The organism is Chryseobacterium gossypii (genome assembly GCF_041361455.1).
GTDB classification, from domain to species: domain Bacteria; phylum Bacteroidota; class Bacteroidia; order Flavobacteriales; family Weeksellaceae; genus Chryseobacterium; species Chryseobacterium gossypii.
Genome location: NZ_JBGCUR010000018.1, coordinates 1 through 57,671, shown reverse-complemented (window position 1 = coordinate 57,671; position 57,671 = coordinate 1). Strand labels below are relative to the sequence as shown.

General features: G+C 39.6%; 58 protein-coding genes, 1 tRNA gene and 1 riboswitch (1 of these 60 running past the window's edge). Of the genes, 29 read left to right on the top strand and 30 right to left on the bottom strand.

The features are described from left to right. The 19 genes from tuf to ABMQ40_RS10980 all read left to right on the top strand — a co-directional run. Positions 1-275 carry the final stretch of an elongation factor Tu gene (gene tuf, locus ABMQ40_RS11070; protein WP_370899539.1) on the top strand. Its footprint begins 913 nt before the window's first position, so 275 of the gene's 1,188 nt are visible here — the last part of the coding sequence; the start codon falls outside the window, past its left edge; the stop codon is at positions 273-275. 50 nt (positions 276-325) lie between these two features. Next, positions 326-396: transfer RNA gene (locus tag ABMQ40_RS11065), tRNA-Trp, on the top strand. Positions 397-408: 12 nt separating this feature from the next. Continuing rightward, positions 409-615 carry a preprotein translocase subunit SecE gene (secE, locus tag ABMQ40_RS11060; protein WP_172280674.1) on the top strand — a complete coding sequence of 69 codons (207 nt, stop codon included), beginning with the start codon at positions 409-411 and terminating at the stop codon, positions 613-615. 20 nt (positions 616-635) lie between these two features. After that, positions 636-1,178 (top strand): transcription termination/antitermination protein NusG, encoded by a 543-nt coding sequence (gene nusG, locus ABMQ40_RS11055; RefSeq protein ID WP_370899537.1) that lies wholly within the window; start codon positions 636-638, stop codon positions 1,176-1,178. An 81-nt stretch (positions 1,179-1,259) separates the two neighbouring features. Beyond that, on the top strand, positions 1,260-2,507 hold the full coding sequence (locus ABMQ40_RS11050) for a hypothetical protein (RefSeq protein ID WP_370899535.1): 1,248 nt from the start codon (positions 1,260-1,262) through the stop codon (positions 2,505-2,507). A gap of 209 nt (positions 2,508-2,716) precedes the next feature. Next, positions 2,717-3,160: a 50S ribosomal protein L11 gene (rplK, locus tag ABMQ40_RS11045; RefSeq protein WP_370899533.1), complete on the top strand. Its 444-nt coding sequence runs from the start codon at positions 2,717-2,719 to the stop codon at positions 3,158-3,160. Positions 3,161-3,171: 11 nt separating this feature from the next. Further along, the gene (gene rplA, locus ABMQ40_RS11040) at positions 3,172-3,864 is read left to right on the top strand and encodes a 50S ribosomal protein L1 (RefSeq protein WP_370899531.1); all 693 of its coding nucleotides are present in this window, start codon (positions 3,172-3,174) and stop codon (positions 3,862-3,864) included. Positions 3,865-3,877: 13 nt separating this feature from the next. Then, a complete protein-coding gene (rplJ, locus tag ABMQ40_RS11035; RefSeq protein WP_370899529.1) occupies positions 3,878-4,468 on the top strand; it encodes a 50S ribosomal protein L10 in 591 nt (196 codons plus the stop codon). Positions 4,469-4,515: 47 nt separating this feature from the next. Beyond that, entirely contained in the window at positions 4,516-4,884 is a 369-nt protein-coding gene (gene rplL / locus ABMQ40_RS11030; protein WP_370899527.1) for a 50S ribosomal protein L7/L12, read from the top strand. Between the two features lie 489 nt (positions 4,885-5,373). Beyond that, a complete protein-coding gene (rpoB, locus tag ABMQ40_RS11025; protein ID WP_370899525.1) occupies positions 5,374-9,195 on the top strand; it encodes a DNA-directed RNA polymerase subunit beta in 3,822 nt (1,273 codons plus the stop codon). Positions 9,196-9,298: 103 nt separating this feature from the next. Continuing rightward, the gene (gene rpoC, locus ABMQ40_RS11020) at positions 9,299-13,564 is read left to right on the top strand and encodes a DNA-directed RNA polymerase subunit beta' (protein WP_370899523.1); all 4,266 of its coding nucleotides are present in this window, start codon (positions 9,299-9,301) and stop codon (positions 13,562-13,564) included. Positions 13,565-13,658: 94 nt separating this feature from the next. Beyond that, positions 13,659-13,967, top strand: coding sequence for a DUF3467 domain-containing protein (locus tag ABMQ40_RS11015; protein ID WP_370899521.1), 309 nt, complete (start codon positions 13,659-13,661; stop codon positions 13,965-13,967). A gap of 262 nt (positions 13,968-14,229) precedes the next feature. Further along, positions 14,230-14,874, top strand: coding sequence for a Crp/Fnr family transcriptional regulator (locus ABMQ40_RS11010; protein ID WP_370899519.1), 645 nt, complete (start codon positions 14,230-14,232; stop codon positions 14,872-14,874). Between the two features lie 121 nt (positions 14,875-14,995). After that, on the top strand, positions 14,996-15,838 hold the full coding sequence (locus ABMQ40_RS11005; protein ID WP_370899517.1) for a DUF5777 family beta-barrel protein: 843 nt from the start codon (positions 14,996-14,998) through the stop codon (positions 15,836-15,838). A gap of 1 nt (position 15,839) precedes the next feature. Then, entirely contained in the window at positions 15,840-16,187 is a 348-nt protein-coding gene (locus ABMQ40_RS11000) for a c-type cytochrome (RefSeq protein WP_370899515.1), read from the top strand. An 11-nt stretch (positions 16,188-16,198) separates the two neighbouring features. Beyond that, on the top strand, positions 16,199-16,744 hold the full coding sequence (locus tag ABMQ40_RS10995; protein WP_370899513.1) for a YceI family protein: 546 nt from the start codon (positions 16,199-16,201) through the stop codon (positions 16,742-16,744). Then, positions 16,741-17,268 carry an ankyrin repeat domain-containing protein gene (locus ABMQ40_RS10990; protein ID WP_370899511.1) on the top strand — a complete coding sequence of 176 codons (528 nt, stop codon included), beginning with the start codon at positions 16,741-16,743 and terminating at the stop codon, positions 17,266-17,268. The genes ABMQ40_RS10995 and ABMQ40_RS10990 overlap by 4 nt, the downstream gene beginning before the upstream one ends. Positions 17,269-17,270: 2 nt before the next feature. Then, on the top strand, positions 17,271-18,029 hold the full coding sequence (locus ABMQ40_RS10985; RefSeq protein WP_370899509.1) for a T9SS type A sorting domain-containing protein: 759 nt from the start codon (positions 17,271-17,273) through the stop codon (positions 18,027-18,029). 125 nt (positions 18,030-18,154) lie between these two features. Next, a complete protein-coding gene (locus ABMQ40_RS10980; protein WP_370899507.1) occupies positions 18,155-19,435 on the top strand; it encodes an alkaline phosphatase family protein in 1,281 nt (426 codons plus the stop codon). A 128-nt stretch (positions 19,436-19,563) separates the two neighbouring features. On the opposite strand, the gene ABMQ40_RS10975 is transcribed toward ABMQ40_RS10980, so the two are convergent. Next, the gene (locus ABMQ40_RS10975; RefSeq protein ID WP_370899505.1) at positions 19,564-20,448 is read right to left on the bottom strand and encodes an NAD(P)H-binding protein; all 885 of its coding nucleotides are present in this window, start codon (positions 20,446-20,448) and stop codon (positions 19,564-19,566) included. A 79-nt stretch (positions 20,449-20,527) separates the two neighbouring features. On the opposite strand from ABMQ40_RS10975, the gene ABMQ40_RS10970 reads away from it, so the two are divergent. After that, the gene (locus ABMQ40_RS10970; RefSeq protein ID WP_370899503.1) at positions 20,528-20,893 is read left to right on the top strand and encodes a winged helix-turn-helix transcriptional regulator; all 366 of its coding nucleotides are present in this window, start codon (positions 20,528-20,530) and stop codon (positions 20,891-20,893) included. A 52-nt stretch (positions 20,894-20,945) separates the two neighbouring features. Here ABMQ40_RS10970 and ABMQ40_RS10965 read toward each other — a convergent pair whose 3' ends face one another. Further along, the gene (locus ABMQ40_RS10965; RefSeq protein WP_370899501.1) at positions 20,946-22,001 is read right to left on the bottom strand and encodes an NAD(P)-dependent alcohol dehydrogenase; all 1,056 of its coding nucleotides are present in this window, start codon (positions 21,999-22,001) and stop codon (positions 20,946-20,948) included. 213 nt (positions 22,002-22,214) lie between these two features. Between ABMQ40_RS10965 and ABMQ40_RS10960 the strand changes: the two genes are divergently transcribed. Both ABMQ40_RS10960 and ABMQ40_RS10955 read left to right on the top strand, forming a co-directional pair. Beyond that, positions 22,215-23,117 carry a helix-turn-helix domain-containing protein gene (locus tag ABMQ40_RS10960; protein WP_370899499.1) on the top strand — a complete coding sequence of 301 codons (903 nt, stop codon included), beginning with the start codon at positions 22,215-22,217 and terminating at the stop codon, positions 23,115-23,117. Between the two features lie 73 nt (positions 23,118-23,190). Next, on the top strand, positions 23,191-24,513 hold the full coding sequence (locus tag ABMQ40_RS10955; protein ID WP_370899497.1) for a carboxylesterase family protein: 1,323 nt from the start codon (positions 23,191-23,193) through the stop codon (positions 24,511-24,513). 87 nt (positions 24,514-24,600) lie between these two features. Here ABMQ40_RS10955 and ABMQ40_RS10950 read toward each other — a convergent pair whose 3' ends face one another. From ABMQ40_RS10950 to lpxK, 6 genes are all read right to left on the bottom strand, one after another. Continuing rightward, entirely contained in the window at positions 24,601-26,073 is a 1,473-nt protein-coding gene (locus ABMQ40_RS10950) for an alpha-amylase (RefSeq protein ID WP_370899495.1), read from the bottom strand. A gap of 42 nt (positions 26,074-26,115) precedes the next feature. Then, complete coding sequence (gene dinB / locus ABMQ40_RS10945) at positions 26,116-27,213, bottom strand: DNA polymerase IV (protein WP_370899493.1); 1,098 nt, start codon at positions 27,211-27,213, stop codon at positions 26,116-26,118. 43 nt (positions 27,214-27,256) lie between these two features. Further along, positions 27,257-27,709: a GNAT family N-acetyltransferase gene (locus ABMQ40_RS10940; protein ID WP_370899491.1), complete on the bottom strand. Its 453-nt coding sequence runs from the start codon at positions 27,707-27,709 to the stop codon at positions 27,257-27,259. Continuing rightward, positions 27,709-28,224, bottom strand: coding sequence for a TlpA family protein disulfide reductase (locus ABMQ40_RS10935; RefSeq protein ID WP_370899489.1), 516 nt, complete (start codon positions 28,222-28,224; stop codon positions 27,709-27,711). Before ABMQ40_RS10935 ends, ABMQ40_RS10940 begins: the two co-directional genes overlap by 1 nt. Positions 28,225-28,322: 98 nt before the next feature. Then, positions 28,323-29,138 carry a purine-nucleoside phosphorylase gene (locus ABMQ40_RS10930; RefSeq protein ID WP_370899487.1) on the bottom strand — a complete coding sequence of 272 codons (816 nt, stop codon included), beginning with the start codon at positions 29,136-29,138 and terminating at the stop codon, positions 28,323-28,325. Next, positions 29,122-30,147 (bottom strand): tetraacyldisaccharide 4'-kinase, encoded by a 1,026-nt coding sequence (gene lpxK / locus ABMQ40_RS10925; RefSeq protein WP_370899485.1) that lies wholly within the window; start codon positions 30,145-30,147, stop codon positions 29,122-29,124. The genes ABMQ40_RS10930 and lpxK overlap by 17 nt, the downstream gene beginning before the upstream one ends. Before the next feature lie 109 nt (positions 30,148-30,256). Here lpxK and truA point away from each other — a divergent pair, with 109 nt between their 5' ends. Continuing rightward, complete coding sequence (gene truA, locus ABMQ40_RS10920) at positions 30,257-30,991, top strand: tRNA pseudouridine(38-40) synthase TruA (protein WP_370899483.1); 735 nt, start codon at positions 30,257-30,259, stop codon at positions 30,989-30,991. A gap of 168 nt (positions 30,992-31,159) precedes the next feature. Beyond that, positions 31,160-32,917 carry an ABC transporter ATP-binding protein gene (locus tag ABMQ40_RS10915; protein ID WP_370899481.1) on the top strand — a complete coding sequence of 586 codons (1,758 nt, stop codon included), beginning with the start codon at positions 31,160-31,162 and terminating at the stop codon, positions 32,915-32,917. Positions 32,918-32,997: 80 nt separating this feature from the next. Here ABMQ40_RS10915 and ABMQ40_RS10910 read toward each other — a convergent pair whose 3' ends face one another. Next, positions 32,998-33,351: an FEKKY domain-containing protein gene (locus ABMQ40_RS10910; protein WP_370899479.1), complete on the bottom strand. Its 354-nt coding sequence runs from the start codon at positions 33,349-33,351 to the stop codon at positions 32,998-33,000. A 46-nt stretch (positions 33,352-33,397) separates the two neighbouring features. Continuing rightward, entirely contained in the window at positions 33,398-34,024 is a 627-nt protein-coding gene (locus ABMQ40_RS10905; RefSeq protein ID WP_370899477.1) for a class I SAM-dependent methyltransferase, read from the bottom strand. A gap of 205 nt (positions 34,025-34,229) precedes the next feature. Between ABMQ40_RS10905 and ABMQ40_RS10900 the strand changes: the two genes are divergently transcribed. Continuing rightward, entirely contained in the window at positions 34,230-34,442 is a 213-nt protein-coding gene (locus ABMQ40_RS10900) for a hypothetical protein (protein ID WP_370899476.1), read from the top strand. Between the two features lie 55 nt (positions 34,443-34,497). Here ABMQ40_RS10900 and ABMQ40_RS10895 read toward each other — a convergent pair whose 3' ends face one another. The 17 genes from ABMQ40_RS10895 to ABMQ40_RS10815 all read right to left on the bottom strand — a co-directional run bounded on the left by ABMQ40_RS10895 (position 34,498) and on the right by ABMQ40_RS10815 (position 51,725). Further along, a complete protein-coding gene (locus tag ABMQ40_RS10895; protein ID WP_370899474.1) occupies positions 34,498-35,790 on the bottom strand; it encodes an MFS transporter in 1,293 nt (430 codons plus the stop codon). An 80-nt stretch (positions 35,791-35,870) separates the two neighbouring features. Then, positions 35,871-36,626, bottom strand: coding sequence for a DUF3575 domain-containing protein (locus tag ABMQ40_RS10890; protein ID WP_370899472.1), 756 nt, complete (start codon positions 36,624-36,626; stop codon positions 35,871-35,873). Between the two features lie 275 nt (positions 36,627-36,901). Continuing rightward, a complete protein-coding gene (gene ribB, locus ABMQ40_RS10885; protein ID WP_370899470.1) occupies positions 36,902-37,552 on the bottom strand; it encodes a 3,4-dihydroxy-2-butanone-4-phosphate synthase in 651 nt (216 codons plus the stop codon). Between the two features lie 91 nt (positions 37,553-37,643). Continuing rightward, positions 37,644-37,769, bottom strand: a riboswitch (FMN riboswitch). A gap of 213 nt (positions 37,770-37,982) precedes the next feature. Next, the gene (locus ABMQ40_RS10880; RefSeq protein ID WP_370899468.1) at positions 37,983-39,281 is read right to left on the bottom strand and encodes an Ig-like domain-containing domain; all 1,299 of its coding nucleotides are present in this window, start codon (positions 39,279-39,281) and stop codon (positions 37,983-37,985) included. Between the two features lie 107 nt (positions 39,282-39,388). Next, on the bottom strand, positions 39,389-40,636 hold the full coding sequence (locus ABMQ40_RS10875; RefSeq protein WP_370899466.1) for an RNA polymerase sigma factor: 1,248 nt from the start codon (positions 40,634-40,636) through the stop codon (positions 39,389-39,391). 15 nt (positions 40,637-40,651) lie between these two features. Continuing rightward, positions 40,652-40,999 (bottom strand): YciI family protein, encoded by a 348-nt coding sequence (locus ABMQ40_RS10870; RefSeq protein ID WP_370899464.1) that lies wholly within the window; start codon positions 40,997-40,999, stop codon positions 40,652-40,654. Between the two features lie 53 nt (positions 41,000-41,052). Beyond that, positions 41,053-41,808, bottom strand: coding sequence for an SDR family oxidoreductase (locus tag ABMQ40_RS10865; protein ID WP_370899462.1), 756 nt, complete (start codon positions 41,806-41,808; stop codon positions 41,053-41,055). 67 nt (positions 41,809-41,875) lie between these two features. After that, the gene (locus ABMQ40_RS10860; RefSeq protein WP_370899460.1) at positions 41,876-42,235 is read right to left on the bottom strand and encodes a DUF2200 domain-containing protein; all 360 of its coding nucleotides are present in this window, start codon (positions 42,233-42,235) and stop codon (positions 41,876-41,878) included. Positions 42,236-42,240: 5 nt separating this feature from the next. After that, a complete protein-coding gene (locus tag ABMQ40_RS10855; RefSeq protein WP_370899458.1) occupies positions 42,241-42,786 on the bottom strand; it encodes a dihydrofolate reductase family protein in 546 nt (181 codons plus the stop codon). A gap of 72 nt (positions 42,787-42,858) precedes the next feature. Continuing rightward, positions 42,859-43,377: a DinB family protein gene (locus ABMQ40_RS10850; RefSeq protein ID WP_370899456.1), complete on the bottom strand. Its 519-nt coding sequence runs from the start codon at positions 43,375-43,377 to the stop codon at positions 42,859-42,861. Between the two features lie 439 nt (positions 43,378-43,816). Further along, the gene (locus ABMQ40_RS10845) at positions 43,817-45,073 is read right to left on the bottom strand and encodes a hypothetical protein (RefSeq protein ID WP_370899454.1); all 1,257 of its coding nucleotides are present in this window, start codon (positions 45,071-45,073) and stop codon (positions 43,817-43,819) included. Positions 45,074-45,284: 211 nt separating this feature from the next. Further along, positions 45,285-46,910, bottom strand: coding sequence for a chaperonin GroEL (groL, locus tag ABMQ40_RS10840; protein WP_370899452.1), 1,626 nt, complete (start codon positions 46,908-46,910; stop codon positions 45,285-45,287). Between the two features lie 52 nt (positions 46,911-46,962). Next, positions 46,963-47,322, bottom strand: coding sequence for a four helix bundle protein (locus ABMQ40_RS10835; RefSeq protein WP_370899450.1), 360 nt, complete (start codon positions 47,320-47,322; stop codon positions 46,963-46,965). 34 nt (positions 47,323-47,356) lie between these two features. Then, positions 47,357-47,635 carry a co-chaperone GroES gene (gene groES, locus ABMQ40_RS10830; protein WP_370899448.1) on the bottom strand — a complete coding sequence of 93 codons (279 nt, stop codon included), beginning with the start codon at positions 47,633-47,635 and terminating at the stop codon, positions 47,357-47,359. Between the two features lie 151 nt (positions 47,636-47,786). Further along, on the bottom strand, positions 47,787-48,653 hold the full coding sequence (locus ABMQ40_RS10825; protein WP_370899446.1) for a hypothetical protein: 867 nt from the start codon (positions 48,651-48,653) through the stop codon (positions 47,787-47,789). Positions 48,654-48,699: 46 nt separating this feature from the next. Then, positions 48,700-51,078 carry a M1 family metallopeptidase gene (locus tag ABMQ40_RS10820; RefSeq protein ID WP_370899444.1) on the bottom strand — a complete coding sequence of 793 codons (2,379 nt, stop codon included), beginning with the start codon at positions 51,076-51,078 and terminating at the stop codon, positions 48,700-48,702. Positions 51,079-51,146: 68 nt separating this feature from the next. Next, the gene (locus ABMQ40_RS10815; RefSeq protein ID WP_370899442.1) at positions 51,147-51,725 is read right to left on the bottom strand and encodes a HupE/UreJ family protein; all 579 of its coding nucleotides are present in this window, start codon (positions 51,723-51,725) and stop codon (positions 51,147-51,149) included. Positions 51,726-51,793: 68 nt separating this feature from the next. On the opposite strand from ABMQ40_RS10815, the gene ABMQ40_RS10810 reads away from it, so the two are divergent. Then, positions 51,794-52,294, top strand: a complete 501-nt coding sequence (locus tag ABMQ40_RS10810) for a DUF6702 family protein (protein WP_370899440.1) — start codon at positions 51,794-51,796, stop codon at positions 52,292-52,294. Between the two features lie 81 nt (positions 52,295-52,375). Beyond that, on the top strand, positions 52,376-53,317 hold the full coding sequence (locus tag ABMQ40_RS10805) for a phosphatase PAP2 family protein (protein ID WP_370899438.1): 942 nt from the start codon (positions 52,376-52,378) through the stop codon (positions 53,315-53,317). Positions 53,318-53,342: 25 nt separating this feature from the next. Here the strand turns inward: ABMQ40_RS10805 and ABMQ40_RS10800 are convergent, their stop codons facing one another. Continuing rightward, positions 53,343-53,936, bottom strand: coding sequence for an acyl carrier protein phosphodiesterase (locus tag ABMQ40_RS10800; protein ID WP_370899436.1), 594 nt, complete (start codon positions 53,934-53,936; stop codon positions 53,343-53,345). Between the two features lie 94 nt (positions 53,937-54,030). Further along, positions 54,031-55,380, bottom strand: coding sequence for a DNA repair protein RadA (radA, locus tag ABMQ40_RS10795; RefSeq protein ID WP_370899434.1), 1,350 nt, complete (start codon positions 55,378-55,380; stop codon positions 54,031-54,033). A gap of 59 nt (positions 55,381-55,439) precedes the next feature. On the opposite strand from radA, the gene ABMQ40_RS10790 reads away from it, so the two are divergent. After that, positions 55,440-55,850: a hypothetical protein gene (locus ABMQ40_RS10790; protein ID WP_370899432.1), complete on the top strand. Its 411-nt coding sequence runs from the start codon at positions 55,440-55,442 to the stop codon at positions 55,848-55,850. A 72-nt stretch (positions 55,851-55,922) separates the two neighbouring features. Beyond that, positions 55,923-56,489: a YceI family protein gene (locus ABMQ40_RS10785; protein WP_370899430.1), complete on the top strand. Its 567-nt coding sequence runs from the start codon at positions 55,923-55,925 to the stop codon at positions 56,487-56,489. A gap of 469 nt (positions 56,490-56,958) precedes the next feature. Here the strand turns inward: ABMQ40_RS10785 and ABMQ40_RS10780 are convergent, their stop codons facing one another. Further along, complete coding sequence (locus ABMQ40_RS10780; RefSeq protein WP_370899428.1) at positions 56,959-57,087, bottom strand: NTF2 fold immunity protein; 129 nt, start codon at positions 57,085-57,087, stop codon at positions 56,959-56,961. Between the last annotated feature and the right edge of the window lie 584 nt (positions 57,088-57,671).

Below are 57,671 nucleotides of genomic sequence, written 5' to 3'. Positions count from 1 at the left end.
AATTCAAAGCTGAGGTTTATATCCTTTCTAAAGAAGAAGGTGGACGTCACACTCCATTCCACAACAAATACCGTCCTCAGTTCTATGTAAGAACTACTGACGTTACAGGTGAGATCTTCTTACCAGAAGGTGTAGAAATGGTAATGCCTGGTGATAACTTGACAATTACTGTAGAATTGTTACAACCAATCGCTCTTAACGTAGGTCTTAGATTTGCGATCAGAGAAGGTGGTAGAACAGTAGGTGCTGGTCAGGTTACTGAAATCTTAGATTAATATCTTAAAATATAAGGCTTCCGTAAGGAAACTTACGGAAGCCTTTATCTACGGGCATCGTCCAATGGTAGGATACCGGTCTCCAAAACCGTTGATCAGGGTTCGAATCCTTGTGCCCGTGCAAATAAAAATTATGAGTTCATTTATCGATTTTTTAAAAGGTTCTTATAACGAATTCAGACATAAAGTTGAATGGCCAAAGTGGGCTGATCTGCAATCTTCTACAATTGTAGTGACTATTGCGACAGTGATTTTGGCATTATTTACTTTTGGAGTTGATGAATTGTTTTCTAAAGCAATCAGCAACATAATAGGAATGCTAATTAATGTGTTCAATTAACAAAAAAGTATTTTCCCATAATGAGCGAATTGAAATGGTATGTGCTGAAAGCAATCAGCGGACAGGAAAATAAAGTGAAAAACTACATTGAGACGGAAATCAAGCGTTTGGGCTTTGAGCAGTACGTTACTCAGGTGGTTATTCCTATGGAAAAGGTGATTCAATTGAGGAACGGTAAAAAAGTTCCGAAAGAAAGACCTTACTATCCTGGCTATCTGATGATTGAAGCTGATCTTATGGGCGAAATTCCTCATATTATTAAAAATATTCCCGGGGTTATTTCATTCCTAAGTCTGACCAAAGGAGGAGATCCGGTTCCAATGAGAAAGTCTGAAGTAAACAGAATGTTGGGAAGAATGGATGAACTTTCAGAATTTGCCACCGATGTTGAGATCCCATTTGTAGTAGGTGAAAATGTAAAAGTAATCGACGGACCTTTCAACGGATTCAACGGAACAGTTGAAAAAATCCTGGAAGATAAAAAGAAAATTGAAGTTTCAGTTTTAATTTTCGGAAGAAAGACTCCAATGGAATTAAGCTATATGCAGGTAGAAAAAGTTTAGAAAATAATAAAATATATATGAGAAGGTAGATTTTTTAATCTGCCTTTTTTTATTTTTGCTTTTCTCATCCAAAATTAGTATATGCAGAATTTCTCAGAAAATAAAATGATAGGAAAACTGTTAAACTGGAAGCTTTTCCTGCTATGTAACAGCCTTGTTCTTATTATCAAGATCCTCTTTTCGGTATACCACCATTTTGAGGCGGAACATTTCGAAGATTGGTCAATTGCTGAAAATTTAACGGTAGCCCATATTTATTCTTTAGATGTGAAATATGGAAGCTCAGCATATAAACTTCCCGTATATCCTCTTTTTCTAAGCAGTTATATGAAGATTTTCGGCATTGACCAGGCAGCCCGGTTTATCATCCTTACACAGCATGTATTCTATTTTATTATACCCTTAGTGCTCATAAGGTTTTTTGAAAATCTTAAGCTTAAAAATGCTGGCTTTCTGTCCGGTTATTTCTTTATTTTTTCTCCGGCATATTTTTACTATTCCAATGTTCTGGAAGCTACCAATATCTTCATATTGCTTTTTGTAATCTGGATGTATGCATATTCATTATTTTGGATAAGACCTGTATCCTTTAAACATATTTTATTGTTATCTGTTCTTACAGCCCTTGTGAGCCTTACGCAGGTGGTAGCAGTTCCGGTTATGTTGCTGTTGCTTTTGGCCTTGGGATTCTATAAAAAAGTTTCCCTCAAGAATCTATTGGCTGTTATTTTAATAGCAGGAGCTGGCTATTCGCCCTGGGTAATCAGAAACTACCTTACCTTCGATAAAATTATAATGAGTAAGTCTCCGGTATGGCAAAATGTTTATTTAGGATATATTCCCGATCATCAGATATTATATGGTGACCGGTTTGTTTCAGAAAAAGAAAAGCAGGCGATCTTTGCCAGGATTTCCCGCCACAATGAATTTGAAGATGAGGTTATTTACGAGAATGAGGTGAAAAAAATTGTTACGGATGACAAGATGGCCCCTTATAAAAAAGCCCTTAATAACCTTGTCAGCTTATGGTTTGTTCCCAAGAAATATTTTAATGATAACGGTTTATCTGTCCTCATTGGACGAAAGTGCTACGTTATTCTTATCAATCTACTATTATTCGTAAGTCTGGCCTATTTTTTTAAAAAGGATAAGAGGCTGTTTTTCTTTTTATGTATTGTATTTGCAGGCTTTACCATGCCTTACCTGATTGGGCATGCGGCCAATATCCGGTTCAAGCTGGATTTTGAATGGATTCAGACTTCGGTGATTGCGTTGTTTATTTCTACATATTTCTTTAAAAAAAGTACTTTATCAATCTTTAAAGGATGAAATGCCAATTGCCTGCAATTTAAATGATTGAGTTTCAATTAATATGAAATTGAAATAAATTTCTAAAAATCAGCATTATCCATTTGCTAATTCAAAAATATTTTATACTTTTGCAATCCGAAAAGTAGGTTTATCATGTGTGAGAACGATAACCTGCTGAATAATAATGCTTCCAAACTCATTAATTATTCAAATTTAAAAAAGAAACAATGGCTAAGAAAGTCTTTAAAATGGTAAAGCTTCAGGTGAAAGGAGGTGCAGCAAACCCTTCTCCGCCAGTAGGTCCAGCTTTGGGTTCTGCGGGTGTTAACATCATGGAGTTTTGTAAGCAATTTAACGGAAGAACTCAAGATAAGCCAGGGCAAGTTTTACCTGTAGTAATTACGGTATACGAAGACAAATCTTTTGAATTCGTAATTAAAACTCCGCCTGCAGCTATTCAATTAATGGATGCGGCTAAAATCAAAGGTGGTTCCGGAGAACCAAACAGAAATAAAGTAGGTTCTGTAACCTGGGATCAGGTAAAGAAGATCGCTGAAGATAAAATGGCGGATTTAAACTGCTTTACTATGGATTCTGCAATCTCTATGGTTGCAGGTACAGCAAGATCTATGGGATTAAGAGTAACAGGAACTAAACCAACTAACGCTTAAAACTTATTGAAATGGCAAAATTAACTAAGAAGCAAAAGGAAGCTTTAAGCAAAGTAGAAAAAGGAAAAATCTATAACCTGGAGGAAGGTTCAGCTCTTGTGAAGGAAGTGAACACTGCAAAGTTTGATGCTTCTGTAGATATCGCTGTAAGATTGGGAGTAGATCCAAGAAAAGCAAACCAGATGGTAAGAGGTGTAGTATCTCTTCCTCATGGAACCGGTAAAGATGTTAAAGTATTAGCACTTGTGACTCCGGATAAAGAAGCTGAAGCTAAAGAAGCCGGGGCAGACTATGTAGGTCTTGATGAATATTTAGATAAAATCAAAAACGGTTGGACAGACGTGGACGTTATTGTTACGATGCCTGCTGTAATGGGTAAACTGGGACCTTTAGGTAGAGTTTTAGGACCGAGAGGTTTAATGCCAAACCCAAAATCAGGTACTGTAACTATGGAAGTTGGTAAAGCCGTTTCTGAAGTGAAATCAGGTAAAATTGATTTTAAAGTTGATAAGTACGGTATCGTACACGCTGCTATCGGTAAAGTATCTTTTGATGCTGCTAAATTGAAAGAAAATGCTCAGGAACTGATCCAGACATTGATCAAAATGAAGCCGACTGCAGCTAAAGGAACTTACGTAAAAAGCATTTACTTGTCTTCTACAATGAGTCCAGGTATTGCAATTGATACTAAATCTGTTAACTAAAATCTGAAAGACAATGACAAAAGAAGAAAAAGTATTAGTAATACAGGAAATTAAGGATTTGTTGCAGGATGCCAAAGTAGTTTACGTAGCGGATCTTGAAGGATTAAATGCAGCAAAGTCTTCAGAATTTAGAAGACAGGCTTTCAAAAATAATATCAAGGTAAAAGTGGTAAAAAACACACTTTTGCAGAAAGCTATGGAGCAAATAGAAGGAGTAGATTATTCTGAGATGTTCGCATCTTTCAAAGGAAACTCTGCTTTGATGGTTTCTGAAACAGCAAATGCTCCTGCAAAATTAATCCAGAACTTCAGAAAGAAAGAAGAAAAGCCGGCTTTAAAATCTGCTTACCTTCAGGAAACTTTCTATATCGGTGACAACAATCTGGATGCGTTGGCTAACATCAAGTCTAGAGAAGAAATGATCGGAGAAATCATCGGATTACTTCAGTCACCAATCAGAAACGTTCTTTCTGCTCTTCAAAACAAACCTGAAACAGTAGAGGCTAAAGCTGAAGAAGCTGCACCTGCTGTAGAAGAAACTCCTGCTGAAACAGCTCCTGAAGCATCAGCAGAAAGCACTGAAGAAACTCCAAGTGCTGAATAATTGACACTCAAAAAATTAAATAAATAATCAACAAAAACATTACAACAATGTCAGATTTAAAAAATTTAGCTGAAACGCTAGTAAATTTAACAGTAAAAGACGTAAACGAATTAGCTGCTATCCTTAAGGATGAGTACGGAATTGAGCCGGCTGCTGCTGCAGTAGTAGTTGCAGGTGGAGGTGCAGGTGAAGCTGCTGAAGAAAAAACTGAATTCGACGTGATCCTTAAGTCAGCAGGTGCTTCTAAATTAGCTATCGTTAAATTAGTAAAAGATTTAACAGGTGCTGGTCTTAAAGAAGCTAAAGACATCGTGGATGGCGCTCCAGCTCCAATCAAGACTGGTGTAGCTAAAGATGAGGCTGAAGCTCTTAAGAAGCAACTTGAAGAAGCTGGTGCTGAAGTAGAGTTAAAATAATTTTTCTCTAATATATATTATAAGCCTGAGTTTATCTCAGGCTTTTTTTATTATACTTGTTCCTTACAACTTGCTAAGGAAGGTTTGATATCAAGCCGGATGTAAATTATATTTGACTTGAATAATATAATAATTATTTGTGAATGTGGATAAATTTTTGTAACTTTGCTCCTCTTTTGGCGCGAATAATTGTTTGTAAATCTATAAAATACTATGAATCAGCTCTTTCATGAAAATGAAAGGGATTTCGTGTATATAGATATTGCGGTAATTTCTGCCTCAAAAGTAATAAAAATATTTTGCATTACGCTGTGAAAAGATATACCAGTGTTGCAGTTAGGAATGAGATTCTGAGAAAAAAGGACAAAGAACAAAGACTGTTTCTAATAGCGCCAACATTGAGGTCTTTATCTTTTCTCTGTTTTCCTCTTCTTTTTCCTGATATTTTTTACAATTCAAAATATTTTTTAACCCTTTCTTAAAAGTTTTATGAGTAAAACAACAGCAACAACTCAGGGAAATCAGAGAATTAATTTCTCATCAGCGAAAGGAAAAATCATTACTCCGGACTTCTTGGATATCCAAATTGAGTCTTTTAAAGAGTTTTTCCAGCTTGATACTCTTCCTGAAGACAGAAAGAAAGAAGGTTTATACAAAACCTTCCAGGAAAATTTCCCGATTACGGATTCCAGAAACCAGTTCGTATTGGAATTCCTAGACTATCTGGTAGATTCCCCACGTTATTCGATCGATGAGTGTGTGGAAAGAGGTCTGACCTATTCAGTTCCTCTGAAAGCAAGACTTAAATTGTATTGTACAGACCCTGAACACGAAGATTTTCAAACCGTGGTTCAGGATGTATATTTAGGCCCGGTTCCTTACATGACGCCTAGTGGTTCTTTCATCATCAATGGTGCAGAAAGAGTCATTGTTACGCAGCTTCACCGTTCACCTGGTGTATTCTTCGGGCAAACTTACCACGCAAACGGAACCAAATTATACTATTCAAGGATCATCCCGTTCAAAGGATCCTGGATGGAATTTACAACAGATATTAACAGCGTAATGTACGCGTATATCGACCGTAAGAAAAAATTACCATTAACTACTTTGTTAAGAGCTATCGGTTATGAATCTGATAAGGACATCCTTCAGATCTTCGACCTTGCTGAAGAAGTAAAAGTTTCTAAAGCTGCCCTTAAAAAAGTGGAAGGAAGAACATTAGCTGCGAGAGTATTGAACACATGGTTCGAAGACTTCGTAGATGAAGATACCGGAGAGGTGGTTTCCATCGAAAGAAATGAAATCATCCTGGATAGAGAAACAGTCCTTGAAAAAGAAAATTTAGACCTTATCCTTGATGCCGGCGTGAAATCGATCCTGATTCACAAAGAAAACAGCAATGAGTTCTCTATCATTCAGAATACATTGCAAAAAGACCCTACCAACTCTGAAAAAGAAGCGGTAGAGTATATTTACCGTCAGTTAAGAAATGCAGATCCGCCAGATGAGGAAACTGCAAGAGGAATCATTGAAAAATTATTCTTCTCTGAGCAGAGATATTCATTAGGTGAAGTAGGACGTTACAGATTAAATAAAAAATTAGGTCTTAACATTCCTGAAACTACTGAAGTTCTTACCAAAGAAGATATCATTGCCATCGTAAGACACCTGATCGAGCTGGTAAACTCTAAAGCAGAGGTAGATGATATCGATCACCTTTCCAACAGAAGGATTAAAACTGTGGGAGAGCAGCTGGCAGGGCAGTTCGGGGTAGGTCTTTCAAGAATAGCGAGAACGATCAAGGAAAGAATGAACGTTAGAGATAACGAAATCTTTACTCCGCTTGATCTTGTTAATGCCAAAACTTTGACATCTGTGATCAATTCATTCTTCGGAACGAACCAGCTTTCTCAGTTTATGGACCAGACCAACCCATTGTCAGAGATTACCCACAAGAGAAGATTATCTGCACTGGGACCTGGTGGTTTATCAAGAGAAAGAGCGGGCTTCGAGGTAAGGGACGTTCACCATACCCACTACGGAAGAATTTGTCCGATTGAAACCCCGGAAGGGCCAAACATCGGTCTGATCTCCTCTTTAGGTATTTATGCCAAAATCAATAACTTAGGTTTCATTGAAACACCATATAGAAAAGTAGAAAACGGTAAAGTAGACCTTAATGCGGATCCTATCTACTTGAATGCAGAAGATGAAGAAGCCAAGGTAATTGCCCAGGCAAACGTAGAGCTGAGCGATGAGGGTGAATTTGAAACCGACAGAATTATTGCAAGACTTGATGGTGATTATCCGGTAGTGGAACCACAGCAGGTAGACCTTATCGACGTGGCGCCTAACCAGATTTCCGGTATCTCGGCTTCATTAATTCCATTCCTGGAGCATGATGATGCGAACCGTGCATTGATGGGATCCAACATGATGCGTCAGGCCGTTCCTCTATTGAAGCCACAGGCTCCGATCGTAGGTACAGGTCTGGAAAGACAGGTTGCAAAAGATTCAAGAATCCTGATTAATGCGGAAGGTACAGGTACTGTAGAATATGTGGATGCGGATAAGATCGTTATCAGATACGAAAGAAGCGAGGACGAGGATCTTGTATCCTTCGATTCTGCTACGAAAACATATAATCTTACCAAGTTCAGAAAAACCAACCAAAGCACAACTATTACCCTGAGACCCAATGTAAGAGTAGGTGATGTTGTGGAAAAAGGACAGGTGCTTTGCGACGGTTATGCTACTGAAAACGGAGAATTGGCTCTTGGTAGAAACCTAGTGGTAGCATTCATGCCTTGGAAAGGATACAACTTCGAGGATGCGATCGTGATCAATGAAAAAGTGGTTCGTGAGGACTGGTTTACTTCCATCCACGTAGATGAATACTCTCTTGAAGTTCGTGATACTAAATTAGGTATGGAAGAGCTTACGGCAGATATTCCGAACGTTTCTGAAGAAGCTACCAAAGACCTTGACGAAAACGGTATGATCCGGATTGGTGCTGAGGTGAAGCCTGGAGACATCATGATCGGTAAGATCACTCCAAAAGGTGAATCTGATCCTACTCCTGAGGAAAAGCTTCTTAGAGCGATCTTCGGTGACAAGGCCGGTGATGTGAAAGATGCTTCATTGAAGGCTGACTCGTCACTGAGAGGTGTTGTGATCGACAAGAAATTGTTCTCAAGAAACATTAAAGATAAAAAGAAAAGAACTGAAGAAAAACTTAAGCTTGAAGAGATAGAAAATACTTACAAGGCTAAGTTCGATGATCTAAGAAATACATTGATTGAAAAATTAAATGTATTGGTAAACGGTAAAACTTCTCAGGGAGTTAAAAACGACCTTGATGAAGAGGTTATCGGAAAAGGAGTGAAATTCACCCATAAATTATTGACTTCAGTTGAAGATTATGTGAACATCAATGGTTCGGACTGGACCGTTGACGCTGATAAAAATGAATTGATCAAGCAATTGATTCATAACTATAAAATCAAGTACAATGATATCCAGGGAGTTAAAAACCGTGAGAAATTCGCGATTTCCATCGGAGACGAGCTTCCGGCAGGTATTATGAAGCTGGCTAAAGTTTACATCGCTAAAAAACGTAAACTGAATGTAGGGGATAAAATGGCGGGACGTCACGGTAACAAAGGTATCGTTTCAAGAATCGTTCGTGAAGAAGATATGCCATTCCTTGAAGACGGAACACCGGTAGATATCGTATTGAATCCACTTGGGGTACCTTCCCGTATGAACATCGGTCAGATTTATGAAACAGTTCTTGGATGGGCTGGCCAGAAATTAGGATTGAAGTTCGCTACGCCGATCTTTGACGGGGCAAGCCTTGAGCAGATCACTGAGTATACAGACAAGGCGGGACTTCCTAAATTTGGTAACACTTATCTTTATGATGGTGGTACAGGGGAAAGATTTACCCAGCCGGCTACGGTAGGTGTGATCTATATGCTGAAGTTAGGACACATGGTTGATGATAAGATGCACGCACGTTCTATTGGTCCTTACTCATTGATCACCCAGCAGCCGTTAGGAGGTAAAGCCCAGTTTGGTGGTCAGAGATTCGGAGAGATGGAGGTTTGGGCTCTTGAAGCATTCGGAGCATCCAATATCCTGAGAGAAATCCTGACCGTGAAGTCAGATGACGTGATTGGTAGAGCAAAGACTTATGAAGCTATCGCTAAAGGTGAAGCAATGCCTGAACCAGGTATTCCGGAATCTTTCAATGTATTGCTTCATGAGTTACAAGGTCTTGGACTTGATGTAAGACTTGAAGAATAATTTTAAATTTTAAATTATAAATTTTAGATGATCATTTTATATTAAAAACTTTAAAAAAGAATTTAATCTAAAATCTAGAATCTAAAATCTAAAATCTAATCAGATGTCAAATAAAAATAAATCAAGTAGATTTAATAAAATTTCGATCGGTCTGGCTTCACCGGAATCGATTCTTCAGGAATCGAGAGGAGAAGTTTTAAAACCGGAAACTATTAACTACAGAACACACAAGCCTGAAAGAGACGGGCTGTTCTGTGAAAAAATCTTTGGTCCCGTAAAGGACTATGAATGTGCTTGTGGAAAGTATAAGAGGATCCGTTATAAAGGGATTGTCTGTGACCGTTGTGGAGTGGAAGTTACTGAGAAGAAAGTAAGAAGAGAAAGAATCGGACACATTAATCTTGTTGTTCCTATTGCACACATTTGGTATTTCCGTTCCTTACCCAATAAGATCGGATATCTTTTAGGACTACCTTCCAAAAAATTGGATATGATCATCTACTATGAAAGATATGTAGTGATCCAGCAGGGTATTGCCAAAAAATTAGACGGTTCCGATTTTGAAGAAATGGAATTCCTTACAGAAGAAGAATATCTTGATATCCTTGAAACTCTTCCTGTGGAGAACCAGTATCTGGATGATTCAGATCCAAACAAATTCATCGCCAAAATGGGTGCTGAGGCTGTTGAAGATCTTTTGAAAAGGATCGATCTTGATGCATTGTCTTTCGATCTGAGACATAAAGCTCATAATGAAGGTTCCAAGCAGAGAAGAACGGAAGCTCTGAAAAGGCTGAATGTGGTAGAAGCATTGAGAGGAGCCAATACAAGAATGATTAATAAGCCTGAATGGATGATCATGCGTGTGCTTCCGGTGATTCCACCGGAATTGAGACCTTTGGTTCCGTTAGATGGCGGACGTTTCGCGACTTCTGATCTTAACGACCTTTACAGAAGGGTGATCATCAGAAACAACCGTTTGAAGAGACTATTGGAGATCAAAGCTCCTGAAGTAATCCTGAGAAACGAGAAACGTATGCTTCAGGAATCGGTAGATTCACTATTCGATAATACAAGAAAATCTTCAGCCGTAAAATCTGAATCAAACAGACCTCTGAAATCGCTTTCAGACTCATTGAAAGGTAAGCAGGGTCGTTTCCGTCAGAACTTATTAGGGAAAAGGGTTGACTACTCTGCGCGTTCGGTAATTGTTGTAGGTCCGAACTTACAGCTTCACGAATGTGGTATTCCTAAAGATATGGCTGCAGAGCTTTATAAACCTTTTATCATCAGAAAGCTGATTGAAAGAGGTATTGTAAAGACAGTAAAATCTGCAAAGAGAATTATTGACAGAAAAGAGCCGGTAGTTTACGATATCCTTGAAAATGTGATGAAAGGTCACCCGGTTCTGCTGAACAGGGCACCTACGCTTCACAGATTGGGTATCCAGGCTTTCCAGCCAAAAATGATCGAAGGTAAAGCAATCCAGTTGCACCCGTTGGTAACAACGGCTTTCAACGCTGACTTCGATGGTGACCAGATGGCGGTACACTTACCACTGGGTCCGGAAGCTATTCTGGAAGCTCAGCTATTGATGCTGGGATCCCAAAACATCCTGAACCCTGCAAACGGTTCCCCGATTACGGTACCTTCTCAGGACATGGTTCTTGGTCTTTATTTTATGACCAAAGAAGCGCATTCTACTGAAGATTACAAAGTAAAAGGTGAAGGATTGGCCTTCTATTCTCCCGAAGAAGCGGAAATTGCTTACGCGGAAGGAAAAGTTTCTTTAAATGCCAAGGTAAGATGTAAATTGCCGGTTAAAGAAAACGGAGAATTAGTAACAAAACTGATTGAAACTACGGTGGGTAGAATTCTGTTTAACCAGATCGTACCTAAGCAGGTAGGATATATTAATGAGCTTTTAACCAAAAAGTCATTAAGAAATGTTATTGGTAAGATCCTTGCTGAAACAGACTTCCCTACAACAGTGAAATTCCTTGATGCTATGAAAGATCTAGGATATTCAAACGCATTCAAAGGAGGTCTTTCATTCTCATTGGGAGATATTGTAGTTCCTGAAGAGAAGAAGCAAATGATTGCTCAGGCTGTTGAAAATGTTGACGAGATCAGGGCGAACTATAATATGGGTCTTATTACCGATACAGAACGTTATAACCAGGTAATCGACGTTTGGACAAATACCAACGCAGGATTAACTGAGATGATCATGAGCAGAATGAAGTCTGACCAGGGCGGATTCAACTCTGTATATATGATGCTTGACTCCGGGGCGAGGGGATCTAAAGAACAGATCCGTCAGCTATCAGGGATGAGAGGTTTGATGGCCAAGCCGCAAAAAGCCGGTTCTACCGGTGCGGAAATCATCGAGAACCCGATTGTTGCCAACTTTAAAGAAGGTCTTTCCATCCTTGAATACTTTATCTCTACCCACGGAGCACGTAAAGGTCTTGCGGATACCGCTCTTAAGACGGCAGATGCCGGTTATCTGACAAGGAGATTGGTGGATGTTGCGCAGGACGTTATCATTACTGAAGACGACTGTGGAACCCTCAGAGGTACTGAAGTGACAGCCCTTAAGAAAAATGACGAGATCGTTGAAAAAATCTCTGAAAGGATATTAGGTAGGGTTTCTCTTCACAATATCTACGATCCTGAAACCGATGAATTATTGGTTCCTGCCGATACCTTGATTGATGAGGCATTGGCTAAAAAAATCGAAGATGCCGGATTGGAATCTGTTGAGGTTCGTTCACCATTGACCTGTGAAGCTAAAAAAGGAATCTGCGCGAAATGCTACGGTAGAAACCTGGCAACAGGTAAGATGATCCACATGGGAGAAGCCGTAGGGGTGATCGCAGCACAATCGATCGGAGAGCCGGGTACTCAGTTAACATTGAGAACCTTCCACCAGGGAGGTACTGCAGGAAACGTATCAGAAAACCCTTCCATCATAGCAAGAAGAGACGGTATCGTGGAAATGGACGAGGTAAGAACCATTACTTCTGAAGATGAAAACGGTAACACAGCTGAAGTTGTGGTTTCCCGTTCTACGGAATTCAGATTAGTGGCTGATAATGAAGCCAGAACACCATTAATGGTAGCCAACGTGCCTTACGGTTCCATCTTAGCGGTAAAACCCGGAGATAAAGTGAAGAAAGGTGACCTGATCTGTAAGTGGGATCCGTATAATGCGGTGATCATTGCTGAAACTTCAGGTAAGGTAGAATATGAAGATATCATCCAGGGGGTTTCTTTCCAATTGGAAATAGACGAACAGACAGGTTTTGAAGAGAAAGTAATCTCTGAATCCAGAAATAAGAAAGCCGTTCCTACATTAAGAGTTGTAGACTCTAAAGGTGTTGAGCAGAAATCTTATAACTTACCGGTAGGTGCCCACTTGATGGTTAATGACGGTGAGAAGATCAAAGCAGGTAAGATCCTGATCAAGATCCCTAGAAAATCTGCAAAAGCAGGGGATATCACAGGAGGTCTTCCAAGAGTTACCGAATTATTCGAAGCAAGAAACCCTTCAAACCCGGCGGTGGTTACAGAGATCGATGGGGTGGTTTCTTACGGAAAAATTAAGAGAGGTAACAGGGAATTGATCGTGGAGGCCAAGACCGGGGAAAGAAAAGTGTATTTAGTAAAACTTTCCAACCAGATCCTTGTTCAGGAGAACGACTTCGTAAGAGCCGGGGCTCCGCTTTCAGACGGTTCCATCACTCCGGAAGATATCCTAAGAATTAAAGGCCCAACTGCGGTTCAGGAGTATCTTGTTAATGAAATCCAGGAAGTTTACCGTTTACAAGGGGTAAAAATTGATGATAAGCACTTCGAAATCATTGTAAGACAGATGATGACGAAAGTATCTATTGTAGATGGTGGAGATACCCAGTTCCTTGAAGGAGCTTTAGAGCATAAGTATGACTTCCTTGAAGAAAATAACAGGGTGTTCGGCCTTAAAGTAGTAGTAGACGCCGGTGATTCTAAAGTATTCAAACCGGGACAGATGATTACTGCAAGAGAATTAAGGGATGAGAACTCGAAGCTGAAGCGTGAAGACCTGAACCTGGTACAGGTAAGAGAAGCCCTTCCTGCTACAGCAACACCAGTACTTCAGGGGATCACCAGAGCGGCACTTCAGACAAAATCATTCATGTCGGCAGCATCGTTCCAGGAAACTACCAAAGTTCTTAACGAAGCGGCAGTGGCAGGAAAAGTTGATGATCTGAACGGTCTTAAAGAAAATGTAATTGTAGGACACAGAATTCCTGCAGGTACAGGTCTTAAAGAATACCAGAATGTAATTGTAGGTTCTAAGAAAGAATTCGAAGACCTTAACTAAAATTAATGATTTGAAATTTGAGGTTTGAAATTATTTTTATACTTTCACAATCTCAAATTTCGAATTTTAATAAAAATATAATTTAAATTAGACAATGGACAATCAAAATCAAAATCCACAAGACGGGAACATCAACATTGAATTGAATGAAATGGTAGCTGCCGGGATCTATGCTAACTTAGCATTGGTAAACCACTCTCCATCTGAGTTTGTAGTAGACTTCATCCAATTGATGCCAGGTGTGCAGCAGGCTAAAGTAAGATCAAGAGTTATTCTTGCTCCACTTCATGCCAAGAGAGTTTTAAACGCTCTTCAACAAAATATTGCTAACTATGAGCAGCAGTTCGGAGAAATCAAAGAAGTTGAGCCTTTCGTATTAGGTGGTAATAATGTAAATGCTTAAGATTTAACTTAAATAAATCATAAAGTGCCCATCCGGGGCACTTTTTTTATTTCTATCCGGAGTAATCAGGGAAGAGCCGTTAACAGCAGAAAACTAAGGCCTTTCATCCATGATAAGCCTTTCTTGCAGATCCAATAATTCTAAATATAAACCGTTTTTATTATTAATTAAACAGTTTTTCTCTGGAAAAAGTATTTGATATCGATTAAATATCCTTGCATCTTTCTTTTTCTTATATTTGTTTTAGATATGATACACGGATATGATCAATAATCAATTTGTTATTAATAAATTCGGTTTTTTAGGGAGTAAGTTTTCGGAAGAGCTCCATAAACATGCTATAATTACAGATATTAAGGCGAAAACCGAAATTATCAGGGAGGGACAAAAGAATAAATTTGTTCCGTTTTTGATAAAAGGTTCAATCAGGGTTTTCACATTAAATGACGGCCGGGAGCTTATTTACTATTATATAAGATCAAATGACAGTTGTCTGATGACATTCTCCTCCATTTTCACAGATTATGTGAGCCGTGTGTATGCCGTTGCAGAAGAAGATTCCGAAGTAATGCTCATCCCTGTTTCCGTAATTCATGAATGGCTGATCAGATTTCCTGAAATCAACAGGCTTTTTTACCATGAATATGACAAAAGGTTCTCCGATGTGATGAATATGGTGAATGATGCCGTTTTTCACAGATTGGATAAAAGAGTTTTGAACTATATCAGACAACAGATCTCAGTAACGGGTAACAATCCTGTTAAGCTTACGCACAGGGAGATCGCCAATAGTTTGGGCACCTCTCGGGAAGTGGTGAGCCGCGTCCTGAAAAAAATTGAGAATGAAGGAGAAATTTTTCAGAATAGAGAAGGAATAGGAATCCTCGTTAATGAAAATGTTAGATAGATCTAATAATTAAAGTTTTAATACCTTTATTGATAAAAACAATTCGTTCGGTGACTTTTATCACATGATTTTGAAACCATAACTCTATAAGTTTGTCATATATAATTTTAATGAAATTTGTATGACAAAAACTTTATTATTTTTGTCGATGCTATCCTCAGGTCTTGCCTTCTCGCAGGAAGATTTGCTGAAAGATATTGACACCATTAAAACAAACACCGAAAACACACAGCCCGCTTTTAAGGCACTCCAGATAGTCACGGGGCAATCTACAAAACTTACAGCCAAAAATGAATGGTATATAGTGGTTGCGCACCGTTTCGGGGATTTAAGCACCGGTTTTAAGAATTTTTTTGGTCTGGATGATGCCTCTACCAAACTCGGAGCTATTTACGGCATTACGGATGCCGTTTCCGTAAGCCTTTCCCGTGAAACCAATATGAAAACTTTCGAAGGAGCGGTAAAGTACAGGCTGTTGAGGCAAAACGATAATTTCCCGGTTGATGTTGTCGGATATAATGTTATGGCACTGAACACAGATCTGGATAAAGATAATTATCCGCATCTTCAGTTTGGGGACAGGCTTTCCTATCTCACCCAGGCGCTCATCTCACGAAGATTCAGTGACAAATTCTCTTTGCAGCTGAGCCCTTCCTATGTACATAAGAATCTTTATGAACCCAATATCGAAGACAAAAATCAGTTTTTAACCGGATTGGGGGGACGCTATAAAATTTCAAAGAGAATCTCTGTTAATGCAGAATATTTTGTGAATTTTGACAATCACAGTTTCTATAGAAATCCCCTCTCATTAGGTATGGATATAGAAACCGGCGGGCATGTTTTCCAGCTGTTGTTTACCAATTCCCAGCTTAATTCAGATATCGGATATCTTACGAATGCTGCCGGGGACTGGGGCAAAGGACATATTTTCTTTGGGTTTAATCTTTACAGGGTTTTTTAGTATGAAAAAGTTTATATACATATTGCCGGCCGCAGCTTTTGTCATTGCCTGTGACAGCAGGACCTATGAGGAAATCTCAGACAATACTCCCATCACTGAGCAGGTGACCTATGCTAAGGATGTTAAGCCTGTAATGGATGTCAATTGCATGTCCTGCCACTCTCAGGGAGGGATAGCTTCTTTCCCGCTGGAAAACTATAGCCAGGTGAAAAATAACATTGATAACATTATAGACAGGATAGGAAGACCGAACGGAGATCCCCAGAAGATGCCTCAGGGCGGAGCTTTGTCTCCATCACAGATCAATATTTTCACAAAATGGAAATCCGACGGGCTTGTTGAAAACTAAAACTATTTAATATGAAAAAATTAGTATTATTCACCGCAGCATTGTTGTTTGGCAATTTTGTCCTTGCCCAGAAATACAGCTCCAAAACGGGAAAGGTAAGCTTTGAAGCCTCCGTACCGCTGTTTGAAGATGTTTTTGCACAGGATGATAATAATGTGATTGTCCTTAATTCCGATACGGGAGATATGGCTTCTGTCTCCGTCGTTAAAAATTTCCATTTCAAAACCAAATTAATGGAAGAACATTTTAATGAAAGCTATGCCGAAACTGCCAAATATCCTAAAACCGTTTTTACAGGAAAGATCCTGAATTTTGATAAGACCAGGCTCACCGCTAGCCCACAGAAATATACCATCCAGGGAAAATTGAACTTTCACGGTGTGGAAAGACCGGTTTCTTCCACGGCAACCATTTACGCAAAAGAAGGCAAGATCTATATGCAGGGGGGCTTTGTGGCTAAACCTGCCGATTATAATGTGACCATTCCGAAAATGGTCACTAAAAAAATTGCAGAAAGTGTGAATGTGGAATATAATTATGTATTAGTAAAGCAATGAAAAATCTGATAATAATTATAAGTATTTTACTGGGTTGCTCCTGGATGGCGGCCCAGAATCAGGCGAGATCCATTTTTGATATCGCAAGAAACGGAACTGTGGAAGAAGTGAAAGAGCTGATGAAACAGAATCCGGATGTGATCAATCAGACCAATGAAAATGGCTTTTCACCATTAATCCTGGCTTGCTACAGAGGAAATGTGGAAGTGGCTGATTTTTTGATAGATAATGTGAAAGATGTTAACTATAAAAGTCAGGAAGGAACTGCTTTGGCCGGGCTGTCTGTGAAGTACAATAAAAGACTTGTGGAACATCTTCTGAAAAAAAATGCCGATCCGAATATTGCGGATGCTACAGGAGCTACCCCTTTATTCTGGGCGGTAAAGTTTGGAAATAAAGAACTGATAGAATTGCTGCTTAAATATAAAGCAGATAAGTCTAGAAAAGACTCAATGGGAATGACCCCGTTTGAATACGCGCTACAGACAAATAATAAAGAAATCATTAATCTCTTAAAAAATTAAATATGAAAAAAGTTTTACTAACATTAAGTATGATCCTGGCAAATTTTGCCTGGGCCCAGTTTTCTTCGGGTGTTGTAAACCTGGGGTCAACAGGGATGACCGTAAAATTGGATACTACCCCTACCCAGGCAACTATAACGCTTACGGGAAGTGAGAGTGCTTTTTTAGGCATTGGCTTTGGAAGTGTGGGAATGGCAGCCGGAGCTGATGGATTTGTATATAATTCGGCATCAACATCTACCTCCAATTTAGATTATACTTTTGGGGGAATTGGTTCTATTTCTCCTGATGCAAATCAAAACTGGGCCATGATCTCAAATACAACTTCGGGAGGTATAAGAACCGTAGTTGCTACGAGATCACTCAGCGGCGGAGCAGAGGATTTTGCTATCCCCAATGCGGCGGGAACCATAAATATCTTCTATGCCAAGGGACCGGCTCTGGCATTGCAGTATCACGGACCGAGCCCTAACAGAGGATATGCCACCCTAAATATGACCGCCTTTCTGGGAACGAATGATATAGCTCTGGAAAGCAGGAAAATTGTTTTATATCCTAACCCGGCCAAAGAAACAGTAAGCTTTAAAAATGCAGATAGGATCAGATCGGTGGATATCTATGAATCCACAGGCAGAAAAGTAAGATCGGTAAAACTGAATGGACAGGACATCAGTGTAGCAGATCTGAAATCCGGGAATTATTATTTTGAAATTACTTTAAAAGACGGATCCACATCCTATGAAAAATTAATCAAGGAATAGCATAAGGCCACTGAATAGTGGCTTTTTTATTTATAGCAACCGTAAAAAATGCTTTTAATGTTTTTTTAACCCGTAAAATTTTCAGGTCAGAAAAGCAGGCAGTAACTTTGGCAAAAATTTCTGTAATGAGGCAAAGACTACAATTTTTACTGCTGCTTATTTCTTTATCGGTTTTCGGACAAAAGGGGACCGTTGATACCACCCAGGTGGTGGTCCCAAACCGTTATAACAGTGTTGAGGCTCAGACAAAACCTTATGTGATCATGATCTCCGCCGACGGATTCCGTTATGATTACGCTAAAAAATACAATGCGGAAAACCTTCTGAAGCTTTCCGGGGAGGGCGTCCGGGCAGAAGCAATGCTCCCAAGCTATCCCAGCATTACTTTTCCTAATCACTGGAGCCTGATCACCGGCCTTTATCCCTCGCACCATGGCTTGATTGATAATTATTTTTATGATTATAAAAGAAATGAGGCTTATGCCATGAGCGACAGAAAAAATGCCGAAGACGGAAGCTGGTATGGTGGAGTACCCCTATGGAGCCTGGCTGAAAAACAGGGAATGCTTTCTGCTTCACTGATGTGGGTAGGTTCCGCAAGTGCCGCAGGTGGTCTACGGCCAACGTATTATTATCCTTACCATGAAAAATTTACACCTTCAGAAAAAGTTGATAAGGTGATTAACTGGTTAAAGTTGCCGATGAACAGGAGGCCACATTTTATTTCCCTGTATTTCCCTGAAGTGGATGGAAGCGGGCATCATTACGGGCCTGATAGCAGGGAAACCGAAGAAGCTGTGCACCTGGTTGATAAAGCTATTGGAGAGCTGGTTCAGAAAGTAAATGATCTGGGCTTGCAAAATGTTAACTTTATATTCGTTTCCGATCATGGAATGATAAAGGTGGATGGTGGAAACCCGTTGGAGATTCCGGCAATGCTTTTTGATAAAGATAGGTTTGATTTTTACAATTCCCAGACATTGTTGAGGGTTTATGTTAAAAATCCCGCAGAGGTCAAAGCGGTCTACAAAGAGTTAAGATCTGGCAAGACATCTGATTATGATGTGTATCTGGATAAAAGGTTTCCTAAATATCTTCATTTTTCAGCTAAAGATGATAAATATAACAGAATCGGGCAGATACTTTTGGTTCCAAAGGCTCCGAAAATATTTCTGCAGAAGGGAAAAACCACCTCTGTTGGAAAGCATGGCTATATTCCGCAGATCGTTCCTGAGATGAAAGCCACGTTTTTTGCATGGGGATCAGAGTTCAGGAGTAATTTGATGATCGGTGAATTTGCCAATGTTAATGTTTACCCATTGGTGGCTGAAATTTTAGATTTAAAGATGGAACAGCCGGTTGACGGAAAATTAAAGGTTTTGAGAGGAACACTGAAGAAAAAGTAAATAAGCTTTGAAATAAGTTTCGGCGCACCGGAGGTGCGCCGAAACTGCTTATAAAAACTATTATTTTCAACGATATGCTACTTCATATAAAGTCTCTTCTGTATGGATAACCGGTCATTTTTATGAACCTAAGAATTAAATTTAGCAGCAAATTCTTCGGCAAAATCCTCCAGTTTAATTTTACCGTCAACTGTTGCCCTATGTTCCATAAAGTCCTTTTGTACAATACCTGTTCTGAGACCTTTCCCCATTTCCGTGTATAATTCCGCTATTTCTTTTGAAAGTCCGGCCTGAAGCATTCCGCTCAAAGATTCTTCATCGGAAAACTCTGCCCACGGTAATTCCGGCTTTCCTATGGCCATTCCTAAAGTCTTTGAAATATCAACAGGTTGGCGAAAATCACTTACAATATACCTTATATTCTTACCTGCCGGATTTTTTAGCAACTCTTCAGCTGCGGCTTTGGCGATATCATTCGGGTGTACAAGGGGAATGCTTATATTTCCGGGGTAATTGGCCCCCATAATTCCTGCATTTTTAATTAATGGAATATCATTGAAAAGATTAATGTAGAAATATCCGGCTCTTAAAAAGGTTACCGAAGAACCTTCCAGTTTATTATAAAATTCCTCGATACGGTGAAGACTTTTTATAGGTCCGTTTTCTACAGGTGACTCTGCTCCGATGCTGCTTAGCATGACCACTCTTTTTATGCTATTGCTTTTAACGGCTTCAGCATAATTCTTTCCTATATCAATTGTATTTTTCACAATGTTTTCGTTCCCCGCATTGGGTGGAGTCATGGCAAAAACAGCATCTGCACCCTTGAAAATATTGATCAAAAAATCTGCGTCTGTAATGGAACCAATCGCGGCTTTTGCCCCTAAAGATTCAATTTCCCCTTTTTTGGATGGATTGCTGCTGATTACCGTAATGTCATGATCTGCTGAGGCTAATTGTTGTGTCAGAGGCTTTCCTACATTCCCTAATGAGCCTGTGATGATAATTTTCATAATATATTTTTTTATTTCCTGGAACAAAGGTATATTTGTACTTACTTTTATACAAGTACTTACCCTAAAGTATGTTATCATGACAGCAATTAAAGAAAGCTCCACCATTCAGCAGAATAAAAAATATGCATTGGATCTTTGCCCTGTGACCTATGTGATGGAGAAGATCGGAGGATTTTGGAAGCCTATTATTTTATACCATCTCTCACAGGGAGATAAAAGGTACAGCGAGCTTAAGCGTGCAATACCAGCGGTAACAGAGAAAATGCTGATTCAGCATCTGAAACAGATGGAAGCAGACGGTTTGATCATCAGGATAGCCAGGCCGGTGATTCCTCCTCACGTTACTTATAAACTCAGTGAAGCCGGAGAAGGATTGATCCCTGTCATTGAAAAAATGGCTGAGTGGGCTTTTCAGGATATGAAAGGTCAATATTGCATGTAAGCAATAAAAAAGACTCTTCGCGAGAAGAGTCTTCCATTAATTATGAAGATTTTTATAAAGATTTCATGTCAATGACAAACCTGTATTTCACATCACTTCTTAGCATTCTTTCATAAGCCTCGTTGATCTCTTGTATTTTGATCAGTTCGATCTCGGCAACAATACCTTTTTCTCCACAGAAATCCAGCAGTTCCTGGGTTTCAGCGATACCACCGATGAGGGAGCCGGCTACGGAACGGCGCTGGAAAATCATGGGTCTTGTGCTTACTTCGTTCTCCTGAAATTCTCCGATGAATCCTACTAAAACTAATGTTCCGTTCAGGTGAAGGGTCTGCATATAAGGATTAATGTCGTGCTCATAAGGGACAGTATCAATAATCAGATCGAATTTTCCTTTTACCGTATCCATTTGGGTATGGTCTGTAGAAATCACCACGTGATCGGCTCCCAGCTGTCTGGCATCTTCGGTTTTTCCCGGAGTCCTTGAGAATAAGGTGACTTCAGCCCCCAATCCTTTAGCCAATTTAATGGCCATGTGCCCCAATCCGCCGAGCCCTATCACCGCGACTTTGGAACCGGGGCCTACTTTCCAGTGCCTTAACGGCGACCAGGTTGTAATCCCTGCGCAAAGCAGTGGTGCAACAGCAGCCGGATCTAAATTTTCAGGAACTTTTAATACGAAATGCTCATCTACAACCACTTTCTGGGAATACCCGCCGAAAGTATGCCCTCCTGAATGCTTGTCATGGCCGTTATAGGTCCCTGTAAAGCCGTTAAGGCAATACTGTTCCAGATCCTGTTGACAGCTGTCACATGTTCCGCAGGAATCCACCATGCAGCCTACGGCAACCAGATCCCCTTCTTTAAATCCGGAAACCTCATTTCCGATCCTCGCAACCCTGCCTACTATTTCATGTCCCGGAACTACAGGATAAACAGAGCCTCCCCAATCATTTCTGGCTGTATGAAGATCAGAATGGCAAACGCCACAGTACAGGATGTCAATCTCTATATCCCTTGCTGTGATCTCCCTTCTTTCAATATTCATCTCTTTTAGATCTGCTGTTGCAGATTCGGTTCCGAAAGCTTTTACCGTGAATGTATCCATTTGTTTTATTTAATTATTACTCTGTTCTTTATCCGGTTACCCCATTCCTGTAATATATTGATAGTGGAATTGGGGTCATAACCATACAAAAATCGGGACTTCTCAATTAATTACACTTATACAGATTACAGAAAAATTTACCAATTTTACATACATGCTTAAGGATAAGCCGGAAAGTCGTAATTTCGGATAAGAATTAAAAAAAAAGTATTCATGGAAAATCAGGAGGTTGTGGTTATCAATAGTGTTTCGGAATACAATAAAATGGTAAACCATGAAACACTGCATCCGCTGGTAAGTGTAGTTGATTTTTCCAAATCTGATCCTATCTGCCGACACAGAAGGATATATGGCTTTTATACCGTTTTCCTGAAAGATGTGATCTGTGGTGATATGTATTACGGAAAGCACAGCTATGACTATCAGGAAGGAACTCTGGTCTTTATTGCTCCGGGGCAGCTGTATGGCATTGATAATGACGGGGTGTATGTTCAGCCTGCAGGCTATGCCTTATTATTCCATCCTGATCTGATAAAAGGGACCACTCTGGGGAAAAACATTCAAGACTATACCTTTTTTTCCTACGACGTTCATGAAGCCCTGCACCTTTCTGAAAAAGAAAGGGAGATCGTACTGGAATGTTTTAAAAACATCAGGCTGGAGCTGGAACAGACGATTGATAAGCATAGCAAATCTTTAATTATCAATAATATTGAGCTGTTTTTAAACTATTGTATGCGTTTTTATGATCGTCAGTTTATTACCAGAGATCATATAAACCAGGGAGTTATCGGGAGATTTGAAAAACTTTTGGATGATTATCTGAAATCCGATAAGCCGAAGAATATTGGCTTCCCGATGGTTAACTATTTTGCCGATCAGCTCAATCTTTCGGCCAATTATTTTGGCGATCTGATAAAAAAAGAACTGGGGATTTCTGCCCAGGAATATATACATAATAAACTGATAGATATTGCCAAGGAACAGATCTTTGATCCTGCAAAATCCATCACTGAAATTTCCTATACCCTGGGATTTAAATATCCGCAGCATTTTACAAGGCTGTTTAAAAGCAAGGTAGGAGTTTCTCCCAGTGAATACAAAGCTTTGAATTAAAATTTTTTGAATAAGCTTCAATTTTCTGGAAAAACAAAGCTATTTTTATGGGTAAAAGTTATTGCTGTTTAGAATGAAAGCACAACAGAATATCAGTATCCATACTTTCCATACACCTTTCGGGAAAATTTCGGGATTAAGAGAAAATGGAGTCATCAGGGCAAGAAGCATCCGCTATGCATATTCTGAGCGGTTCAGAAAACCTGTTCCCGTTGCGTCGGCAGATTCTGAAGAGGTGTCCGGTAAGATTCCGGTTTGTCCCCAAAACATAAGCCCGCTTCTGGAAAGACTGATCGGGAAGGCAGACCTTGAAAGATATGAAGTGAACGAATCAACACAATTCCTTACCATTACCCGTCCGGAGACTATCAATGAAAATGATGAACTGCCGGTTGTGGTATGGATCCACGGCGGCTCTTATGAAATAGGCTGTGGAGACCTGTCCACCTCCGACCCTTCTGTCTGGGTAAAAGAACAAAATATTATCGTAGTCTCGGTTTCCTACCGTTTGGGAGTTTTTGGCTTCCTGGGAGGAAATGAGGAAAGACCTGCCAATCTCGGCCTGTTCGACATCATTGAAGCTCTAAAATGGATCAAAAATAATATCAGAAGCTTTGGCGGAAACCCTGATAATGTTACCCTTTTCGGCCAGTCATCGGGAGGAGATGCGGTTACCCATTTAATGATAGCTGATGGCATTGAAAACTTATTCCACAGGGTAATTGTTCACAGTGCACCCTTGGGATTCCGCCATAAAAGGCAAAAAATGTCTGCACAACTTCTCAGGAGAACGGATGTACTGAAAAGGGAAACCGATGTGATGAAACTGACGGAAGCATATGTGAAATTCCTGCCGTCAGTGATGAGATATGGATTGAAAGCGTCTATGCCATTCTGCTTGCAATATGGCTATCCGCCTTTGTGTACAGAGGAGGAAAGCGTCCGGAAATGGGAAAATAATGCCGGGAAATATGATGTGCTGATGGGCTGGAATAATGAAGAAACAGCTTTTTATGTGAAAACCTCCGAAAAAATGAATAAATATTTCGGCAGCAGGATCCTTGATAAGATTGTTGATATCACTACTGAGTCCATCTATGGAAAACCGGCGAAGACATTTTCCCGGAGCTATGCCAGGGCCGGTGGGAACATATATCTCTTCAGGCTCCATTCAGGATGGAAGAACCATATAGGGGCTGCCCACTGTATTGATCTTCCGTTGATCTTTGAAAATGAAGCCGCCTGGCGATCTTCAGAATTAATAAAAGACATTCCATGGGAATATATACATGAAAACGGCAAAAGACTGCGGGCACTTTGGGCGGAGTTCGCAAGGGATGGCAAAATTGATGAAAGCTCAGAGAGACCGGAAATTCTGGAACTCCGAAAAATTTAGTTCTTAAATCAGCAAGGATCCCGGCTTTGGAGATATAAAATAGGACCCAGGAAGGATGATACCTTCCTGGGTCCTATTCGTTCATAATCATTCCGGGATCCAGACACTTACATTTCCTGCCGGCACAGGGAAGTTCCCCCAGCCATTTTCATCAATAACGACCTTCTCTTTAAACCTTTTCAGAACATCGTGAAACTTTTTTCCGGCATACCTTTTTCCTACTTCCATAGGCTTGTTATAAGCATCCTTATTACTTAGAACCACGGCACATCCCGTATGGGTCTCATCACCTTCCCGTACCCAGCCGAGACAGTTGGCATCTTCAAAATAATCCCGCTGAGGTCCGTATGCATGATCTTTTCTGGCTTTCAGCAGTTCTTCAATACCATCCACCTTAGGCAGGAAAATTTCCTGGTCATGTCCGGCGCTGTCTTTATCAATGTAATGGGCACCATATAAATCGGGATAAAAAACACAAGGATATCCGTTTTCCCTCAATAAGATCAGTGCATAGGCAATAGGCTTGAACCAGCTTTCAACAGGTGCTTCCAATTTTTGCAGTGGCTGGGTATCATGATTGTCAACCAGTGTTACGGAATGCATGGGATCAGCCTGGGTAAGAGTTCCTTCAAAAATTCTTCTCAGATCATAGGAAGCCCCTTCTTTCGAGGCATTATGGAAATTATTTTGCAGAGAGCTGTCGAAAAGGCTCATGCAGCCTTCCGTGACCTCGATGTATTTCTGCAGGAGGTGTAAATGTCCGGGAGCCCAGTATTCACCAACAGCAAAAATATTTTTCCCGGAATTGGAACGCAGCAGGGTGAGCCATTCCTTGTAAAAGTCAAAAGAAATATGCTTTAAGGCATCCAGCCTTACACCGTCAAAATCAGTCTGGTCAAAATACCATTTTGCCCAATGGTTAAGCTCCTCGCGCACATGCGGGTTCCGGTGTTCAATATCATTAAACATCAGATAGTCATAGTTCCCTTTTTCATCATCGATCATTTCTTCCCAGTCATTTCCGTATTCAGACTGGATTTTATAGATATGCTTATCCATTCCCTCCGCATAGTCGGTACCGCTGAAGCAGGTGAAGTTCCACTCAAAAGCAGAATATTTTTTGTTTCTCCCGGGAAAGGTGAATTTGGTATATGACTGGATCTCAAAAACATCGGAGATCACTTTCTCACGGTTGTTCTCATCAACCTTTACCACCTTGAAGGTTTCCAGCTCGTCACCGCCGCCTTTGTGTCCCAGGACAATATCTACAATAATCTGGATATTGTTTTTCTTGAGGGTCTTAATGGCTTTTATATAATCTTTTTTCGTTCCGTATTTGGTAGGGATGGTCCCTTTTTGATCAAACTCCCCCAGATCATAGAGATCATAAGAATCATATCCAATGGAATAGCCCCCGTTTGCTCCTTTGTATGCAGGAGGGAACCAGACAGATGTAATCCCCAATTTCGCTAAATATTTTGCTTGTTTTTCAGCTTCATTCCATAGTTTTCCGCCTCCTTCCGAATACCAGTGGAAGAATTGTATCATTGTTGGATTCATAAATTGTGGTTTTGGTCACTACAATTTAGTGAAAATTTTTAATTATTGATCTTCAAATTCCTCAAACGGTATTTTTAGTTGAACGGATATCTGTTTTTTTTCTTCCGTGTTGAGGTGGGAGAGGGAGAGCCCCAGAAGACGCACGGGCTTATCAAAAGGACGCAGTTCCCAGAGTTTTTTTGAGGTTTTAAAATATTCTTCAGCGGAAGTAAAATATATTTCCTGAGTAATGCTTCTGGTGTAAAGGGAAAAATCTTTGTATTTAATTTTCAGGGTCAGGCTTCTTCCGAGGATATTGTTTCTCTGCAGCCTCTGATGGAGCTCGGCACTTAAACTCTCCAATTTTTCATTGATCTGCTGTTCATCAAAAAGATCTTCAAAAAAGGTACGCTCTACAGCCACACTTTTCTGGATCCTGTGGGGTTTTACTTCCGAAGTATGGATTCCACGGACTACATTGTAATAATATTGCCCGGACTTCCCGAAAAGCTTTATCAACTCTTCCAGTGACCTTTTCTTCAGGTCCTTTCCCTTGAAGATCCCTAAAGTAAACATTTTATTGGCAGTAACTTTCCCGACTCCGTAAAACTTTTCGACAGGCAACTCCTCAAGAAAGCTTTCTATTTTATCCGGATGTATGGTCTTTTGTCCGTTGGGCTTGTTAATATCAGAAGCTACTTTTGCCAGAAACTTATTGACCGATATACCGGCAGAGGCAGTCAGCCCGGTCTGTTCAAAAATCTTCTGCCGGATCTCCTTTGCAATCTGGTTGGCAGATTCTATTCCTTTTTTGTTTTCGGTAACGTCCAGATAAGCTTCATCTAAAGATAAAGGTTCAACGAGATCGGTATACTCATAGAAAATATCCCGGATTTTTCTTGAAATTTCTTTATATCGCGCAAAACGGGGAGGAACAAAAATAAGATGCGGACACTTTTCCTTGGCCACCTTGCTGGGCATTGCGGAGCGAACACCATATTTTCTGGCTTCATAGCTTGCCGCAGATACCACACCACGATGCTGGCCCCCTACGGCAATAGGCTTACCCTTTAATGCAGGATTATCATGCTGCTCTACAGATGCATAGAATGCATCCATATCCACATGAATAATTTTGCGTATGGGAAAAGGAAAATCCATATCACAAAGATATGGATTCATTTATTTTGAAATTGTCTGATCATCATTTCAGCCTCATGGTAAGAAGAAGCCTTTCAAAGCCTGCCTTTTCATAAGCTTTCACAGCAGATTCATTCTGATCATAAACATCCAGTCTGATCTCAGAGATGCCCCTGGACCGGGCCCATGCGACCAACTCATCCAGTATGAGTTTGTTGATCCCTTGGCCTCGGTGTTCCGGTTTTACGTACATAAATCCCAGATAGGCAAAATTTTTGAAATTGTAATAGTCTTTTTCTGTCTGTTTGATCCGGGCATAGCCTGAGCCTATGATCTCATTGTTTTCCTCTGCCACTACTACCAGAGCGTCAGGAGACTTTATCAGTTCAAGAAGATCATAATAATGTATTTCCCCGTCTATAAGAGTAACATTGAACGGCCTTTCAGCCGAAACAATTCCCTGTTCAAATTTTAAGAGGGTGTCCAGGTCCTGTTCTCTGGCTTCTCTTGTTATCATTATTGCAGAAGGTTGTTTATGGTTTTCTGAATCTCAGGATCATCCGGAGAAATGGCATAATATTTTGCTATGGACGATTTTTGATCGATCACCATATACCTTGGGATCCAGTTCAGATCAATATAATTGTTGAAATCATTTTTCCATCCGGAAGCAAACCAGTAATTAACTTTTTCTTTCATATTGAATCTTTCCAGGCTTTTATCAAAACTTTCCCTGGATCTTTCCAATGAAAGAAATACAAAATCTACATCGGGGTTATTCTTTTCCAGTTCTTCAGCCTTGGGCATCGCTTTCAGGCAGTCTCTGCACCATCCTGCCCAAAAATCAAGCACCAGAACTTTTCCTTTATGCTGGTCGAGGATTTGTTGTATGGTTATGGTTTTGCCTTCTTCATCTTCCAGCTTCTGGCTTAATGCTTCTTTGGAAAAATTGGTTTTAAGGACTTTCGGGGCCTGTTGTGAACAGCTTAATCCAAAAATTCCTATCATGAAAATTAACAACAGCTTTTTCATTCGGTTCATTTTTCTACAAATCTAAACAATGAATTGCAAATCAGGATTGATTTTTGAGAAATTAGGAAAAAATTTAATTATTGAAAAATTCTATAATATCAGGAATAATTTTTCACCAGGCCTTTTACTATGGTAATTACGTTGGGCATAGCCCGGCTGGCTGCGTTCAGGACTTCCTCATGAGAGACTGAGAATGAGATATCGGGGCCGCCAAGATCGGTGATTACGGAGATGCCGAAGACATCCATTCCCATATGTCTGGCTACTATGACTTCGGGAACCGTACTCATTCCTACCATATCCCCGCCAATAGCTTTTATCATTCCGTATTCTGCCGGTGTTTCAAAGGTAGGCCCCTGTAAGGCAACGTAAATGCCCTTATGGACGTTGATATTATTTTCAAAGGCAACCTTTACGGCGACTTCAATCATCTTCTTGTTGTAAGGTTCGCTCATATCCACAAAGCGGGGTCCTAACTCATCAATATTTTTTCCACGGAGCGGGTGCTCGGGCATCATATTGATATGGTCCCTGATAATGGCAATATCCGCAATGTTATAATCTGCATTTACCCCTCCGGAAGCGTTGGAAAGGATCAGATTTTTGATTTTCAGCAGATGGAAAATCCTTACGGGAAAGGTCACCGTTTCCATGGAGTGTCCTTCATAATAATGGAAGCGTCCGCTCATCATCAGTACTTTTTTCCCTTCGAGTATTCCGTAAATCAGTTTTCCGCTGTGTCCTGCTACGGTTGTCTGGGGAATGTTGGGAATATCCTGATATTCCAGGATATGGAGCGGCTCCACTTCATCCTGAAGCTTTCCCAGCCCTGAACCCAGGACAATGGCAAAATCCGGGATATCCTGAATGATTTTTTTTATGAATTCCGCCGTCTCTTTAATTTTTTCTAACATAATCCAAGATGATTTGATTGAATTCTTCCTTTTTATCAATGATCACATTGATAGGCCAGTAGTAAACAATATCTCTAAGATAGTCAAAAGTTTTCAGACGGACATAATCTTTTTCCGTGGTAAGGATCAGCTTATATTCTCCTAATTTTTTATATTCCGCAACGATCTTTTTGATATCATCATCGGTAAAGTTATGATGATCCCTGAACTTTAAATGCTTCACTCTTTGCGAGAATTTAGCCAGATGTTCCAGCAAAGGCTTAGGGTTGGCAATTCCCGTGATCAGCAGGATATCATAATAGTTCAGATTATTGTCAGGAAGCATTTTGTCTCTTCCGTAAACATTTTCGTCATATCCGATGGATGAAAAGAATACCTTTTGATGGCTTTCCGGTTTTATCCTCGAAATATAGTAGCGTTTGGTTTCTTCCGTCAGCTCATCCGGGCATTTGCTGACCATAATGATGTCTGCTCTCTTCGCGCCCGCTCTGGATTCTCTCAAATCTCCTGCGGGAAGCAGGTAGTCTTTAAAATAAGGATCATTGAAATCTGTCATCAGGATATTGAATCCTGCTTTTATGGCTCTGTGTTGCATGGCATCGTCAAGGATCAGTACATCAAGATCCATATCTGAGATCACTTTTCTGGCACCGGGAACCCTGTCTTCTGAAACGGCAATTACAAAACGGTTTTTGAAGCGTTCAAACAGTTGCATTGCTTCATCCCCTACCATTTTATAATTACTTTCATAATTGGTTACGGCATAGCCTTTTGTAAGTCTTCCATAGCCTCGTGAAAGCACGCCTGTCCTGTAATGCTTGGAAAGGTATTGGGCAAGATACATCACCATCGGCGATTTTCCACTTCCGCCAACGGAAAGATTCCCGACACTGATTATCGGGGTTTTGAATTTTGTAGACTTAAAAATTCCCAGATCATACATTGTGTTTCGGATACCCGTTACCAAATGATAACCAAGGGAGAAAGGATAAAGGTACCATCTTTTCATACGAGTGCAAAAATAGGAATTTTCACAAGGATTTGATTCAATATTATCAACGATTTTTCAACAATTATTTCGTGAAATTAAAGTACTTTTGTGGAGTTATTATAATACATTGAGGTACTTTATTGAGTTTTCTTATAACGGTAAAAATTATTTCGGCTATCAGATCCAGCCGGATGCCATTTCTGTGCAGGAAGAATTGGAAAAAGCTCTTTCCACGATATTAAGAGAGGAAATAAAAACGACGGGGGCAGGAAGAACGGATACGGGAGTTCATGCCAGGAAAATTTTTGCTCATTTCGATACGGAAAAGATTTTGGAAGAGAACCTTCCGCACAGGCTGAACAGCTTCCTTCCACCCGATATTTCCGTAAAAAGAATTTTCCGGGTAAAGGATGATTTCCATGCCCGGTTCGATGCGACTTACAGAACGTATGAATACTATATTTCCCTGGAGAAAAACCCCTTTACCCAGGATTCTGCCTGGCAGCACTGGAAAAGACCCTTGGATATTGCCAGAATGAATGAAGCCTGTAAAATTTTATTTGAATATGATGATTTTACCAGCTTTGCAAAGTTAAAAACCGACAACAAGACCAATATCTGCAAAATATACCGGGCAGAGTGGGAGCAACACGGGAGCGAGCTGAAGTTTACGGTTTCGGCCAATCGTTTTCTCAGGAATATGGTGAGGGCTATTGTGGGCACAATGGTAGAAATAGGGGCCGGAAAGATGATGCCTGAGGATTTACGGAAGGTCATTGAAGATAAAAGCCGTAATTCCGCGGGGACCTCTGCACCTGCACACGGCCTGTATCTCGTTGATGTAGGATATGAATTTGAATAAAGCGGAGACGGAGTGCATATGAGCTGGCTGAAAACGGTAAGGCAGATTCATTTTATAAATTACTGATACCTAAAATTTTCTATTACTATTTTAAAAGGTTATTCCTGCTTTAAAATTAGAAAGTCTTATTTTTGCAGAGAATTATTTATTCTTTCTTCAATTCGTACAATGAAAAAACAAGATACCTGGGGAATTATCAAGAGGCTGTTCTTTATCGGAATGAAGTTTCGTTCTTGGTTCATCCTTACTTTGATAATTTCCATCATATTGTCCATAGTTTCCACTTACAGGCCTTATCTTACCATGGAGGTTGTGGATAATGATATCACGAAGCTTAAGGATGAGGCTTTGATGATGAAGCATATTTATATCCTCGTAGGGCTGGTATTTGCCGAAACTATTCTGAACTTTTTCCTGGTATATTTCTCTAATTATATATCCCAGAATGTAATCAGGGATATAAGGGAAAGGTTATACGCCAAGCTGATTTATTTCAGGACCTCATTTTTTGACAAAACTCCTATCGGCCAGCTGGTGACGCGTGCGGTGGGGGATGTGGAAACCATTGCAACGGTCTATACGGATGGTTTTCTGATGGTTTTCGGGGATATATTGAGAATCATTTTCGTGCTGGTAATGATGTTCAATACTAATGTACACCTGAGCTACATTACCTTGGCCATTTTGCCGCTGATGGTTATCATTACCAGGGTTTTTCAGAAAAAACTGAAGAAGGCCTTTGGAGATGAGAGAACATGGACAGCCAACCAAAACTCCTTCGTCCAGGAAAGGCTCGCCGGAATGCCCATCATTCAGGTTTTCAACAGGCAGCAGGCAGAGTTTAAAAAATTTGACGAAATTAATATTGTCCTGAAAGGAGCCTTATTAAGGACCGTGTTTATCTTTTCCCTGTTCTTTCCTGTTGTGGAACTTATTTCCTCACTCTTTATCGGATTTATCCTTTTTTACGGAGGTTATATTACCATCAGTGCAGGAGTTGTGATCGCCTTTATCCAATATATCTCAATGCTTATCCGCCCGCTACGGCAGATAGCTGACAGGTTTAACAATATCCAGAGGGGTATTGTGGGTGCCGAAAGGGTTTTGGGCTTAATGGACGAGGAAAATGCAATGCCGAATACCGGAAAGGTGGTTAAAGACCATTTTGCGGGTAAGATCGAATTCAGGGATGTGCATTTTGCTTATGACGAAAAGCAGGAGGTTTTAAAGGGAATTAATTTTAAAGTAAATCCGGGAGAGACAGTGGCAATTGTAGGGGCTACAGGAGCCGGTAAATCTACCATCATCAGCCTGATTACGCGGTTGTATGACATTAATTCCGGAAAGATATTTATTGATGATATAGAGCTTAAAGATTATGAGCTGTACAATCTGAGGAGCCATATCGGCGTCGTATTGCAGGATGTTTTCCTCTTCCACGGAAGTATTTTTGAAAACCTGGCCTTCGGCGATGAAACCATTACATTGGATAAAATAAAAGCCGGTGCCAGAGAAATTGAAGTAGATCAGTTTATAGAACAGCTTCCGGGAGGATATGATTATGTGGTTAGTGAAAGAGGGTCCTCCATCTCTCTGGGACAAAGGCAATTATTATCCTTCCTCAGGGCCTATCTGTCGGATCCTAAGATTCTGATCCTGGATGAGGCTACATCATCCATTGACCATGAAAGCGAAAAGCTGATTCAAAGGGCAACGGAAAAAATCACCAAGAACAGGACCTCCATCATTATTGCACACAGGCTTTCAACCATTGAAAAAGCTGATAAGATCATTGTAATGGAGCATGGTAAGATCGTAGAAGAAGGGAAGCACCTGGAGCTTCTGGATAAGAACGGCTATTATGCAACGCTTTATAAAGCTCAGCTAAGACACGAAGTGGAGGAGAGTGAGCGCCAGTCCATATAATATCAGATTGCTGAATACCAAATAAAAAGATGCTTTTAATTAAAGTTAGAAGCATCTTTTTATTTTGACTCTTAAAGCACCTATATTCCATAAGGCAGAAATCCCAGATCTTCTTTCCAGATTTCACCATATTTTTCCGTTAAATACCTGGCCACAGCCTTATTGTTCTCCTGTGCGAGTTTTGAAAGGAACGGGCTTATGACACAATTCTGGTAAACAACCTGTATTCCGTACTTCTCCATGAAGCTCTCATAATTCCGGGACATTATGCCGAACTGTACAAAGCGCACGGGCTTTTTGTCCTTCATCAACAGCTCTATATTATCATGCTCACTAATGTAGCCTTCCATTCTGATTTCATTGCTTTTCTGGGCAAAGATTGATGCAAAAGAAGATAAGGATAAGAGCAGGATAAATAATTTCAGGGTTCTCATTGTTATTTTATCTATAAGATGATCAAATATGGATGAGGTTAAATATTTAAGATCGATCCTCCTTCTTTTTAAAGCTGCAGAATATAAAATTCTGAAAAGTGCCGAAAGGGGTTTTATGGTCTTCGGTTCTGCATTGCAGCTTTTCAAACCGGTTTCCGAATCGTGCGGCTATGGAATCTTCATCATATTGGGTGATTTCAAGTCCGCTGCATTTTGCGGGGCCGTTTTTGGAAAAAGTTCCTAAAATCATAAAGCTGCTTATGCTTTTTTCTGCAATGTCAACGTATCTCGATATGTGCTCTTCAGCGGTCAGGAAATGAAATGCGGCCCTGTCATGCCAGAGATCATAAGTTTCATCAGGCTCAAAGTCGGTTATATCCGAAACAATCCAATTAACTTTTTCAGCTTTATTCCCTAATCTTTTCTTGGCTTTTTCCAGTGCCCCGGAAGAAATATCCAGTACCGTAATATTTTGGAATCCTTCTTCCAGCAAAAAATCCACAAGAAGACTGTCTCCGCCTCCGATATCTATAATTCTGGCTTCTTTTCCCAGCCCTAATGAGGTGATGAAGGAGAGTGAGGTTTCAGGCTTTTCCTGTGTCCAGCTTACCTGGTCTGGATTTTTGGTCTCGTACACGGTTTCCCAATGTTCCTTTCGGTTTATATCGGTCATTCTTATTTCTATTTGTTAATAATTATTTAATAACTATATCAATAGGTATAGTTTTTGCATTAAGTTCAAATTAAATAAAAAAAAGTATATTAACCCAATGTTAATATCAGAAAATTTACTAATTTTAGTAAAAATTTAGACAGATCCCTAAAAATATAAAGGGTATATAATGAAGGTTGATAATTTTTAAATTAAATTCAAATAGATGAATAATATACAAGATGAATTCCAAGTCTTCAAGGAAGAACTAAGAAAGTTGAATATTGAAGTACAGAAAGTTGTGAAAGTAGGAAACGGGAGTATGGATTTCCATGAGGTATTCTATAAATCCCCGAGGTATCAGGAAGTGAAAAGCGTATATGTCCAGCGTCATAATCTGGACAATATCCTTGAAAAATTCAAGCAGGCTTACAATTAAAATAAACTTCGCGCCACAGGGAACCTGTGGCGCGAAGTTTTTAGCTAGTAACAGTTTAATCTTTATTCATGGCTGACGCTTTTCTCGTATCCTTCATTGTGGCGTAAACCACCAGTGAGAAAAATATACAGGCTGTAATATACCAGTAGAAATAATATTCCACATCGGCTTTTTTAAACCAAAGGGCAATATATTCAGCGGTACCGCCAAAAACAGCAACGGTGAGGGCATAAGGCAGGCCTACACCCAGGGCTCTTACTTCAGCCGGAAAAAGTTCTGCTTTTACCACAGCATTGATGGAAGTATACCCGCTTACAATGATTAAGGCAGCCATAATCAGAAAGAAAGCCGTTTTCATTGAAGTGGTTGTGCTCAGCGCAGTAAGAAGCGGAACTGTGAATAATGTTCCCAGAATCCCGAATGCCAGTAACAGTGGCCTCCTTCCGATTCTGTCAGACAATGCACCGAAAACCGGCTGCAGGCAGGCAAATATAAATAGTGAAATAAAAGAGACCAGGGTTGATTGCTCCTTAGTAAGATGTACGGTATTCACTAAAAATTTTTGCATATAGGTGGTATAGGTATAAAATGCCAGGGTTCCCCCTAAGGTGAGCCCTACTACCGTAAGCAGAGCCCTGGGATGTTTAAGAAGCTCTTTAATGGTCCCTTTTTTCTTTTCGTTCAGCTCTTTTTTATTTTCAAAAGCTTCGGTCTCGTGGAGGTTTGATCTTAAATACAATGCAATGACGGAAAGCATTGCCCCGATCACAAACGGGATTCTCCATCCCCAGCTTTCAAGCTGGCTTTCAGTTAACAATAATTTCTGTAAAACCAGCTGGATTCCCAAAGCGATCAGCTGTCCACCGATCAGGGTTACATACTGAAAACTCGAATAAAAGCCTCTTCTGTCTTTCGTAGCCATTTCGCTGAGGTAGGTGGCGGAAACACCATATTCCCCGCCGACGCTTAATCCCTGAAGCAATCTCGCCACCAATAGCAGTAACGGAGCAAAAACTCCAATAGCCTGATAGGTGGGGGTGAGTGCAATCAGTAAGGAACCCAGTGACATCAATAGAACAGAAAGTGTCATTGCCCTTTTTCGTCCAATCTTATCGGCAATACTTCCGAATAGCCATCCTCCGACCGGACGCATCAGAAAGCCAACGGCAAATATCCCCGCAGTATTCAGCAGCTGCGCGGTAAGATCCGAATCCGGAAAAAACGAATGAGAAAAGTAAATGGAGAATGCGGCATATGCATACCAGTCATACCATTCTACCAGGTTTCCTATTGAGCCGCCGATAATGGCCTTAATCCTTTGGGCAGTAGTAATCTTCGATGATTTCATGCCGGAAAGATATTAAAATTTCAGATTTATATACAATATGGCTGAGAATTTGGCTGAGCCATGATAAATCATCAGTATTATTAAAACCTGTATCCCAGGGACAGGCCGCTTCTGAATCCGAGCCAGGGACCATTCACCCGTATTCTTGCTCCGTTGGGATTGGTCTCTACCGAATAGTTAACGAATGGAAGATCCAGATTTTCAATTTCCCGTTTAAGCTGGGCCTGCATATCCGGTGTAAGCACATAGTCACTGGACATTGTAAAATCGCCCCTGCCGCTTCCGTAATGAGCTCCCGCTATCCATACATCCAAAACAAGACTCCGGCTATGGGTCAGGAAAAACTGTGCACCCACCATAAGCCCGCCACTGTTGCCATTTACACTTCCGAAACCTTTAAGGGGAACAGAATAAGTGTTCCCGTCTGGTGCGTCATAATCATAATAAAAATCAAAAGTATTGGAGGTTACTTTGGAATACCGGTAATATGGAGCGAAGTAAAATCCTTTTCCATAACCCTGCCCGACATAAAAACGGGGTTCTATCGTGAAATTGAACGTTTTTATCCTCAGATTCTGGAAGATTTTTTCATCTTCATCATTTAAAAACGAATTGATGAACGGCACTTTTCCTTCAGGTATTGCTCCGAAGCCCATGTTAACGGAAAACCACTGGTTGAAGGCCCTCTCATAGGTCAGATTGATATTTCTGAACGCATAGGCTGTCATATTGGTTTTTACAATATTCAGCTTTTGGGGTGAAGCATCCGGGATCTCCTCCTGGGAATATGCTTCGAGGAAAAAAAAGCAAGGCAGAATAGTAAGAAGCTTTTTCATAACTATAAATTTCATTAGATATTTAGTGATAGTGGTATGAAAGCAAAAGCAAAAACCGGGCAGAAGCATGAGTAAGTGGGTTAAAGATAATACTGATACAGAAAGTCGGCTAATGGATCATTATAAAATCTCAAATGTAAAAGTAGTTTGCGGATAAAGCTGTGATTTTCAAAATGTAAACCGGATACGGTGCCGTTCCGGTTGTACTTCCTGATGAGATCAATAAGAATAACCCGCCGGTTTATTGGCGGGTTTTGTGCGTTAAATCCTGTTTTTTAATTCTGGTGTATCATCATTTTACGATAAGAATGAATATCTTCAATGGTGACAACACTCATTTCCTTTTTAACGGCAAAATCAACAATTTCAGGAAGTCTTGCCATAGAGCCATCCTCATTGGTCAACTCACAAAGCACGGCCTCTTCTCCAAGCCGGGCAAGTTTTATCAGGTCCACACTGCCTTCAGTATGTCCGCGTCTTTCAAAAACGCCATTTTTTCTGGCAACGAGGGGAAAAACATGACCCGGGCTTGCAATATGTTCAGGCAGCACGTCTTTAGCAATGGCGGTCTTAATTGTGGTTACACGGTCTTTTGCTGAAACCCCGGAAGAAACTCCTTCCCTGGCCTCGATGGAAATGGTGAATGCCGTTTGATTTTTACTGTTGTTGGTTTCTACCATAGGCCGGAGATTGAGCAGGCTGCTTTTTTCCTCGGAAATGCACAGGCAGACGATACCGCTGCATTCACGGATTAAAAGAGCCATGTCCTGTTCTGTGATCGTAGAAGCGGGAAAGATGATGTCTCCTTCATTTTCACGGTTTTCATCATCTACCAGAAGGATACCTTTTCCCTGTTGTAATTTCAGAAGTGCGTTTTCTACACGTTCTTTAGGACTGAGTCCGAATTGTTCTAATAATGTTTCCATGTGTATTTACTTTAAAAAGTTAAATAGCTCTTCGGTACATGGAAATGAAATGCAACACGGTAAGCCTGTTGAATAGCTTACTGGTTGCTTCATTTTTCTTCTCCCATCCAGACTGTAACTGTCGGTTCCGGAATTCCACCGGATCAGTCCCTTCACATGAAAGGAGTCGCGGACTATAACCGCCGGTAGGGAATTTCACCCTGCCCCGAAGAAAACTTATACTAAGTTTATTGTATGTTTTAAGTTAAAATTTTTATTTCATAAATAAGTATTTAACGCACAGGCGCAAATTTCGGAAGTTTTCCGGAATAAAGAAAGGCTTTTTAACATTTTAACAATGGATCAATAAAATCGTCCCTGTGATGCAGCCGCCAAAGTCAGTGTGCTGATCAACTATATTTCAGGTAATGAAGAAATTTATTCCAGGAATCTAGCGGCTGTTGACCGAAGTTTGAAAGCTGATTAAAAAAGGCTGCAAAGGCAGATCATTTCTGTCCCTGAAATTTTCAGTAGCAACGGACTGGTACTGGGTGCCAGGCTCCAAAGCTACTTCAAAGGAGAAAGCTTTACCGTCCTCTGAGAACCCGATAACCTTCTGCACCTTAAGAGCGTTTTTTTCACCCGGAGGCCCGTAATCAAATCCCCGTGTGTTTTTATCCATCGGCTGGGAAAATAGAAGAGTAATAATTTTTGTTCCGGGGCTTACGTTTCTGCTTTCATTTTTAAACTGCCGGATTCCGATTACTTTTGGTCTTAATCTTTCAAATTCTTCTTTATATACGGATAAAGGCCGACTGAAATATTTGCTTCTGTCCACAAATGCAACCAGATCATCTTCATTGTTGTAATCCAGCTCAATCATTTCTTTAACAGCCAATTTTTTATCGGTCGATCCTTCATAATATTTTTTACAGATCGCATATCCCACAAAATATCCCAGATCACGCATGCCAAACTGATTGTCCGTATTATTCCAGATCCAGTTGCTGATATAAGGAGAAAACATTTCCTTTTCATATGCTGATCTTATCCTTTCTTCATGTTTATATCCAAAATATATTTGTGGATTTGGGGATTTTTTATCCAGAGCAATTTCCGCTAAAAATTCTGCAACGCCTTCGATCATGGTCTGTGCCAGTAATGAATGGCCTGAGCTGGCTTTTTGCTGGGTGTGTATATACTCATGGGTATTCAGAAATACGATGTCCTTAATAGGTTCCGTATCAAAATAACTTCTCAGATGAGGATATTTCCGGTCAAACTCATTGGTTACAACCGTTTTATCAGCCAGGGCTACCTCGCTTCCGATCAGCAGCATGCCGTCTATTGTTGTCCCGCCGGTCCTTAAAATTCCGATTTCAAAATAGGTATTAACGGGTTTCAGATTTGGGTATAAATTTTTCAGCTTTTTTATTCCTTCCCGGATCTGCTCTGAAAACTGGTCAGATTTTAAGGTGTTTTTCCTGATTGATTTCCAGAATTCGGGATAGTGGGTGATGGCATAGACATATTCTTCGGCGGAATATTTTCGGGCTTTCATGATCCCGTGCAGGCCGGGAGTTCCTTTGTTGATGTACAGGGTCTTGATCAGGTTCAGGTGTTTGGACGAATCTTTTTCGGCAATTATCTGATCATAAGCATTCCAGAAATTGTGAAGGTCATCAGTAATTATTTGTTGGCCGAACATGGCGGAGGGTATTGCGGCCAACAATATAAAGATTGTTTTCATAGAATGTTTTATAAATAAACAGTTTAAAGGCTGAAAACATTACATGTTCCCGTAAAAAGAAGGTTAGACGGATTGTAATTCATCCGGATAAAAATCCTGGTTTTTCGTTACCTGTTATTGATCTTTGCATTGAGGCCATCGATATATTTTTTCAATGTTCCGGAGGCAGGTCCTGAACCGGAGAGCCGCAATGCTTCTTCAAAATTTTGTTTCGCCTTCACATCATTGACATCGGTATAAAGATGTCCCAAAAGCGAGTAATAAAAAGGATTGTCAGTGAGATTCAATTTCTCGGCCTCAGAAATGGCGGCGGATTTTCCTCTTACCTTGGCAAAGGCAAATGTCCGGTTAAGTGCAGCGATGGGAGAGTACTCGATCTGTAAAAGCTGGTTGTACAATTGCAGGATATTTTGCCATTTTTCTTCCGTGTCCTTTTTCCGGGTGTGCCAGTAGGCGATGCCCGCCTCAAGGTGGAATTTTGTCAGGTAGCTTCCGGAAGCGCTCTGATTTAAATATTTAATGCCTTTTTCTATCAGGACCTGATCCCATAATGCATCATCCTGCTCTTCATATAAAATGCTTTCACCCCTTTCATTGAATCTGGCATTGAACCGGGAAGAATGAAAATACATCAGCGACAGCAAAGCGTTGGTAGCCGGAATATTGGTCGTTTTATTTTCAAGAAGTGACAGGGTGAGCCTTATGGCTTCGTGGCAGAGGTCCTTTCTGAGAATGGTATTCTGAGAGGTGGAATAATATCCCTCTGAGAAAAGCAGATACAGGGTAGTAAGTACGGTTTCCAAACCTGAATGGATTTGCAGGACGGACGGCTGCTCTATTTTTATGCCTTCGGTTTTTAATTTTTCTTTTGCACGTTGCAGCCTTTTATAGACCACCTCTTTGCTGACGAGAAAAGCATCCGCTATTTCCTGCGTTCCGAATCCGCAAAGGAGATTGAGGGCCAGAGATATCTGGGATTCTTTTGAAATGGCAGGATTACAGATCGTGAACATCATTGCCAACTGGCTGTCTGCAATATTTTTATGGGAAAGATCTATCTCAAATTCTTCCGAATTGACTGAGGTATATTTGATCTCGGTGGAAATTTTCTGTTGAAATAAAGTATCCCTCTTCAGGTGATTCCTGGTTTTGTTTTTGGCTACGGTATACAGCCATGCCGTAGGGTTCTCCGGAATCCCGCTGATGCTCCAGGACTCTGTGGCGGTGAGGAAGGTATCGCTTACAATGTCCTCAGCGGTCTCAATATGGTCGATACCGAAAGTGGAACAGAGTACGGCAACAATCTTCCGGTACTCTGTTCTGAATAGGTTAGGAATTAATGCCTGTTCGTGCATGGTGACATCGAACGGTTATTGAGCCGGTGGAATGGCCATTCTTACTTCTACCGTTGCCCCCCATTGCAGGATCGGGCAGCCTTTTGCAATTTCTACCGCCTCATCATAATCTTTGGCTCTGATGATGAACATTCCGCCGATAGATTCCTTGATTTCGGCATAAGGCCCATTGGTTACGGTATCATTTTTAACCACTCTTCCGCCAAGATCCCATCTTTTAGGAGGTGCTACCAGCTTGTTTTGTGCCGCAATGCTTCCCAGCCAGTCCTGGAATGGCTGAATGGATGCCTGCATCTGTTCCGGTGAAGGAGAAGCGTCTTTGTTGATAATATCCCGGTGTATTGCAATTAAAAATTCATTCATGATTTTTTGATTTTAAAATTAATAATATTGAGTTTATATAAATTGAATAAGCTTTATTTTTGATTGTCAGGGTTTGAAATCCAGTCGTCATAATGGATGGTACCTAATTTTGCATCGTTCCCGGGAACTAAAGTCGTATCATTCAAAGGAGCGCCAAAGTAAGTTGCATCAGGATCTGAAACCACTTCATCAGAATTTTTCATGATGGTAGCGTATTTCTTAACCAGATCAGATAGTTTGATTTTATCAGGACCACCAATTTCTATGATGGTATTTTTCGGTTCACCGAGAGTTACCTGTGTCATTGCTTTTACAACGTCGTCTGAAGCAATAGGCTGGATTAATGCCGGGGAAACTAAAATTTTATGGTCAACCGTGCTTGAGTGAACAATCCCTCCAACAAATTCGAAAAACTGGGTAGAATGTACAATTGTATAGGGAATCCCCGCATTTCTGATAATGTCTTCCTGTACCTGCTTTGCCCTGAAATAGCCGCTTTTCTGCAAACGTCCGGTTCCTACAACCGATAAGGCGATGTGATGATTGACACCTGCTTTTTTCTCTGCAGCCATTAAGTTCTCCCCTGAAGTTTTGAAAAAGTTCATTACATCATCGTCTGCAAAGGAAGGGGAATTGGCAACGTCTACAACAACATCTGTATTTTCTAAAGCCTGATCCAGGCCTTCTCCTGTAAGCGTATTCACACCTGAGTTAGGGGAAGCCGCCAAAACCTCATGTCCTAAACTCCTGAGGCTATTGACAAGCTTGCTTCCGATAAGGCCTGTACCACCGATTACCGTGATTTTCATTGTATATGATTTTAAGGTTTTATACCTTAATGACAATCGGTTTTTTAAAATTGGACAAAAACAAAAATTATTTTCTTAGTATTTTATCCATAGGCTTTCCTTTTGCCAATTCATCGATCAGTTTGTCCAGGTATCTGATGTTTCTCATCAGCTCATCCTCGATCTCTTCTACACGGTAGCCACAAATTACTCCTTTTATCAATGAAGTATTCGGGTTGATCTGAGGAGCCTGCTCGAAAAATGTTTTAAAATCAGTTTTATTTTCTAATATTTCCTGCAATTTTTTTTCATCATAACCTGTTAACCAGAAAATAATTTCATGTACCTCCTCCTTCGTACGGCCTTTCTTTTCCGCTTTTTCAATATAATGCGGATAAACGCCGGCAAAAGACATTTTATAAACTCTTTCAAAATTTTTATTTTGCATACTTTTTATTTTTCAGGTTCATAAATCAATTGTACTACTCCCGATCTGAAAACATTGGTTTTTAGTAATTTTAAGTGTAACCGGCTTTTTAGGTCTTCAAATAACGGTTTCCCGTTTCCTAAAGCAATCGGATGAACAGAAATTCTGTACACATCGATCAAATTTAGTTGGATAAAGGTTTTGATCAGGCTTGCGCCGCCGTATAGCCAAATGTCCTTACCGCCTTGTTTTTTGATTTCCGAAACTTTTTCAGCAATATCAGCATTGATGAAAGTTGCATTTTGATCTTCTCTGTCCCGGCTTGAAAATACAAACTTTTTCTTTGAATGAACAGCTTCCCAAAGCCTGATCTCTTCAGGGCTTGCATTTGCATCAGGCTGATAGTTTCCCCACGAATCATAGCTTACCCGTCCATAAAATATGGTATCGATGCCTGAAAGAAAACCATCAAAATCCATATCATCATCCATGATGCACCAATCTATTTCCCCGTTCGGCCCTTCTATAAAACCGTCTAAAGTAGTGGCAAGATCCAGAATTATTTTTTTCATACAGTTTGATTATAGTTGTGAGTTTATAAGTTATGAGTTATGAATTTTCATCTATCAATATTATAATTATATTCATGAGTTGACAGGGACATCCGCATCTTTATAGATATTCCAGAAATTATAGTCCGTCATTGGGGCATCGGTTATTCCGACATTTCTCCCCATGGTTACAATCTGCCCCCGGTGATAAATTCCGTGCATAATGATATGCTGGATGTATTCATATTTGGAAAAATCACACTGAAACCATGGTGATTCTATTTTCACGTTTTTTGCTAAATCTTCTTCAGACAGGCCTTCAACATATTTCATAAGCTTTTCCGAATTGCTTTTTATTCCGGAGAAAATTTCATCTTTGGTTGTTTTTGATGAAATTTTTTTAAAATCAAACTCATCATTTTCTGCAATATGGCTCCACCAATATTCCTGCGTCTGCCAGATATGATGTAAGGTTTTCAGGATTGTCGGAAAGCTTGAAATGACTTCCTGATTAAGCTGTTCATCGGACTTGGTGGAAAGCCAGCCGATATATTTGTTGACCACCCAGTTGTTGTATTGAACGGTGTGGATGATGAGGTTTTTTAAATTCATGATGTTAATATTTTATTTAATGATTGGGGGTATAAAAATAAATAAAATATTAAGCGGATTTGTATAAGGTAGAAAATTCTTAAGCAGTTTTCATATTAATTACAATGGATTGAATTTCGAATAAAAGGGCTGAAAAATTTAGAAAAGAAGGATTAAGCTATCAGAGTTAACTCAAAAATGTAATGTAGGTCATAGTGATATTAGTAAGATTGAATAAAGAGAAGTTGATAAGAATTTCAACAATACTGGAAGTAGCTAAAGGCTTAGAGGTTCATCCTCAGGAATTATTTGATTTTGAAATAGATGAGAAACTCTAGATTTGTCTTAACTAGAATAAAAAATAAGCTCGGAGGTCTGTAGACTTCGGAGCTTATTTTAAGAGGATTATTTTTAGTTTATTACCTAATTTTACACAGTTTGGTAAAAAAGTTTTGAGATTTTAATTTATACCTAATTCTTGAATAAGTTCTTCTTTATTCTGATCAGATAACCAAATTATAAAACCTTTATCAACGATACTAAGCTTCAAATTACTATTATCATAATCTATAATTATTGGAATAGTATTTTTCTTAACTTGTAACGAAGCAATCGATTTCAAAGCTTGTGTTAAATTCCCAGGATTTAATAATTGTTTTCTTGGGTGTTCATTTTGTAAAAGAGTGTTGATTTCACTTCTTTTCAAGCCATTTTCAAGCTTTTCAATATCGGCTTTTAATATTGCATACATGATCCATTTATGCATTTCAAGTTCTGTAACTTGAAATCCTTCTGATATGTTCGTAATGAGATTATAGTATCTGCCTGAATGTTGTGATATTACTTTTGATAATAAAATATCCAAATCCTTACAATCAAGTATTTGAACAGAGTCTGTTTGTTCTATTAATTTATTCACTAAACATAATTCATAACAAACTTCTTGAACAATATAGACATTATTCAAACTTTTTTCTATTAAATGTTTTTTTGCTTCATCGGGAATTTGTATATTTAATAATGATTCTCCGGCACTAATTAATTCCTCAAGATTTTCATCTGTCCATTCGTCTGCATTTACAGATTTAATTCTACCAGATAAATCTCCATTTAATGCTATTAATCTATTTTCTTCTAACCAGACGCCAACTATAATAAATGTTAGGTCAGAGTTTTCATGAAATGCTTTTAATTCAATTGCAAAATCAACTTGAGTTTCGTCTTTTAAATAGTGAAAATCTTCTATAACGATATACTTTTGAAAATCTAGACTTTTTAAAGCATCAATAATATCATTTACGTCTTCTGGATCTAATTCAAGTGGCTTATACTCCTTTTCATTACCTTTTTCTCCCTCCGCTTCACTTTCAAAATCGGCTTTACCGAATAAATTCCAACCGAAACCAACTTTTACCTTTGCCTTTCCATTTATTGTTTTTCTTTCGGAAACTTGAACTGTAAAACCAGCTTGTTTTAGAATAGTAATATTTAAATTATACAAGTCCATTTTATTATCACAATGAACTGTAATATAATCTTTGTCATCTAGGTTTCTTTTTCGGAGACATGTTTTTCCTTGTTTTGAACTTCCGAATATAACGACATGATGTCTTCTATCTAAAGAGTCTATAAATACTTTGTCAGCTTCTCTTTCTATATAATTCAATGGGATGTCTCTTTGTATCCCAAATACATCCTTGGTTAAAAATTTATCCATACTTATAATGAAATTACTGATTTATATTAAGTGAAAAATGAATTATAAAACTAATATTCCATTTTTGCTAACTTACAAAAAAAGTAAGAAATTGAAAAATAATAATAGGTTTACGTTAATAAGATTTTCTCTTTTTCAACAGTGAATAAAACCAAAAAACCGCCCTATAAAATAGAGCGGTTAGTATATTATTTGCCTCGGTCGCTGACTGTTACATCATTCCTGGCATTCCACCACCCATTGGCATGGCTGGCTCGTCTTTTTTCACTTCAGTGATCACACATTCAGTGGTTAGAAGCATTCCTGCCACAGAAGCTGCATTTTCAAGGGCAACTCTTGTTACTTTAGTTGGGTCAATGATACCTGCTTCAAGCATGTTTACGTACTCGTCAGTTTTAGCGTTGTATCCGAAGTCTCCGTTTCCTTCCGCTACTTTAGCAACGATTACGGAACCTTCACCACCTGCGTTGGCAACGATTTGTCTTAATGGCTCTTCGATTGCTCTCTTCACGATCTTGATACCTGTAGTTTCGTCAGCGTTAGTTCCTGAAAGGTTATCTAATGAAGAGATGGCTCTTACTAAAGCCACACCACCACCGGCTACGATACCTTCCTCTACGGCTGCTCTTGTAGCATGTAATGCATCATCCACTCTGTCTTTTTTCTCTTTCATTTCCACTTCAGACGCGGCACCTACATAAAGTACGGCAACCCCTCCGGCTAATTTAGCCAATCTTTCCTGAAGTTTTTCTCTGTCATAGTCAGACGTTGTCGTTTCCATCTGAGCTTTGATCTGAGCTACTCTGCCTTTGATCTTGCTGTCGTCACCACCACCGTTCACGATCGTAGTGTTATCCTTATCGATAGTTACTTTTTCAGCAGTACCAAGCATGTCTAAAGAGATGTTTTCCATCGTGAAACCTTGCTCTTCAGAGATCACCTGTCCGCCTGTAAGGATCGCGATATCTTCTAACATTGCTTTTCTTCTGTCTCCGAATCCAGGAGCTTTTACCGCAGCAATTTTAAGAGAACCTCTTAATTTGTTTACCACTAAAGTAGCCAAAGCTTCACCTTCAACTTCTTCAGAAATGATTAATAAAGATTTACCACCTTGTGCAATTGGCTCAAGAACCGGTAACAATTCTTTCATGGAAGAGATCTTCTTCTCTACTAAAAGGATATATGGGTTTTCAAGCTCAGCTAACATTTTCTCTGGGTTAGTCACGAAATAAGGTGACTGATATCCTCTGTCGAACTGCATCCCTTCTACAACATCTACCGTTGTATCAGTACCTTTAGCCTCTTCTACAGTGATTACTCCTTCTTTACCCACTTTTCCGAAAGCTTCAGCGATTAAAGAACCGATAGTATCGTCGTTGTTTGCAGAGATAGAAGCTACCTGCTTGATTTTTTCTGAAGAATCTCCCACTTCCTGAGACTGGGATTTAAGGTTTTCAACCACTGTAGCTACAGCTTTGTCGATCCCTCTTTTAAGATCCATAGGGTTAGCACCTGCCGCTACGTTCTTAAGTCCTTCTCTTACGATGGCCTGTGCCAGAACAGTAGCGGTAGTAGTACCGTCTCCCGCAATATCATTGGTTTTGGAAGCCACCTCTTTTACCATTTGAGCTCCCATATTTTCCACCTTATCTTCAAGTTCGATCTCTTTCGCTACTGAAACACCGTCTTTAGTAACGTGAGGAGCACCGAAAGATTTTTCAATAACTACATTTCTACCTTTAGGTCCTAAAGTTACCTTTACTGCATTCGCCAATGCATCAACACCTCTTTTTAAAGCGTCTCTTGACTCGATATCGAATTTTATTTCTTTTGCCATAATGTTTAGCTTTAAGCTTTAGGCTGTAAGCGATAAGCTTTTCCTAAAGCGGTTAATTATTATTTAATAATTTTTTTCTAAGTTGTATAAGTTTTTGTCTGGTTAAATTCAGTTTTGTATTAAGCTCTAATATTTGGTTTTCAGAAGTGAACCCTAAATCGCAGGAAAGTAAAAGTAAATATTCAGTTTCATTTGCTGAACCTATACTTATTTCTATAAATCTTGCAAATTCTTTATCTGTTGATCTTCCGCAACCTTCGGCAATGTTGGTAGGAATGGAGACCGATGCTCTTCTTATTTGAGATGTCAGACCAAAAAGTTCAGACTTTGGAAAGTTTTCAGAAATAATATATATTTCTTTTACAAGTTCATGAGCAATTTTCCAGGTGTCATACTTTTTATAATCTCTCATTGCCTATAGCTTGTCGCTTAATGCTTACTGCTTTTTATCCAATGATTCCCAATAAATCAGACTCTTTTACGATTAAGTAATCTTTACCTTCCAATTTCAATTCGGAACCGGAATATTTTCCGTAAAGAACCTTGTCACCTACCTTAACCGTTGTAGGCTCATCTTTTTTGCCTGGGCCTACTGCTACTACTGTACCTTCCTGTGGTTTTTCCTTAGCCGTGTCCGGGATAATAATACCTGAAGCTGTTTTAGTTTCTGCAGCAATAGGTTCTACAAGAACTCTGTCTGCTAATGGTTTAAAGTTTACTGACATAATATATTTATTTTTTAATTATTTCTGCGTTGGAATTCTCTAATTGTGTGCCAAGAGACCGAAAGGAAATTTTTGGCAGAATTTTATTTTTGATTGTGAAAATTTGGCAGAAAAAAAGTCACTCCATTCTGCGGGGTGACTTGTTAAGCTTTTATTTACAGGACTGCTGATAATCATCAATCAGCTTTTTGTACATCTTTGTGTATAATTCTGTTCTGTATTTCATATTGATTCTTGAAGCTTCCGCACCTTTTTTTCCTTTAATTAATGCTTTTCTTTCAATATCCGATTCTTTTTTATTTTCTTTAAAGGTTTTATTGGAGAAGTATTCATTTTGCCTTGCTTCATCCACTTTTTTCAAAAACTCCGGACAGTCAGCTCCTACAATTTCGTAAGCTTTATAGAACTTTTTGTACAGTGTTTTCATATTCAGCAAAGCTAAAGGACTGAGCGAGCTGTAATCTACCGGTGCAACGGCAAAAGTGTCGTTTGGTTTGCTTAAATAAATCATAACATAGGTCAGCTGGCAGTTGTCTTCATTTCCATTAAATCCTGATGAAAAGTTATCCCCGAAATCTGCCTTACACATCATACTTCTGTAGCCATAGAGATTGATCAGCCCTTTCTCCATCAGAGGCAGCATTAATATTTTTCCTTCCGGCTCCATCTCCAGATCATTATTTATTTCTTTAACGAGCCGTTTGTCTAATTGGAATGTTTCCTGTGTATCTTCATTGGTATAAATAAGGCTTTTAATATCTGAAACAGGAATTAATTGTACTTCAGTATCGCTTTTTGCCGATTTGAATTTTACTTCCTTTCTGTCTAAATTGGCATTTTTCAAACTTTTTCCTAAGAATTGAAAAGTAGCAACATCCGGAAGCATAAAATCCTGTGCAAAACCTTTCTTAACACTTCCGTCTTCCATAAGAATTTCAATGGGTAAAAAATCTCTTTTCCCGGTATAGAATTGTAAAGACTGGGCAAAAAACAAGTTGGCTGATCCTATGAACAGCAATAAAAATGTGATTCTTTTTATGTTTAGTTATTATTGATAGATCATGTTATTTTTTTCCTGCGGCCTGCATCGGGTTGACTCTTCCGTTTGATCCGCCTCTCACATTTTTCTCCTGTTTTTGTTTGAATAATTGGAATTTTGAGTTTTCAGCACTGGTTCCGTCATTACTCCAGAAATTATTGGATGTGTCAATATCTGCTGTTTCCCTCATCGGATCCAGCTGAACGGATTTCAATTTTTTATCAAAATAGTACGTTTTTGAGACCTTCTGTTCATTATGCCTCCAGATCTGTGCAGAAGACTTGTCATGTAGCTTCGTTCCGTCCTCAAAGGTAAATTCCAGAATAATCGGCATGACCAATCCTCCTTTGTTAACGAAATCGATCTGATAGCCTGTAATGTTTTTGAATTTTTCCTTATCCTTATTATCCAACGGCAGGGTGCCCTCGGTTTTGAAAGTATAATCCTTATTGTTGTCGACTTTTTCCTGGCCTCTGTCATAACGATAATAGAAATCCTGAACCTCTTTATCATTATCTACATAAAAAGTAATGTTCTTATCCTCCCTGTTTCTGATCTTTGAAATGTCTTCAAAACCATTTTGCAGGGGTTTGTCAATCTTATACCTGATATCCTTCGCTTCTCTTGGAGTGGTATTCAGGTCCGGGGTTGCAATAGTTACCTTATCAATGGCTATATCTACCGGATCTGTCCCGTAAAACCAGCCTCTCCAGAACCAGTCTAAATCTTCACCGCTTGCATCTTCCATTGTTCTGAAGAAATCAGCAGGCTCAGGGTGCTTGAAAGCCCATCTTTTCGCATAGGTTTTAAACGCCTTATCGAACAGCTCCCTTCCCATAATGGTTTCACGAAGGATATTCAAACCTGTGGCCGGCTTTGAGTAGGCATTCGGACCAAACTGAATAATATTCTCAGAGTTGCTCATGATTGGTTCCAGCTGATCTTTCGGAAGCTTCATATAGTCAACAATTGTCCATGCCGGACCACGTTTTGACGGGAATTTATTGTCCCATCTTTCTTCAGTAAGATACTCCACGAATGTATTCAGGCCTTCGTCCATCCAGGACCATTGTCTTTCATCCGAGTTGATGATCATCGGGAAGAAATTATGGCCAACCTCATGGATTATCACCCCGATCATTCCATTTTTCGTGCCTTCTGAATAGGTTCCGTCTTTCTCAGTACGCCCGAAATTAAAGCAGATCATAGGATATTCCATCCCGTTGGCAGCCTCTACGGATTGTGCTACGGGGTATGGATAGGGAATGGTAAATTCTGAATAGGTTTTTATGGTATGGGCAACGGCTTTTGTAGAGAATTTCCTGTACAGCCCGTAAGCTTCTTTCGGATAAAAGCTCATGGCCATTACCTTATTGTTATTTTCAGGAATTAAAACATTCATTCCGTCCCAGACGAATTTTCTTGAAGATGTCCAGGCAAAATCCCTTACATCACGGGCTTCAAATACCCATGTTTTTCTTTGTTTTGAACGGTTTTTTTCTGCTTTTTTGGCCTCATCCAAGGTCACGATCTCTACAGGTTCACCGGCGCTCTGCGCTTTCCGGTACCTTGTCAACTGGTCTGAAGATAAAACCTGCTCATAGTTTTTACATTCTCCGGTTGCGCCTACGATATGATCGGCGGGAACATTCATGGAAACTTTGAAGTTGCCGAAAACCAGGGCAAATTCGCCTCTTCCTGTAAACTGATGATTCTGCCATCCGTGAAAATCACTGTAGACGCACATTCTCGGGTACCATTGGGTCATGGTATAAAGGTCGTTTCCGTCTTCAGGAAAGTTTTCATAGCCGCCACGGCCACCCATTTTTATTCTGTTCGGGATATTGTAGTTCCAGTCTATTTTAAAAACTAGTTTTTCTCCTTTTTTCAGGGCTTTCGGCAGATCAATACGCATCATCGTCTTGTTTACCGTATATTTCAAAGAATTGCCGGCAGCATCGGTCACTTTTTCAAGATTTACGCCATATCCATTATCCTTTACGGGTAATTCTGTAGTTTTTAGTTGCTGGTCGTTGGCTTCATTCGGAAGGGTAGAAGAGTATGGAAAATCGGCTTTCTTTATACTTGACTGCTGATTCTCATCCAGCTGTAGCCATATGTAATCCAGGTCATCAGGTGAATTATTGTAGTAGGTAATGGTTTCAGAACCTCTTAAATTTCTTTTGTCTTCATCAAGATAGGCAGAAATCTCATAGTCGGCCCTGTTCTGCCAATAGCCCTGTCCCGGGGCTCCGGAGGCTGTCCTGTAAATATTGGGGGTAGGGAGGATAGTTCCTAATTGTTCAAATTTATTCCCATGATTGCTTCCGGGGTTGTTCTGTATATTCTGAGCAGATATTCCTACATATGCGAATACGGAAAGTACGATGACTTTTAGTTTCATAGCCGAAAATTGTTTAAGAATCTGTAAATATAATGATAAATAGTTGGAAAGTTGAAAATGTTCAGGTCTTAGAAAGGAATTCTTTCCAATGCCATTTTCAGGGATAACGCAAAAACTCCCGAAGACACAAAGAGGCTCCAGTCTTTTTTGTTGATCCTGAATAGCCTGAGCAAGATGAACAATAATATTAAAATAGCGATGACAAAAGCAATCTGCCCCAGCTCCAAACCGATGTTAAAACCCAAAAGCGGGACGGCAATGCTCTGGTTTCCGGCAATCATTACTCTGGCTGTATTGGCAAACCCCATCCCGTGGATGAGGCCAAAAAAGAGAGCAAGATAGTAGTTTACCTTCATCAGGCTCTGTTTTTTGTTTTTCATTAAAATATTATCCAGTGCGGTAAGCACTATGGTTAATGGAATGAGAAATTCTACCCATTTTGATGATACCCTGACGATATTCAGAACACTAAGGGCCAGGGTAATGGAGTGGCCCACCGTAAAGGCAGTTACCAATATCAGTACCTTCTTCAGGTCATTATACGAATACACGGCGATTAAGGCCAGAACAAAAAGCTGATGGTCCAGGGCGTCCAAAGAAATAATATGCTCCCAGCCCAGCTTTAAATAGAATAAAAAGTCCTGCATTATAAGTAAAATATAGAGCTTACGAAAATAATGATTAATTTCGGAACAAAATTTTAATTTCAGGATATATGAAGAATTTGTGGTTGTTTCTTCTTCCGGTTGTTTTATCATTCTCTTTTACCGAAATAAAGCATCCTTATCATGTAGGTTCTGTGGAAATACATTATAATACCCAATCAGGGACCTTTGAAATCACAGGTCGTTTTTTTCTGGATGATCTTGAAAACGGGCTCAATAAAAAGTATGGAAAACCTTTTCATTTCAACGACCCTAAATATCAGCCACAGCTTAATGAAGCCTTAAAAGCGTACAGTGCAGAATATTTTAAGCTTAAAACCAATAATAGATTTTTAAAGGTTAACTATCTTGGGTATGAAGAGGACCATGAATCGGTAAATGTTTTTTTTGAATCCGAGCGGGTGGATAATCCGAGGAAAGTGGAGGCGGCGGTGAGCTTTTTATATAATTTATTTGATGATCAGATCAATATTGTCCATATTATAGTGAACGGAGAAAGGAAAAGCAGGAAACTGAGCTATCCTGACCGTTATTTATATCAAAATTTCTGATTGTTTAAAGAGCAGCCAATTTAGTATTTTTGCAGTTTATTTTCTGAGGATATGAAAGAAAGGATAAGAAAAACAATCACTGTGTTAAGTACAGTGTTTTCAGCAATAGTATATGCCCAGCAGGACAGTATTGCTACAGATCAGGCCGAGGATAGCCTTAGCATAGTAAAACAGGAAATATTACCTCTGCCTTCGGAAGAAGATTCCGTTTCACAGGATAGTCTTGGGGCAAGGCATCATAAAAAAAATAGAATCTGGAACGACTTCAAATATGATATTGTTACTATGGCTGGGGGTTTCGGAAATGCTTTTGCCCGCCCTTTCTCTTGGGGTAAGACAGATTATCTGAGGGTAGGGGCCACCGTTGCCGGTGTGGGGCTTATTTATCTTGTGGATGAAGATGCCAGCCGCTTTTTTATCCGAAACCGGGAAGATGTGCCTAATTTTTTCAGAAAATTCGGGTGGTATTTCGGCAGCCCTCAGATCAATTACGGTATTACGGGAGCTGTTTATATGACCGGGCTTTTGACCCATAATGAAAAGTTAAGGAGAACAGGGGTATTAATGATTACGGCAGCCAGTGCTACCGGGGCCATTCAGCAGATATCAAAATCGTTAACCGGAAGGGCAAGGCCCGGAACCGGATTAGGGAAACATTATTTCAAGCCCTTCGGAGGAACGGCTGAATACAGATCTTTTCCATCAGGCCATACCGTGCTTGCGGTAACCACTACCTATGCTTTATCCAAACAGTTCAAAAGTCCTTGGATAAAAGGCGGTATTTTAGCCGCGGGAGCTATTGTTCCTGTATCCCGATTGCTTGAAGGTGCCCACTGGCTTACAGATGTCACCCTGAGTGCTGTAATGAGTATAGCCATAGTGGAAGGAATCGATAAGTTCCTTAAAAGAAAAGAGAAATATGAAGAAGACAGGAAGTACAATATTGAGCAGGAGCTGAAAAGAAAAGTTACCTGGAACATTAATGCCGGCCCTTTTGGGATAGGTGTTTCAGGGAGTTTTTAGATAGCCGCCACGAGGGTCGGCAGAACTAATTTTCCAGCTGTAAAAGGGCGTTTATCCCTGCTGCATGAGCCATTAAATCGGGGAAGAAATCATCATAGCATTGCCGGAGTATATTTTTATGCTGGAGAAACACTTCAAAAACAGGAATGTCTTTGTCCAGGTGTCTGGCCTTGTAAAGAACATTTTTCATGCTGAACTTTATTCCCCGCTCTTCACGGTAATTGTAAAGCCAGTCTTCCTCTTCCATTTTCTCAAGCATCCTTTTGAAATTGTCGGGAAGCCATTGCTCATTTGCATGAAGGACCTTATATACCCTTTGTGAGTGTTCCTTCCATTCGGAGGGAGAATTTAGACTAAGATCATTGGCAACAAAATAATCCATGCTTACATCTACAAAAGCGCCGGCATATAGTCTTACCAGCGGGCTGAAAACTTTTTTTGCCTCATGGATGGCCGGATGGGAATCTGTAAAAGTGTCGATAGCCCTGTGCAGGGTAATTCCATCCTGGATATCTTTCGGGAAGGAAAACCGGTCCCTGTTCCGGATAAAATCTTCCAGAAACTGGCCTACAATCTGTCCGTCCGAAAAAGTAAGGAATGAATGAGCAAGATAATTCATCAGGTAATAAAGTTTAAAGTTAATGAATTATAAGATATAACCCACATAGGCTGTTTCAAATTGACTGTGTGGCTCATATTATAATTCACCATTCTCAAAATATCCTTTCGTGAAAATCTTCGATTTTGCTCACTTCCTCAATTTTTATCGCAAATTTTCTTCTGGAGATTTTATTAAGGTTTGAAATGAAAATCTTTTCATAGCCAAGTTTTTCGGCCTCTGAAATTCTCTGCTCTATCTGTGCTACAGGACGTATTTCCCCGCTCAGGCCTATTTCTCCCGCGAAGCAATAATGTTCGGAAATGGCTATGTCTTCATTGGAAGAAAGGATGGAGGCTACCACAGCCAGGTCCAGGGCAGGATCGTCTGTTTTTATGCCGCCGGTGATGTTCAGGAACACATCTTTGGCCCCAAGCTGAAATCCGGCCCGTTTCTCCAGGACCGCCAGAAGCATGTTCAGCCTCTTGGCATCAAAGCCGGTAGAGCTCCTCTGCGGGGTTCCGTAAACGGCAGTGCTCACCAATGCCTGGATTTCCAGCAACATCGGGCGGTTTCCTTCCAGTGTCACGGCAACGGAATTTCCTGAAAGTTCTTCAAATTTTTTGGTGATCAGGATCTCGGAAGGGTTTTTGATCTCTTTCAATCCCTGGGAAACCATTTCATAGATCCCGATCTCGGATGTGGATCCGAAACGGTTCTTATTGGCCCTCAACAGCCTGAAAAGGTGGTTCCGGTCACCATCGAAATTCAGAACGACATCCACCATATGCTCCAGTACTTTTGGCCCTGCTATCTGCCCGTCTTTGGTGATGTGGCCAACGAGAAAAACGGGTGTATTGTTTTCTTTGGCGTATTTGATGATCTCGTTGGAGCATTCCCGGATCTGAGAAACCGTTCCGGGAGAGCTTTCAATGAGCTGGGATTGTAAGGTTTGAATTGAATCAATGATGATAAAATCGGGATCCAGATTTTTGGCTTCATGCAGGATCTTTTCCAAAGATGTTTCGGTATAAAGGAAACAGTTCGGATTTTGGACATCGGTCAACCGGTCTGCCCTCATTTTGATCTGTGAAGCACTTTCTTCTCCGGAAACGTAAAAGATCTTCTTCTTCATTTTCAGAGCAAGCTGCAAAAGAAGGGTAGATTTGCCAATTCCGGGCTCACCTCCGATTAAGGTGACAGAGCCTAATACTATTCCGCCGCCCAGAACCCTGTTGAGCTCTTCTGAAGGTGTTTTGATACGTGGTTCTTCACTTGTTTCGACCTCGATGATGTTGATAACATGCTGTTTGCTCCTGGAGGAGGGAAAATTTTTATGGGATGGTTTTTCTATGATTTCCTCTACTAAAGTATTCCACTGGCCGCAGTTTTTACACTGCCCCATCCATTGGGAATACTGGGTTCCGCAGTTCTGACAGAAGTATGCTGTTTTAAGTTTTGCCATACTGCGAAGTTCAAAATTTTTTTTGAATTTTTCTTTCGAATTTTAGTTAATTTTCAGCTATGAAAAATATTTTACTGAAAAGCTTAAGCCTGTTTATCATAATGTCATTCCTGAATTTTGTATTCAGCGTGCTGATCTTATCCCTGACAGATGTCTCCGGGGGAAACTTTGGGATGTTTCCGTTCTTTATCCTGATTGAATGTTTAATCATTTCAGTAATAGGGATCATTACCGTACTGATCTTTAAAAAACATTATTCTTCGATAATGAGAGCTGCTGTCTTGTTTGAGATACTGTATGTGTTGGTGCTGATTATTTCCGGAATCAATCCTTTTTTATTTTTTTTCGAAAGAGAAAGTGAGAATCTGTTCAGCTTTTTATTGTATGTAAATTCATTGATTGCTTATCTGATCATTTATCTTTTTGTTACGGTTTATCCAAAAATTATGGCAGCAAGATCAGAAAACTAACATAGATCAACAATTATAAGCTATTCTTGCTTTACCTTTACCTGATAAAATAAATAATTAAAAAAGATCATTATGAAAAAATTCTTCTTAACATTTGTGTTCGCTTTAGTAAGCATTGCCGGGTTTGCACAGACAGGATGGCTGGTGGATCCGATGCATTCGTCTGTTAATTTTAATATTAAGCATATGGGGATCAGCTTTGTGCAGGGGAGATTTGATTCGTTCGAGGGTAAGGTATCCACCCCGGGAGCCAGCCTGGATAATGCGGAATTTGTTTTTACGGTAGACGTTAATTCTATCAACACGGGTGTTGAAATGAGGGATAAGCATTTAAAGAGCGCGGATTTCTTCGATGTGGAAAAGTATCCGTCGATGAAATTTGAGAGTATTTCCTTAACAAAAGAAAAAAACAATACCTATACCCTGAAAGGAAAGCTTACGATTAAGGATGTAACTAAAGAAATCAGCGTTCCGGTGACCTATGGAGGAATAGCAAAAAATCAGGGGAAAGAGGTCCTCGGTTTTCAAACGAAGTTTACGATTAACCGCTTAGATTATCATATTAAGTACGATCCAACAGGTGCAGGTGTAGCCAAAGATGTTGAGGTAAGCTTATATTTTGAATTGATAAAGCAATAGTTCTGATATGAATTAGGTTAAAAGGCTTTCCATGCTGTTGGAGAGCCTTTTTTGTATTGGGAAGATGCATTAAATGGTTTGAAGAAATTTTTTTGGAAGCAGTATCATTGAAATATAAGCACTAGCAGCGGATGGGTTGAGTGATTATTCAGATGAAAGAAGCAAGCTATATAAGGCTCGATGCCTGTATTGGTATGGATTAAAAGAAGCATTCCTTACACGATATAAAATAAAAAACCAACAATGAGTTGGTTTTTTATTATTTAAAGGTTGTATGCTTTTTTACAAAATCAATATCTGTGGGATCTATAACTACTTTTTAATTAGTACGGTTATAAAACAAAGTGGTTTGAGGAGCCTTTATTTTTATTAACGATGTAGTATTTGGAAGCGCGGGACAGCTTATTGTCTTTTATAAAACATATTTATTTTCCGTGCGACACAATTCATAACTTTGTTTGTTTTTATATTAACTTCTGCATAGGGCACACCTCCGTCCTTCAGGCAAAGTACCCTCCACTATCCAAATGCTATCATTTTTCATTCTTGCCACAAAAGGTTTTCTATTGTAAATTTTCTTACCGTAGATTTCAATCATTCATTTTCTGCCAAAGAAATGGCTTTAACTTGCTCGGGATGCTCCTTTTCATTTTATCATCTTTGGAACCGGAGACTTTATGACAACCGAACAAAATAATGGAATTACTATAAATATCGTTTTCATCTAAAATTTATTTATTATAATATTATCGTTTTTAAGGTTGTCATTTGTTGCTTTTATACCCATCCATTTTAGGTTTAATAGGGTCTACCTTAGGTTTTGGCTGATTAGGAAAAGACTCTTTCTTAATATATTCCATAGGCAATACATTATTTTTTCTATCGGGATCTTTAGGACTACTAGGCAAAAGGAGAAAAAGAAAAATTCTGGACGGGTTTATAAAAAGGCATAGAAAAAAAGCCTCGCTTTTTTCGAGGGGTTTTAGATCTTTTTCTTGTAAAAAGTCTTCTTAAATATTATCTAATTTGAGTTATCAATTGATAGACAAAATGCTTACTACAAAAAAATTAAAGACTTCTTTAATAAAATGTAGCTCTATAAAACACAAAAACCACTGCAATTGCAGTGGTTTTTTATTGTTAGCACAAAGTTACAAACTTTGCGGAGTGGATGTTTTTCTA

What these genes read in the sequence shown, in the direction of transcription:
- secE (WP_172280674.1), top strand. Translation starts at nt 409, where the DNA reads ATGAGTTCATTTATCGATTTTTTAAAAGGTTCTTATAACGAATTCAGA.
- nusG (WP_370899537.1), top strand. Translation starts at nt 636, where the DNA reads ATGAGCGAATTGAAATGGTATGTGCTGAAAGCAATCAGCGGACAGGAA.
- ABMQ40_RS11050 (WP_370899535.1), top strand. Translation starts at nt 1,260, where the DNA reads ATGCAGAATTTCTCAGAAAATAAAATGATAGGAAAACTGTTAAACTGG.
- rplK (WP_370899533.1), top strand. Translation starts at nt 2,717, where the DNA reads ATGGCTAAGAAAGTCTTTAAAATGGTAAAGCTTCAGGTGAAAGGAGGT.
- rplA (WP_370899531.1), top strand. Translation starts at nt 3,172, where the DNA reads ATGGCAAAATTAACTAAGAAGCAAAAGGAAGCTTTAAGCAAAGTAGAA.
- rplJ (WP_370899529.1), top strand. Translation starts at nt 3,878, where the DNA reads ATGACAAAAGAAGAAAAAGTATTAGTAATACAGGAAATTAAGGATTTG.
- rplL (WP_370899527.1), top strand. Translation starts at nt 4,516, where the DNA reads ATGTCAGATTTAAAAAATTTAGCTGAAACGCTAGTAAATTTAACAGTA.
- rpoB (WP_370899525.1), top strand. Translation starts at nt 5,374, where the DNA reads ATGAGTAAAACAACAGCAACAACTCAGGGAAATCAGAGAATTAATTTC.
- rpoC (WP_370899523.1), top strand. Translation starts at nt 9,299, where the DNA reads ATGTCAAATAAAAATAAATCAAGTAGATTTAATAAAATTTCGATCGGT.
- ABMQ40_RS11015 (WP_370899521.1), top strand. Translation starts at nt 13,659, where the DNA reads ATGGACAATCAAAATCAAAATCCACAAGACGGGAACATCAACATTGAA.
- ABMQ40_RS11010 (WP_370899519.1), top strand. Translation starts at nt 14,230, where the DNA reads ATGATCAATAATCAATTTGTTATTAATAAATTCGGTTTTTTAGGGAGT.
- ABMQ40_RS11005 (WP_370899517.1), top strand. Translation starts at nt 14,996, where the DNA reads ATGACAAAAACTTTATTATTTTTGTCGATGCTATCCTCAGGTCTTGCC.
- ABMQ40_RS11000 (WP_370899515.1), top strand. Translation starts at nt 15,840, where the DNA reads ATGAAAAAGTTTATATACATATTGCCGGCCGCAGCTTTTGTCATTGCC.
- ABMQ40_RS10995 (WP_370899513.1), top strand. Translation starts at nt 16,199, where the DNA reads ATGAAAAAATTAGTATTATTCACCGCAGCATTGTTGTTTGGCAATTTT.
- ABMQ40_RS10990 (WP_370899511.1), top strand. Translation starts at nt 16,741, where the DNA reads ATGAAAAATCTGATAATAATTATAAGTATTTTACTGGGTTGCTCCTGG.
- ABMQ40_RS10985 (WP_370899509.1), top strand. Translation starts at nt 17,271, where the DNA reads ATGAAAAAAGTTTTACTAACATTAAGTATGATCCTGGCAAATTTTGCC.
- ABMQ40_RS10980 (WP_370899507.1), top strand. Translation starts at nt 18,155, where the DNA reads ATGAGGCAAAGACTACAATTTTTACTGCTGCTTATTTCTTTATCGGTT.
- ABMQ40_RS10975 (WP_370899505.1), bottom strand. Translation starts at nt 20,448, where the DNA reads ATGAAAATTATCATCACAGGCTCATTAGGGAATGTAGGAAAGCCTCTG.
- ABMQ40_RS10970 (WP_370899503.1), top strand. Translation starts at nt 20,528, where the DNA reads ATGACAGCAATTAAAGAAAGCTCCACCATTCAGCAGAATAAAAAATAT.
- ABMQ40_RS10965 (WP_370899501.1), bottom strand. Translation starts at nt 22,001, where the DNA reads ATGGATACATTCACGGTAAAAGCTTTCGGAACCGAATCTGCAACAGCA.
- ABMQ40_RS10960 (WP_370899499.1), top strand. Translation starts at nt 22,215, where the DNA reads ATGGAAAATCAGGAGGTTGTGGTTATCAATAGTGTTTCGGAATACAAT.
- ABMQ40_RS10955 (WP_370899497.1), top strand. Translation starts at nt 23,191, where the DNA reads ATGAAAGCACAACAGAATATCAGTATCCATACTTTCCATACACCTTTC.
- ABMQ40_RS10950 (WP_370899495.1), bottom strand. Translation starts at nt 26,073, where the DNA reads ATGAATCCAACAATGATACAATTCTTCCACTGGTATTCGGAAGGAGGC.
- dinB (WP_370899493.1), bottom strand. Translation starts at nt 27,213, where the DNA reads ATGGATTTTCCTTTTCCCATACGCAAAATTATTCATGTGGATATGGAT.
- ABMQ40_RS10940 (WP_370899491.1), bottom strand. Translation starts at nt 27,709, where the DNA reads ATGATAACAAGAGAAGCCAGAGAACAGGACCTGGACACCCTCTTAAAA.
- ABMQ40_RS10935 (WP_370899489.1), bottom strand. Translation starts at nt 28,224, where the DNA reads ATGAAAAAGCTGTTGTTAATTTTCATGATAGGAATTTTTGGATTAAGC.
- ABMQ40_RS10930 (WP_370899487.1), bottom strand. Translation starts at nt 29,138, where the DNA reads ATGTTAGAAAAAATTAAAGAGACGGCGGAATTCATAAAAAAAATCATT.
- lpxK (WP_370899485.1), bottom strand. Translation starts at nt 30,147, where the DNA reads ATGAAAAGATGGTACCTTTATCCTTTCTCCCTTGGTTATCATTTGGTA.
- ABMQ40_RS10915 (WP_370899481.1), top strand. Translation starts at nt 31,160, where the DNA reads ATGAAAAAACAAGATACCTGGGGAATTATCAAGAGGCTGTTCTTTATC.
- ABMQ40_RS10910 (WP_370899479.1), bottom strand. Translation starts at nt 33,351, where the DNA reads ATGAGAACCCTGAAATTATTTATCCTGCTCTTATCCTTATCTTCTTTT.
- ABMQ40_RS10905 (WP_370899477.1), bottom strand. Translation starts at nt 34,024, where the DNA reads ATGACCGATATAAACCGAAAGGAACATTGGGAAACCGTGTACGAGACC.
- ABMQ40_RS10900 (WP_370899476.1), top strand. Translation starts at nt 34,230, where the DNA reads ATGAATAATATACAAGATGAATTCCAAGTCTTCAAGGAAGAACTAAGA.
- ABMQ40_RS10895 (WP_370899474.1), bottom strand. Translation starts at nt 35,790, where the DNA reads ATGAAATCATCGAAGATTACTACTGCCCAAAGGATTAAGGCCATTATC.
- ABMQ40_RS10890 (WP_370899472.1), bottom strand. Translation starts at nt 36,626, where the DNA reads ATGAAAAAGCTTCTTACTATTCTGCCTTGCTTTTTTTTCCTCGAAGCA.
- ribB (WP_370899470.1), bottom strand. Translation starts at nt 37,552, where the DNA reads ATGGAAACATTATTAGAACAATTCGGACTCAGTCCTAAAGAACGTGTA.
- ABMQ40_RS10880 (WP_370899468.1), bottom strand. Translation starts at nt 39,281, where the DNA reads ATGAAAACAATCTTTATATTGTTGGCCGCAATACCCTCCGCCATGTTC.
- ABMQ40_RS10875 (WP_370899466.1), bottom strand. Translation starts at nt 40,636, where the DNA reads ATGCACGAACAGGCATTAATTCCTAACCTATTCAGAACAGAGTACCGG.
- ABMQ40_RS10870 (WP_370899464.1), bottom strand. Translation starts at nt 40,999, where the DNA reads ATGAATGAATTTTTAATTGCAATACACCGGGATATTATCAACAAAGAC.
- ABMQ40_RS10865 (WP_370899462.1), bottom strand. Translation starts at nt 41,808, where the DNA reads ATGAAAATCACGGTAATCGGTGGTACAGGCCTTATCGGAAGCAAGCTT.
- ABMQ40_RS10860 (WP_370899460.1), bottom strand. Translation starts at nt 42,235, where the DNA reads ATGCAAAATAAAAATTTTGAAAGAGTTTATAAAATGTCTTTTGCCGGC.
- ABMQ40_RS10855 (WP_370899458.1), bottom strand. Translation starts at nt 42,786, where the DNA reads ATGAAAAAAATAATTCTGGATCTTGCCACTACTTTAGACGGTTTTATA.
- ABMQ40_RS10850 (WP_370899456.1), bottom strand. Translation starts at nt 43,377, where the DNA reads ATGAATTTAAAAAACCTCATCATCCACACCGTTCAATACAACAACTGG.
- ABMQ40_RS10845 (WP_370899454.1), bottom strand. Translation starts at nt 45,073, where the DNA reads ATGGATAAATTTTTAACCAAGGATGTATTTGGGATACAAAGAGACATC.
- groL (WP_370899452.1), bottom strand. Translation starts at nt 46,910, where the DNA reads ATGGCAAAAGAAATAAAATTCGATATCGAGTCAAGAGACGCTTTAAAA.
- ABMQ40_RS10835 (WP_370899450.1), bottom strand. Translation starts at nt 47,322, where the DNA reads ATGAGAGATTATAAAAAGTATGACACCTGGAAAATTGCTCATGAACTT.
- groES (WP_370899448.1), bottom strand. Translation starts at nt 47,635, where the DNA reads ATGTCAGTAAACTTTAAACCATTAGCAGACAGAGTTCTTGTAGAACCT.
- ABMQ40_RS10820 (WP_370899444.1), bottom strand. Translation starts at nt 51,078, where the DNA reads ATGAAACTAAAAGTCATCGTACTTTCCGTATTCGCATATGTAGGAATA.
- ABMQ40_RS10815 (WP_370899442.1), bottom strand. Translation starts at nt 51,725, where the DNA reads ATGCAGGACTTTTTATTCTATTTAAAGCTGGGCTGGGAGCATATTATT.
- ABMQ40_RS10810 (WP_370899440.1), top strand. Translation starts at nt 51,794, where the DNA reads ATGAAGAATTTGTGGTTGTTTCTTCTTCCGGTTGTTTTATCATTCTCT.
- ABMQ40_RS10800 (WP_370899436.1), bottom strand. Translation starts at nt 53,936, where the DNA reads ATGAATTATCTTGCTCATTCATTCCTTACTTTTTCGGACGGACAGATT.
- radA (WP_370899434.1), bottom strand. Translation starts at nt 55,380, where the DNA reads ATGGCAAAACTTAAAACAGCATACTTCTGTCAGAACTGCGGAACCCAG.
- ABMQ40_RS10790 (WP_370899432.1), top strand. Translation starts at nt 55,440, where the DNA reads ATGAAAAATATTTTACTGAAAAGCTTAAGCCTGTTTATCATAATGTCA.
- ABMQ40_RS10785 (WP_370899430.1), top strand. Translation starts at nt 55,923, where the DNA reads ATGAAAAAATTCTTCTTAACATTTGTGTTCGCTTTAGTAAGCATTGCC.
- ABMQ40_RS10780 (WP_370899428.1), bottom strand. Translation starts at nt 57,087, where the DNA reads ATGATTGAAATCTACGGTAAGAAAATTTACAATAGAAAACCTTTTGTG.